The organism is Arthrobacter sp. JUb115, from assembly GCF_004365035.1.
Lineage (GTDB): Bacteria > Actinomycetota > Actinomycetes > Actinomycetales > Micrococcaceae > Glutamicibacter.
In genome coordinates, this window is sequence record NZ_SOBS01000008.1 from 113,977 (window position 1) to 171,647 (window position 57,671).

52 protein-coding genes and 1 tRNA gene (2 of these 53 only partly in view) are annotated in these 57,671 nt (G+C 61.3%); 20 read left to right on the plus strand and 33 right to left on the minus strand.

The window, feature by feature from the left end; genetic code table 11:
- The 3 genes in view from EDF61_RS14140 to EDF61_RS14150 are tightly spaced (at most 2 nt apart) and all read right to left on the minus strand, a layout consistent with a single transcriptional unit that may run on beyond the window.
- Positions 1-535 carry the 5' portion of a type II secretion system F family protein gene (locus tag EDF61_RS14140; RefSeq protein WP_105662566.1) on the minus strand. 407 nt of this gene lie to the left of the window's left edge, so only the first 535 of its 942 coding nucleotides appear in the window; its start codon is at positions 533-535; its stop codon lies beyond the left edge, outside the window.
- Entirely contained in the window at positions 532-1,383 is an 852-nt protein-coding gene (locus EDF61_RS14145) for a type II secretion system F family protein (RefSeq protein WP_105662565.1), read from the minus strand. The genes EDF61_RS14140 and EDF61_RS14145 overlap by 4 nt, the downstream gene beginning before the upstream one ends.
- Positions 1,384-1,385: 2 nt before the next feature.
- On the minus strand, positions 1,386-2,606 hold the full coding sequence (locus EDF61_RS14150) for a TadA family conjugal transfer-associated ATPase (protein ID WP_105662564.1): 1,221 nt from the start codon (positions 2,604-2,606) through the stop codon (positions 1,386-1,388).
- A gap of 249 nt (positions 2,607-2,855) precedes the next feature.
- Here EDF61_RS14150 and EDF61_RS14155 point away from each other — a divergent pair, with 249 nt between their 5' ends.
- The 3 genes from EDF61_RS14155 (at position 2,856) to EDF61_RS14165 (ending at position 9,971) form a co-directional block, all read left to right on the plus strand.
- Positions 2,856-6,665 carry an FHA domain-containing protein gene (locus EDF61_RS14155; RefSeq protein ID WP_166650817.1) on the plus strand — a complete coding sequence of 1,270 codons (3,810 nt, stop codon included), beginning with the start codon at positions 2,856-2,858 and terminating at the stop codon, positions 6,663-6,665.
- 638 nt (positions 6,666-7,303) lie between these two features.
- Entirely contained in the window at positions 7,304-7,552 is a 249-nt protein-coding gene (locus EDF61_RS14160; protein ID WP_013348560.1) for a WhiB family transcriptional regulator, read from the plus strand.
- Between the two features lie 202 nt (positions 7,553-7,754).
- Complete coding sequence (locus EDF61_RS14165; RefSeq protein ID WP_133834486.1) at positions 7,755-9,971, plus strand: Stk1 family PASTA domain-containing Ser/Thr kinase; 2,217 nt, start codon at positions 7,755-7,757, stop codon at positions 9,969-9,971.
- 72 nt (positions 9,972-10,043) lie between these two features.
- Here EDF61_RS14165 and EDF61_RS14170 read toward each other — a convergent pair whose 3' ends face one another.
- Together EDF61_RS14170 and EDF61_RS14175 are read right to left on the minus strand one after the other, a co-directional pair.
- The gene (locus tag EDF61_RS14170; protein ID WP_133834505.1) at positions 10,044-11,447 is read right to left on the minus strand and encodes a class II 3-deoxy-7-phosphoheptulonate synthase; all 1,404 of its coding nucleotides are present in this window, start codon (positions 11,445-11,447) and stop codon (positions 10,044-10,046) included.
- A gap of 71 nt (positions 11,448-11,518) precedes the next feature.
- Positions 11,519-12,190 (minus strand): lysophospholipid acyltransferase family protein, encoded by a 672-nt coding sequence (locus tag EDF61_RS14175; RefSeq protein WP_105659066.1) that lies wholly within the window; start codon positions 12,188-12,190, stop codon positions 11,519-11,521.
- A 135-nt stretch (positions 12,191-12,325) separates the two neighbouring features.
- Between EDF61_RS14175 and EDF61_RS14180 the strand changes: the two genes are divergently transcribed.
- The 3 genes from EDF61_RS14180 (at position 12,326) to EDF61_RS14190 (ending at position 15,455) form a co-directional block, all read left to right on the plus strand.
- Entirely contained in the window at positions 12,326-13,099 is a 774-nt protein-coding gene (locus EDF61_RS14180; protein WP_133834487.1) for an alpha/beta hydrolase, read from the plus strand.
- Entirely contained in the window at positions 13,096-13,530 is a 435-nt protein-coding gene (locus EDF61_RS14185) for a hypothetical protein (protein WP_133834488.1), read from the plus strand. Before EDF61_RS14180 ends, EDF61_RS14185 begins: the two co-directional genes overlap by 4 nt.
- Positions 13,531-13,643: 113 nt before the next feature.
- Positions 13,644-15,455 carry an AMP-dependent synthetase/ligase gene (locus tag EDF61_RS14190; RefSeq protein WP_133834489.1) on the plus strand — a complete coding sequence of 604 codons (1,812 nt, stop codon included), beginning with the start codon at positions 13,644-13,646 and terminating at the stop codon, positions 15,453-15,455.
- Here EDF61_RS14190 and EDF61_RS14195 read toward each other — a convergent pair.
- On the minus strand, positions 15,428-15,970 hold the full coding sequence (locus tag EDF61_RS14195; protein ID WP_105662560.1) for a hypothetical protein: 543 nt from the start codon (positions 15,968-15,970) through the stop codon (positions 15,428-15,430). The two genes, EDF61_RS14190 and EDF61_RS14195, sit on opposite strands and share 28 nt — an antisense overlap.
- A 98-nt stretch (positions 15,971-16,068) precedes the next feature.
- Entirely contained in the window at positions 16,069-19,521 is a 3,453-nt protein-coding gene (locus EDF61_RS14200) for a pyruvate carboxylase (RefSeq protein ID WP_133834490.1), read from the minus strand.
- A 351-nt stretch (positions 19,522-19,872) separates the two neighbouring features.
- Here EDF61_RS14200 and EDF61_RS14205 point away from each other — a divergent pair, with 351 nt between their 5' ends.
- The gene (locus EDF61_RS14205) at positions 19,873-20,688 is read left to right on the plus strand and encodes a ParA family protein (RefSeq protein ID WP_105659072.1); all 816 of its coding nucleotides are present in this window, start codon (positions 19,873-19,875) and stop codon (positions 20,686-20,688) included.
- Between the two features lie 93 nt (positions 20,689-20,781).
- Here EDF61_RS14205 and EDF61_RS14210 read toward each other — a convergent pair whose 3' ends face one another.
- The 4 genes from EDF61_RS14210 to EDF61_RS14225 form a co-directional block, all read right to left on the minus strand.
- The gene (locus EDF61_RS14210; RefSeq protein ID WP_105659060.1) at positions 20,782-21,375 is read right to left on the minus strand and encodes a MerR family transcriptional regulator; all 594 of its coding nucleotides are present in this window, start codon (positions 21,373-21,375) and stop codon (positions 20,782-20,784) included.
- A 242-nt stretch (positions 21,376-21,617) separates the two neighbouring features.
- Positions 21,618-22,100 carry a bifunctional nuclease family protein gene (locus EDF61_RS14215; protein WP_105662558.1) on the minus strand — a complete coding sequence of 161 codons (483 nt, stop codon included), beginning with the start codon at positions 22,098-22,100 and terminating at the stop codon, positions 21,618-21,620.
- 40 nt (positions 22,101-22,140) lie between these two features.
- Positions 22,141-22,896, minus strand: a complete 756-nt coding sequence (gene ftsR / locus EDF61_RS14220; RefSeq protein WP_286172266.1) for a transcriptional regulator FtsR — start codon at positions 22,894-22,896, stop codon at positions 22,141-22,143.
- 74 nt (positions 22,897-22,970) lie between these two features.
- A complete protein-coding gene (locus EDF61_RS14225; RefSeq protein WP_105659058.1) occupies positions 22,971-23,423 on the minus strand; it encodes an FHA domain-containing protein in 453 nt (150 codons plus the stop codon).
- A gap of 267 nt (positions 23,424-23,690) precedes the next feature.
- On the opposite strand from EDF61_RS14225, the gene EDF61_RS14230 reads away from it, so the two are divergent.
- The gene (locus EDF61_RS14230) at positions 23,691-24,053 is read left to right on the plus strand and encodes a DUF488 domain-containing protein (RefSeq protein ID WP_133834491.1); all 363 of its coding nucleotides are present in this window, start codon (positions 23,691-23,693) and stop codon (positions 24,051-24,053) included.
- Between the two features lie 236 nt (positions 24,054-24,289).
- Here the strand turns inward: EDF61_RS14230 and EDF61_RS14235 are convergent, their stop codons facing one another.
- Positions 24,290-26,179 carry an FAD-binding monooxygenase gene (locus tag EDF61_RS14235; protein WP_133834492.1) on the minus strand — a complete coding sequence of 630 codons (1,890 nt, stop codon included), beginning with the start codon at positions 26,177-26,179 and terminating at the stop codon, positions 24,290-24,292.
- A gap of 211 nt (positions 26,180-26,390) precedes the next feature.
- Positions 26,391-26,702: a hypothetical protein gene (locus EDF61_RS14240; RefSeq protein ID WP_133834493.1), complete on the minus strand. Its 312-nt coding sequence runs from the start codon at positions 26,700-26,702 to the stop codon at positions 26,391-26,393.
- Between the two features lie 36 nt (positions 26,703-26,738).
- Here EDF61_RS14240 and EDF61_RS14245 point away from each other — a divergent pair, with 36 nt between their 5' ends.
- On the plus strand, positions 26,739-27,191 hold the full coding sequence (locus EDF61_RS14245) for a hypothetical protein (RefSeq protein ID WP_133834494.1): 453 nt from the start codon (positions 26,739-26,741) through the stop codon (positions 27,189-27,191).
- On the opposite strand, the gene abc-f is transcribed toward EDF61_RS14245, so the two are convergent.
- The 10 genes from abc-f to EDF61_RS14295 all read right to left on the minus strand — a co-directional run bounded on the left by abc-f (position 27,184) and on the right by EDF61_RS14295 (position 37,189).
- Positions 27,184-28,890, minus strand: coding sequence for a ribosomal protection-like ABC-F family protein (gene abc-f / locus EDF61_RS14250; RefSeq protein ID WP_133834495.1), 1,707 nt, complete (start codon positions 28,888-28,890; stop codon positions 27,184-27,186). The genes EDF61_RS14245 and abc-f overlap by 8 nt on opposite strands.
- A gap of 209 nt (positions 28,891-29,099) precedes the next feature.
- Complete coding sequence (locus EDF61_RS14255; RefSeq protein ID WP_133834496.1) at positions 29,100-29,942, minus strand: PhzF family phenazine biosynthesis protein; 843 nt, start codon at positions 29,940-29,942, stop codon at positions 29,100-29,102.
- A gap of 100 nt (positions 29,943-30,042) precedes the next feature.
- Positions 30,043-30,116 (minus strand) — tRNA-Pro (locus EDF61_RS14260).
- 101 nt (positions 30,117-30,217) lie between these two features.
- Positions 30,218-31,750: a ribosome biogenesis GTPase Der gene (der, locus tag EDF61_RS14265; protein WP_105659051.1), complete on the minus strand. Its 1,533-nt coding sequence runs from the start codon at positions 31,748-31,750 to the stop codon at positions 30,218-30,220.
- 65 nt (positions 31,751-31,815) lie between these two features.
- A complete protein-coding gene (cmk, locus tag EDF61_RS14270) occupies positions 31,816-32,511 on the minus strand; it encodes a (d)CMP kinase (protein WP_105659050.1) in 696 nt (231 codons plus the stop codon).
- Positions 32,493-33,593: a prephenate dehydrogenase gene (locus tag EDF61_RS14275; protein WP_133834497.1), complete on the minus strand. Its 1,101-nt coding sequence runs from the start codon at positions 33,591-33,593 to the stop codon at positions 32,493-32,495. Before EDF61_RS14275 ends, cmk begins: the two co-directional genes overlap by 19 nt.
- Positions 33,594-33,596: 3 nt before the next feature.
- On the minus strand, positions 33,597-34,706 hold the full coding sequence (locus tag EDF61_RS14280) for a pseudouridine synthase (protein ID WP_105659048.1): 1,110 nt from the start codon (positions 34,704-34,706) through the stop codon (positions 33,597-33,599).
- A gap of 101 nt (positions 34,707-34,807) precedes the next feature.
- Positions 34,808-35,398: an SMC-Scp complex subunit ScpB gene (gene scpB, locus EDF61_RS14285; protein ID WP_105659047.1), complete on the minus strand. Its 591-nt coding sequence runs from the start codon at positions 35,396-35,398 to the stop codon at positions 34,808-34,810.
- Positions 35,391-36,293: a segregation and condensation protein A gene (locus EDF61_RS14290; RefSeq protein ID WP_105659046.1), complete on the minus strand. Its 903-nt coding sequence runs from the start codon at positions 36,291-36,293 to the stop codon at positions 35,391-35,393. Before EDF61_RS14290 ends, scpB begins: the two co-directional genes overlap by 8 nt.
- A complete protein-coding gene (locus EDF61_RS14295) occupies positions 36,293-37,189 on the minus strand; it encodes a ParA family protein (RefSeq protein ID WP_013348536.1) in 897 nt (298 codons plus the stop codon). Before EDF61_RS14295 ends, EDF61_RS14290 begins: the two co-directional genes overlap by 1 nt.
- A 186-nt stretch (positions 37,190-37,375) precedes the next feature.
- Between EDF61_RS14295 and EDF61_RS14300 the strand changes: the two genes are divergently transcribed.
- From EDF61_RS14300 to EDF61_RS14310, 3 genes are all read left to right on the plus strand, one after another.
- Positions 37,376-37,756, plus strand: coding sequence for a hypothetical protein (locus EDF61_RS14300; protein ID WP_105659045.1), 381 nt, complete (start codon positions 37,376-37,378; stop codon positions 37,754-37,756).
- Between the two features lie 44 nt (positions 37,757-37,800).
- Positions 37,801-37,971: a maleylpyruvate isomerase N-terminal domain-containing protein gene (locus EDF61_RS19200; protein WP_133834507.1), complete on the plus strand. Its 171-nt coding sequence runs from the start codon at positions 37,801-37,803 to the stop codon at positions 37,969-37,971.
- A 69-nt stretch (positions 37,972-38,040) separates the two neighbouring features.
- Entirely contained in the window at positions 38,041-38,391 is a 351-nt protein-coding gene (locus EDF61_RS14310) for a VOC family protein (protein WP_133834498.1), read from the plus strand.
- Between the two features lie 16 nt (positions 38,392-38,407).
- Here EDF61_RS14310 and EDF61_RS14315 read toward each other — a convergent pair whose 3' ends face one another.
- From EDF61_RS14315 to EDF61_RS14325, 3 genes are all read right to left on the minus strand, one after another.
- Positions 38,408-38,851 carry a cytidine deaminase family protein gene (locus EDF61_RS14315; protein ID WP_105662547.1) on the minus strand — a complete coding sequence of 148 codons (444 nt, stop codon included), beginning with the start codon at positions 38,849-38,851 and terminating at the stop codon, positions 38,408-38,410.
- A 9-nt stretch (positions 38,852-38,860) separates the two neighbouring features.
- Positions 38,861-39,472 (minus strand): DUF459 domain-containing protein, encoded by a 612-nt coding sequence (locus EDF61_RS14320; RefSeq protein WP_133834499.1) that lies wholly within the window; start codon positions 39,470-39,472, stop codon positions 38,861-38,863.
- 115 nt (positions 39,473-39,587) lie between these two features.
- Positions 39,588-40,886, minus strand: a complete 1,299-nt coding sequence (locus EDF61_RS14325; protein WP_105659041.1) for a cation:dicarboxylate symporter family transporter — start codon at positions 40,884-40,886, stop codon at positions 39,588-39,590.
- 167 nt (positions 40,887-41,053) lie between these two features.
- On the opposite strand from EDF61_RS14325, the gene EDF61_RS14330 reads away from it, so the two are divergent.
- Both EDF61_RS14330 and EDF61_RS14335 read left to right on the plus strand, forming a co-directional pair.
- Positions 41,054-42,760 (plus strand): sensor histidine kinase, encoded by a 1,707-nt coding sequence (locus tag EDF61_RS14330; RefSeq protein WP_166650818.1) that lies wholly within the window; start codon positions 41,054-41,056, stop codon positions 42,758-42,760.
- Between the two features lie 14 nt (positions 42,761-42,774).
- On the plus strand, positions 42,775-43,524 hold the full coding sequence (locus tag EDF61_RS14335) for a response regulator (protein WP_133834500.1): 750 nt from the start codon (positions 42,775-42,777) through the stop codon (positions 43,522-43,524).
- Between the two features lie 13 nt (positions 43,525-43,537).
- Here the strand turns inward: EDF61_RS14335 and EDF61_RS14340 are convergent, their stop codons facing one another.
- Positions 43,538-45,454, minus strand: coding sequence for an AMP-binding protein (locus tag EDF61_RS14340; RefSeq protein WP_133834501.1), 1,917 nt, complete (start codon positions 45,452-45,454; stop codon positions 43,538-43,540).
- A gap of 188 nt (positions 45,455-45,642) precedes the next feature.
- Between EDF61_RS14340 and EDF61_RS14345 the strand changes: the two genes are divergently transcribed.
- The 6 genes from EDF61_RS14345 (at position 45,643) to EDF61_RS14370 (ending at position 50,866) form a co-directional block, all read left to right on the plus strand.
- Positions 45,643-46,296 (plus strand): GntR family transcriptional regulator, encoded by a 654-nt coding sequence (locus EDF61_RS14345; protein WP_105659037.1) that lies wholly within the window; start codon positions 45,643-45,645, stop codon positions 46,294-46,296.
- A complete protein-coding gene (locus EDF61_RS14350) occupies positions 46,293-47,810 on the plus strand; it encodes an MmgE/PrpD family protein (RefSeq protein ID WP_105659036.1) in 1,518 nt (505 codons plus the stop codon). Before EDF61_RS14345 ends, EDF61_RS14350 begins: the two co-directional genes overlap by 4 nt.
- A gap of 1 nt (position 47,811) precedes the next feature.
- A complete protein-coding gene (prpB, locus tag EDF61_RS14355; protein WP_105659035.1) occupies positions 47,812-48,741 on the plus strand; it encodes a methylisocitrate lyase in 930 nt (309 codons plus the stop codon).
- A 95-nt stretch (positions 48,742-48,836) separates the two neighbouring features.
- Positions 48,837-49,976 (plus strand): bifunctional 2-methylcitrate synthase/citrate synthase, encoded by a 1,140-nt coding sequence (locus EDF61_RS14360; RefSeq protein ID WP_105659034.1) that lies wholly within the window; start codon positions 48,837-48,839, stop codon positions 49,974-49,976.
- 180 nt (positions 49,977-50,156) lie between these two features.
- The gene (locus tag EDF61_RS14365) at positions 50,157-50,654 is read left to right on the plus strand and encodes a DUF2975 domain-containing protein (protein ID WP_105662543.1); all 498 of its coding nucleotides are present in this window, start codon (positions 50,157-50,159) and stop codon (positions 50,652-50,654) included.
- Positions 50,654-50,866 carry a helix-turn-helix domain-containing protein gene (locus EDF61_RS14370; RefSeq protein WP_105659032.1) on the plus strand — a complete coding sequence of 71 codons (213 nt, stop codon included), beginning with the start codon at positions 50,654-50,656 and terminating at the stop codon, positions 50,864-50,866. Before EDF61_RS14365 ends, EDF61_RS14370 begins: the two co-directional genes overlap by 1 nt.
- Before the next feature lie 14 nt (positions 50,867-50,880).
- Here EDF61_RS14370 and EDF61_RS14375 read toward each other — a convergent pair whose 3' ends face one another.
- The 6 genes from EDF61_RS14375 to EDF61_RS14400 all read right to left on the minus strand — a co-directional run.
- Positions 50,881-51,387 (minus strand): 8-oxo-dGTP diphosphatase, encoded by a 507-nt coding sequence (locus tag EDF61_RS14375; protein WP_105659031.1) that lies wholly within the window; start codon positions 51,385-51,387, stop codon positions 50,881-50,883.
- Complete coding sequence (gene xerD / locus EDF61_RS14380) at positions 51,387-52,310, minus strand: site-specific tyrosine recombinase XerD (RefSeq protein WP_105659030.1); 924 nt, start codon at positions 52,308-52,310, stop codon at positions 51,387-51,389. Before xerD ends, EDF61_RS14375 begins: the two co-directional genes overlap by 1 nt.
- Positions 52,307-52,951, minus strand: a complete 645-nt coding sequence (locus tag EDF61_RS14385; protein WP_105659029.1) for an NUDIX domain-containing protein — start codon at positions 52,949-52,951, stop codon at positions 52,307-52,309. Before EDF61_RS14385 ends, xerD begins: the two co-directional genes overlap by 4 nt.
- A gap of 124 nt (positions 52,952-53,075) precedes the next feature.
- Positions 53,076-54,755: a CTP synthase gene (gene pyrG, locus EDF61_RS14390; RefSeq protein ID WP_105659028.1), complete on the minus strand. Its 1,680-nt coding sequence runs from the start codon at positions 54,753-54,755 to the stop codon at positions 53,076-53,078.
- Positions 54,756-54,862: 107 nt separating this feature from the next.
- A complete protein-coding gene (gene recN, locus EDF61_RS14395) occupies positions 54,863-56,617 on the minus strand; it encodes a DNA repair protein RecN (RefSeq protein WP_105659027.1) in 1,755 nt (584 codons plus the stop codon).
- 117 nt (positions 56,618-56,734) lie between these two features.
- Positions 56,735-57,671: the 3' portion of an NAD kinase gene (locus tag EDF61_RS14400; RefSeq protein ID WP_133834502.1), read on the minus strand. It continues 83 nt past the right edge of the window; the window shows 937 of its 1,020 coding nt (coding positions 84-1,020); its start codon lies off the right edge, out of view; the stop codon is at positions 56,735-56,737.

A 57,671-nucleotide genomic window follows, 5' to 3' on the forward strand; every position in this document is an offset into this window, starting at 1 on the left:
CTTCGGCCACGGTTGGAAACTGAGTCAATATTTTCCTGGCCCGCCGATGGATCTGTTCGCCAAGCCACCAACCACGCAATGCATAGCCAACAATCCCGAAACCAATAACGACTAGCACCGATAGGATCAAAGAGACATGATACTGAACGGCGGCAAAGGCCATGAGCGCAGATCCTGCTACTAGGCCTGCCAGAGCATAAACAATTTCTTGAGACCGGTAGTCAATTACGCTCATGTCCAATCCGGCAGCGTTCAGACGCTTCCGAAGAGTACTTGCCGAAGGACTGTGTAGGCTAGCCAGCTTCTTGATTTGCAGCAACATGGGGGCAGCGAGTTGGCCTAAAGCCGAGTGCCCGGAGTCAGAGTGCCATGAGTCTTCCAGCATGCGTGAGCTTCGAACGCCAACGCGAACATGGGGCGCAATACGATCAGCGAAGGCCATTCTTCGCCAGCCCGGCAGGTTCACAAAGACCAGCCAAAGGCCTATGCCAAGTCCCAAACCGCAAAGCGCCGCCCACGGTGTATAGCTGTTCATGCCAGGACTCGTTCTTCTACTGGCAAGGTGCCCAGCCGGAGCATGATTCGATAGCAAACGAGGGAAACCAGCATGCCCAGGCATAGCACTATCACTCCCCCGAACGTCATATATGCATCCTTCGCAGCTTCCTGGGTGCCCAAGACCAACAGCAAGATCCATGGCGCGGCGACTGCCAAACGCGCTGCCGAGACAATCCATGATTGGCGGGCAGCGAGTTCCCCTCGTGTTCTCACGTCATCGCGCAAGAATGCCGACAAAGTTGTGAGCGTATGCCCCAAGTCGGTGCCCCCGACTTCACGCGTAATCCGCAATGTCGTGAGAATCTTGTCGGCTACCGGGTCTGCCAAGCGTTCGCCCAGCTGGTCCAGCGCCACGGAGAAGTTCGCTGTGGCTCGATAGTCCAATGCGAAATCCCGAAATAGCGGACGCAATACCTGCGGGCCGACGACAGCCAATTGGCTCAATGCTTCGGGAAGAGATAGGCCCGCCCGGATGGCACTTCGCAAGTGATCAACCACCTCTGGCCATTGTTCTTGCAATGCTGTGCGGCGCTTGGTGGCTTGATGGCGCAGGTAGACCCATGGTGCGAATGAACCGAAGATGCTAAACACCAAGGCGAAGAGCCACGAAGCGGTGAGTCCCAACGTCACCAACGCGGAAGTCAGCCCGCAGACCAGGCAAATCACGATGAATTTTGCCGGAGCCAGATTGCTCATTCCTGCATGCAAAAGAGCATTCTTGATGGCCGAGCTACGTTTGGGCGATTTTGCCCACGGGGCGAAGAGCAACCAGTCAACCATGAGGGCAATGCCTAGCCCGCCAAGGAGAGCAAAGAAAGCAACCACCGCTACACCGCCATCAATTCGGCAATATTGATTCCAGCGACATCAAACTTTTCATGGGACCAATCGGCTCCCCGAGCCGGCAGCAGGCGATCGGCTTGCCGCTCGAATAGCGTCGAGGACTCAATTTGCCCTTCCTCCACGCGGTTGCGCACGCTGAGAATCTCGTTGACATAGCGATGGCCCTGTGGACTCCGCACGCAATGAACCACAAGGTCAATGCATGCAGCCACGGTCTTGATGGTGAAGTCGCTGGTGATATTTGGTCCTGCAAGCAACGGCAAAGTGCAAATTTTTGTGATAGCGTCGCGGGCAGAATTCGCATGCAAGGTACATAGCCCCGCGATTCCCGAGTTCAGGGCAATGAGCATATCCAAGGACTCTGCTTCGCGGACCTCGCCGATAATGATCCGTTCCGGGCGCATGCGCAAGGCCTCCTTGACCAGCCGGCGCATCGTGATTTCACCGGTGCCTTCAAGATTGGCGAGGCGAGTTTGCATGGCAACGACATCTCTTAGTGAAAGATTCAGCTCAAAGATTTCCTCGATGGTGATAATGCGTTCCCTGGGGCCGATCGCTGATGCCAGACAGTTGAGCATTGTCGTTTTGCCGGCTTGTGTAGGGCCAGTAACGATGACATTCAGACCGGCACTGATCGCCGTAGAAAGGAACCTCGCTGCTTGTTCGCTCAAGGCTCCCAGCTCAACTAGATCTTCAAGTTTTCCCGCGCGAGCAATGAACTTACGAATGTTGATGGCCCAATGCTCATGGGTGATGTCTGGAATCACGACGTGAAGACGAGACCCATCAGGCAATTGGCAGTCGACGAATGGCTGGGAAAGGTCCAGACGCCTGCCCGACGTTTTGAGCATGCGTTCTACTAGAGCCGCGATTTCTGCCGATTCCATGCGTATGTGGGTCAGTTCGCTTTGGCCACCTCTGGCGCAAAATACTTGATGTGGAGAATTTACCCAGATCTCTTCAACAGAAGGATCATCCAATAAGGGTTGCAGCGCTCCGAACCCGGCCACATTATCGAATACTGAACGTTGGGCGGCCTCTAGCGATCCAAGTGAAGGCACGGCGCCAAGCAATGCGCGTTCGTCGTAGTCGCGAATGACCTCTTCAATAAGTGATCGGATCATCGCTGGCTGCTTTGCCGGGTCCAATCCACGCCGGCGAACCAGCTCGCGTACTTCGTCTTCGACAATGGACAGCGCATCCACGACTGACTCCTTTGGCTTCCCTACTGGAGGATCCCGATCTCGGGGACTATCGGCGAGCGCGTCGTCGGTGCAGCATACCTATTCGTATGACAAGGGATGCTATCTGCAGCAGAGACCGCTTTCAAGAGGTTCCCGAAGTTGTGGATAGTTCTTGGTACTTTCTCCACACCAAGATTCTTATCTTCCAGCGCCGCCCTCAATGCTGGTTTAGATGGGAACGACAACATTCCATTACATTCAGGAGACCTCATGGTCCGCTATGAATTACTTCTGATTTCCCGAAAATTCCAGCATCCGCGGCAATTCGAACTTGTCATGTCCGGACGAATATCGGGCGAGCAGCTCGCCGCACTGCTGCAGCAGCATTTCCCGGGACAACGATGGTATTCGGGAATAACGCGGATAGAAGAGTTGGGGATCCTGCATGCGTCTGAACGTCTTCTGCTCAATGAATTGCCCCAACCTGTTCGCGCCACAAGCACCACAGCTTCGTGCCTCAAGTTATATGTAGTTCGCGGCCCCGACGCTGGTGCCTGGATTCCGCTCACAAAGGGAGAACATGTCATCGGCAGAACCGCCCCATTATGGTTAGAAGATCCGCTGGTGTCCCGGGTTCACGCGAAGTTATTCGTGACAACCCGGAGCTTGCGCCTGGTAGCCTGCTCTGAGCAGCAACTTGCCATGCCAGATGGCAGCCGCTGCGAGTCCGTGGAATTGGAACACGGATCGCGCTTCTTTCTGGGCAACACTGAATTCGCTGTCGGCGATCCATTAACCGCCCAATCCGGTCAATTGGTAACCCCCGAACAATTGGAAATCCAAGTACCTTCCAAGCCCGAGCTGTCCCGCTTAATTGCTCTGGTCCTCGCAGCATTCGTTCCGATCATCTCCGGCGTCTTGCTTGCCTTGGTTACCGGTTCGATGCTCTTTCTGATCTTGAGTGGCGTTTCGGCCCTTATGGGTATGGTGCCTGCCGGTCAACTGTTCGTGGAGCGTCGCGAATGGAAAAGGGAAATGGAAGTGCAACGAGCTTCCGCCATTATCGCGAGAAGTAAATATTCTCCGGCTCTCGGAGAATCGTTCGTAGCCGGACTGGATTCCGCTTCTTTGGGACTGTCGCATGCCCGGATACCACCACTGGTTTGGGGCGAGGGACTGTGGTCTCCGCAGGACACCTCTCGTTCTGATCCCACGGGGATCCGCAAAGTATTTCGTAGCCTCAGGAAGACGAAGTCGGACGCGCCCTGGTTCGGTCCAGTATTTTTCCCGAGTACCCCGAGCGTCTGGCAGCTGAATTCTGCACAAGGGCAAAGCGCTGGGGCTATTCTGGCCGCAGTACTTGCACGCTATCTCCCGGCCATACATTCCGGCCAGATACGGCTCGTGCTCGATCCCAGTGTCAGGTGTCTTCCGGCGTCGCTGCTTTTGGTGAGCAACGTTTCCGTGGCCCACCTGTCGATTCCCGAAGAATCGAGCTTCACCAGGAAAGAGGAAACCAACCTGGCGACGTTGTACGTCACTGCCCAGGAACCTCAACCTATTTCCGGCGCCCTGGTGCTGGGCGTTTCACCGGTGCTGGCCGAATCCGTGGAGAATTGGATTGTTCCAAGCCCCGTGTCCTCACGTTTGCCCGACGAACGCTTAGTGCTGCAGAACCTAAGCACGCTGAGCCTTTCGCGGTTCGACAGGATGGTGCAGCAGTATGTGCAGCTGCAAAAGCAGGCAATAACCAAGAACGCAGAATCCATTGCATCCCCGTCACTAGCCGTACGGGCACATCTGGGCCTCGATGAACAGCAAGAGGACGTGTTCCTTGATCTTCATGAGGATGGTCCGCATGTACTGATTTGCGGCACTACAGGGTCAGGCAAGTCAGAAGCGCTCAGGCGCCTGATTGCTGATTTTGCCCGGAACCACCCGCCGACTCAGCTTGCCTTCGCACTTATTGATTTCAAGGGTGGAGCTGGACTAGGCGTCTATGCAGGTTTGCCCCATGTCCAGCTCTTCGCAAGCGACCTCGATGAGGCAGCGGCTCAGCGCACGTTGGAACAACTAGAACATGAGGTGCGGCGGCGCGAGGAGCTTCTGGCAGCACAAGGCTGCAGCGACATTGCGGAATATCAAGATCTCGACGAATCAGGCCCGATTCTGCCTCGCTTGCTGGTAGTCATTGACGAATTCCGTGTTTTCGTCGAAACGCTTCCTCAAGCCAGCGCCAGAATTGATCGTTTAGCTGCGGTGGGTCGAGCTCTAGGAATCCATCTGATTCTCAGCACGCAGCGTCCGGCTGGCGCTTTGACGGGACAAACCAAGGCGAACTTAAACACGACAATCGCATTGAGGGTAAACGACCCGGGTGAGTCCGTGGAACTGGTGGGCTCCACCGAGGCGTCCAAACTCCTCCACCCCGGACAGGCGATCATCAAGGGCGCTTCCAAGCCCACTAGGAACATGCAATTCCAGCTGGCCATCGAGCCGCCACTGCACGGCGAACTATTCGAGCGGAATCGTCAAGATCTCAGCCTTCGTCCGTTGTGCCGATTCGAAAAGAGCATCGCGTCAGTCGCTGGAGATCGCTTGCAAAACCATGCAGCAGAACTTTCCTCACAGTGGTCCACTTCGGAGCTCCCGGTATCTGGTTTTGCTCCAGCGTTGCCTCGGCCAGCAGAACCAACGCACTCGCCAGATACGTGGGATGGGAAGGAACGAGGAACGATTTACTGCGGCGTTGCAGATAATCTGCATTTGGCCCGGCTTGAACCTTTGATTCTTGACCCTGCCCGTTCACGATCAACATTGATCTGCGGCTTGCCAGAAGCCGGTGCCCGAACCCTGTTCGCTTCCCTCGCCCGTTCGCCCAGAAAAATACTTTGCTTCGGTCCGTCGCCGATCCCGGATGCCACTGAAAACGTCAAGGTTGTCACGGGTGAGGATCCCTATGGCTTTTTCGATGCTGTCGACTTCCTGGAATCCATGCCCAGTGATCCAGCATTGATCATTCTCGTTCATTCACTGGCCCAGTTGCAGTCCAATATCCACCCGCAACATTTCCAACGCCTGGACGAAGCACTCGGTACGCTATTGCGTTTCGGCGGCCCGCAATCGCCTATGGTGATTTGTTCAGTTGACCGCGACCAAAACGCGTTGAAGTCCACCGGTCTTTGTACAGAGCAATGGTTCTTCCCATTCAACGCTACCGAGTCATTAAAGATGATGTGGCCCAAGATCCCGGCCTGTTCGCTTTTGCCGGGTCGAGGGGTCAAGCTGAGTTCGGGGCATCCTCCGCAGGTCTTCCAACTCACCGAAGTTCAATTAGCTGAAATCCCGGGAAGCACCTGGCCCGAAGTGCCTTCGGCTTGGCAGATGCCTTCAGGTTCTGCCCTTCAACCGGCAAACTTTCTGGGATACTCGCCCTTCGATGGTGAGGCGGTCCCTCGACCAGCAGGTCCGATGGTTGTTGTGCTGTGCCCCGATACGCAACAGCGCCGGCAGCTGACTGCCGTACTCGCTGTGCGTTGGAACTCCCCGCATATTTGCGGCCTACCGGACTTTGAACGGTTCGTACGTTCTCTCGAGGACGGCTCGTACCGTGTTCGGCAGGACTTGCTTTGCCTCTTCCTCGAAACCACCAATGACTCTCGGTTGCCACCGCTCTTGAACGCTCTGAATTCGAGGGGAATCGGTGTCGCGCTATTCGTTCCGCCGTCCAGCAGGATGGCCTTCGACCTGGGATTGAGCGCCAACGGGTTCGATGATCGCCAGGTAGTCGCTGTCGAAGCCCATCATCCGCAAGATCTTCAACCGATGAATTGGCAGCCAATCCATCAGGTGCCTCATCAAGGAGCCAAAGACTATTGGTGCGCGGTCATCTCCAAACGAGGCAAACCGCGGATGATTCATATTCCGTACGAATTATCTGCTGGCAATTCAGCGGTTTGGCCGGTCTCCGAGGAATGCGGTGGTCTTCGGCGCGAAGAGCATCACCACAGTGGTTCCGGCGACCACGATGGAAAGTACCGCCGCGGCCGTCACCATCGGGATATTGGAGCTCAGGAATGAAACAGAGAGGATGAGCTGGAATAGTTGCCAAACGACAATCGGAGCACGAGTGAACGCTTTTCCCTTGAAGAAGTTGACAGCTACCGAGCCTTGCCAAACGGCAAGAAGCAAGCACAGGGCCAGCATGAATAACTGCCCGCCCATATTGACTGTTCCGTTGGTGTCGAGGTTCAACATGTAGCTGATGGCGTACGCCAGAACAGCCAGGGCCTCAATTAGGACAAGCGCGGCAACCACGAAAACACTGGTTGGGCGGGACGAGATTGCATTTTCGTTGCTCACATCAACAATTTTCGTTGACCTTCTGCAGGAACTCAAACCGCAACAATTGACTTTTGCTGTTGCTCGCGCCACACCTCTGATAACTAGCGGATCCTAGTGCCAAATGCCATGTGAGAAAGCACTCAGGCATTCAGCAACATTTCGCTACCGTGACTCTTGTTTACTTCCGCGTTACATGAAAACCTTATGTGGTCGGTTAAACGAAGTGCCCGAATGGACTTCTCCGACCTTTCGAGACGCCAGATGTTAACCGCTAGGCAACCAGGATTTCATTTCACTCCTAGTTATTTTTTGCCTGTGTGTTGATTGTCGTTGGTGTTTCACACCCTCTCAGATTTCAAGGAGCATCAATAAGCATGGATTGGCGTAGCCGCGCGGCGTGTCTGGAAAAGGACCCGGAACTGTTTTTCCCAGTGGGAAACACCGGTCCGGCCCTGTTGCAGATCGAAGAGGCCAAGAGCGTCTGCCGTCGATGTGAAGTAACCGAAACCTGCCTGCAGTGGGCTATTGAGTCCGGCCAGGATGCAGGCGTCTGGGGTGGCATGAGCGAAGATGAGCGTCGTGCCTTGAAGCGTCGTGCAGCACGAGCTCGCCGCGCTTCCTAATTAAGCTGCGCTCGAGGTAATTCTCGCAACCCGAGACGCTATACGAAATCCGCCAGAGGTAAACACCACTGGCGGATTTCGAGTTTAAGCGACAAATTGTCAGCTCAGCTAGGTACATTAAAAGTAGTATTCATGTTCGAAAGGATCCGTTAGTGACTCTGGCCCGCTTCGCGTGCACCGTTCAGGCAGGTGCGACCGCAAAATGAGCCCGGCCCTGACCGACCCCAACCTGGGCAAGACGCTGGATGGTCGATACCGACTGGACCATCTGCTTGCCCTGGGTGGCATGTCACGCATCTACCGCAGCATGGACAAGCGCCTGCATCGAGCGGTTGTCGTGAAGATCCTGAACGACAACTTCTCCAGCGAGCATACAGTGCGTGAGCGATTCGAATCCGAAGCTGTCATCGCTGCGAATATCACTCATCCGAATGTGGTCTCCATCCGCGATCACAACGTGAGCGATAATCTGGTGTACCTCGTGATGGAGTATGTTCGAGGACGGAACCTCGAACAGGTCATTGAAGAACGCGGCCGCTTTACTCCGCGTCAGGCGCTAAGCGTCCTTGAACAAATTTGCCACGGTCTCAGCGCCGCGCACAGCGAGGGAATCATCCACCGGGATATGAAACCGGCAAATGTGCTGCTCTCCGATACCGGCGAAGTGAAAGTTACCGACTTCGGCTTGGCCCGTGCTGCCAGCGCCCATACCCAGTCAGCCACGCTCGTCGCCACGCTGTCCCATGTCTCCCCCGAACTAGTTTCAGGGGCACCAGCCGATTCGCGCAGCGACATCTACGCACTGGGCATCATGATCTACCAGATGCTGACTGGACAAGCACCGTATACCGAGACCAATGCCGCTGCATTAATGAAGCATCATCTGGACTCCCCCATGCCCATGCCCTCGGACTTGGTTCCGGGATTGGCCGAAGATCTCGATGAGTTGGTTCGATGGTGCACCGAGAAGGATCCAGAGAAGCGCCCGCAAGATGCTTCGCTGCTGCTGGAGGAGATCATCCAGATCCGCTCAACGCTCAACGATGCGCAACTGGACCTGGGCGCCGAGGACCTCGGCGGGATTGAAGATCTCACCCCGCAAACTATGGCGCAGATGCCCACTACGCTGCAGCAGCGTCTTGATGCGATGCAACGCGAGCGCGAAGATGAGCGTGAACAGCTATGGCTGAAGCGGAATACTGCTCAGCACGAGGACAGCTACGTTATCGATGATGCCCCCGCCGATCCTGACCAGACAACCGTCATTGCCGCGGTTGACGCCACCGAAGTCTTGGATCTTCGCGATGCGCAAGCCACACTGACCCAGCCTCGTCCCACTGATCTTGCCGCTGATTCTGGCATAGCCGCAACGTCGGTGTACACCCGCGGCCGCGATCTGGAACCGGCCCAAGAGAATGACGCCGATTCCGAAGCACCGCTGTCGGTACGTGGCCAAAAGCGTGCGCAGAAGCAGGCTGCAAGAAAGTGGCGCAAGGAAGCACAGGTACCCACCCACCGGTTGCGTCAGCCTCGCTCGGGTACGCAGAAGTTCGTCATCACCGTGATGTGGATCCTCATCGTGGCTCTGGTCGCAGGTGCCGGATGGTTCTTCGGCCGCGGCCCCGGAACCGTCATCCGCATCCCGTCATTGACCGGCATGCTTCAATCGCAGGCAGTCGCGCAAATGGATGGCCAAGGTGTTCCAGTTCGGGTAGGCACGACCTACAACGATGAGATTGCCATCGGCAGGGTGGTCGACTCGCAGCCGGGGACCGGCGAGAACATCATGAAGTTCCAGGGAATCGATCTGATCGTTTCGCAAGGCCCTCAGCTTTTTGCAGTTCCGGATTTCACCGGGAAAACCCTGGATCAGGCCACCAAGTTGCTCGATGAAATCGGTTTCGAAGATGTCCAGGAAGCCGAGGCCTACTCGGAATCGGTGACGAAGGGCGAGATTATCAGTTCCTCCCCTGCCGCCGGCAAGAAATTGCCGCGGAAGAACATCATCACCCTCACTGTTTCCAAGGGACATGCTCCGGTTCCTGTTCCTGCGGTCATTGGTCTTGGCAAGGATGCGGCCAAGGAAAAGCTTGAGTCCATGGGCTTGAAGCTGGAAACCGGTGAATCCGTCCATTCCACGACGACCGAAAAAGGCCTAGTCGCCGTCCAGGACCCGGCCCAGGGCACCGTTGCGTACGGCAGCACCGTGACAGTGAATCTCTCGGAAGGACCAGAATACGTCCAGATCCCATCCGTGCTCGGCATGGGCGTCGAGGAAGCACTCTCTGCACTGGAAGCCGCCGGCTTTTCCGTGAAGACGCACAATGTCTTTGGCGGTTTCAGCCAGACCGTTCGCATGCAGTCTCCATTGCACCAGCAAGCCGTGCGCGGCAGCGAGATCAGCATCTACGCCTTCTGAGGCCTGCGCCGTTCCCCCAGGCATAAAAATAATCCGGTTCCCGCTGTCGGGAACCGGATTATTCTCTAGCTGCTAGCGGTTTCGGCTGCGGCTCTGCAGTGCCGAGGAGACCAGGAAGGCCATCTCCAGGGACTGGCGGTGGTTCAGGCGCGGGTCGCACAGCGACTCGTACAGCGAGTCGAAGTCTTCCTCGCGGATCGGATCCGCTCCGCCGAGGCACTCAGCCACATCGTCGCCGGTCATCTCCACATGCAGGCCGCCTGGGAAGGTGCCCAGCGCGTCGTGCACTTCGAAGAAGCCGCGGACTTCGTCCATGACATCTTCGAAGTTGCGGGTCTTGTAGCCGTTCTGGCTGGTGACCGTGTTGCCGTGCATTGGGTCCGTAACCCACAGCACCTGGGCGCCGGAGGCCGTGACCTTTTCGATCAGGTTTGGCAGCTTCTCGCGGATGTTCTTCGCACCCATGCGGGTGATGAAGGTCAGGCGTCCTGGTTCGCGGTTCGGATCGAGCTTTTCGATCAGCGCGAGGACATCTTCCGGATCCGAGTTCGGGCCCAGCTTCACGCCGATTGGGTTGCGCACGTGCGAGAGGAAGTCCACATGTGCGTGGTCCAGCTGACGGGTTCGTTCACCGATCCACAGGAAGTGGCCGGAGGTGTCGTACGGCAGGCCGGTCCGCGAATCGGTACGCGTCAACGCACGCTCGTAGTCCAGCAGCAGTGCTTCATGGGAGGCGAAGAACTCGGTGCGCTTGAGCGCCTCGAAGTCTGCACCGCAGGCATCCATGAAGCGGATGGCCGAGTCGATCTCGCCGGCCAGCTGCTCGTAGGCGGAGTGCGCCGGGTTGGCCATGAATCCGCTGTTCCACGAGTGCACGCTGCGCAGGTCTGCGAAGCCGCCCTGGGTGAACGCGCGGATCAGGTTCAGCGTGGCCGATGAGGTGTTGTAGGCCTGCACCATGCGCTTCGGATCGTGGGCACGGGAATCGGGTGTGAAGTCGAAGCCGTTGACGATGTCGCCGCGGAATGCCGGCAAAGTAACACCATCTCGGGTTTCGTCATTCGAGGAGCGCGGCTTGGCGAACTGGCCAGCCATGCGTCCCATCTTGATTACCGGCATCGATGCGCCATAGGTCAGCACCACAGCCATCTGCAAGATGGTGCGAACTCGCGAGGAGATCTTGTCGGCGGTTGCATCGGCAAAGGTTTCGGCGCAGTCGCCGCCCTGCAGCAAGAAGGCCTTGCCCTGGGCTGCTGCGGCCAAGCGTTCGCGCAGTACGTCGACTTCGCCGGCAAATACCAGTGGCGGACGCGAACCCAATTCGTTGATGGAGGACTGATAGTCCTTGTGCTCACGCCAAGTCGGCTGCTGGGCAATTGGCAATTCACGCCACAAATCTAGTTGCGGATCGGTGGCGGGGCCGGCTACGGAGGAGCCTGGCAATGGGGTTCGGTTTTCTTCGCTCACCTTGCCCATTCTACGTGGCATCAGCTCAAAGGACCGCGATGAATGTAACAAGTCGCCGTAACACTGCGCATAGCGGCCTGCTACTTCTTTGGTTTGCGTGGAGCATAGATGTCGACGTAGCTCTGACCTGACAGGACATTGATTGCCTTGCGGATCTCGTCGGCGCAAGCGCGAAGCGTTTCAGGATTCGCGGACCTGCCGTTCAGGTGCTCGAAGGTCAGCGGCTTGCCGATCTTGATCCCGATCCGGCCCGGATGCGGCAGGCTTTGGCCGATGGGCTGGACCTTGTCGGTGCCAATCATTGCAATTGGTATCACCGGTGCACCTGTTTCCAGGGCGAGTTTGGCGACGCCGAGCTTGGCCCGGTACAACCGTCCATCCGGTGAACGGGTGCCTTCCGGATAGATGCCCAGCACCTGGCCCTGCGCCAGTGCGTTCTTGGCACTGGCCAGCGAAGCAGCCGATTTCTGCCCGCCTGAACGGTCCATGGGCAGCTGGTTGATATTGCGGAAGAACCACGCGGTGATCCGGCCCTTGATGCCCTTGCCGTTGAAGTACTCGTCCTTGGCCAGGAAAATCACGGTACGATCCAGCGCCGCTGGGAGGAACACCGAGTCGCTCACCGACAGGTGGTTGGAAGCCAAGATCGCCGCACCGGTTTCAGGCACATTGCCGATGCCCTGGATCTTGACGCGGAAGAAAATTCGTATTAGCGGCCGGACAGCGAAACGCTTGAGGAAGTCGTACAGCACAGCGGGAAAATTCCTTCTTCTAGTTGACCAGCTACGCGGGAAGAGAAACCGCGACCTTACTGGTCGAAGCGCACTCCGCACCCTTCAATTGTGCACTACGCTCGAAGGTGAAGGCAGAAATCCGGAGGGTTCACGATGAAACTTGATGCAGGCAATACTCCGCTGGACGAGCGCAAACGTCCATGTGCAGTACTTTTGATCCACGGTTTTACCGGCTCCGCTGTTTCCATGCAGCCATGGGCGGATTCCTTGGAGCAGGCCGGATTCGACACGGACATTCCCCTTTTGCCCGGGCACGGAACGCAATGGCAGGACATGGTCGGTCGAGGTTATGGCCAGTGGATCCACGCTACCGAAGCGGCTTTTGACAGGCTCGCGCGCACGCACGAGCAGGTATTCGCCGCTGGCCTTTCCATGGGCGGCGCCCTGGCCCTGCATCTGGCGACCCGCCGCAATGTAGCCGGTGTTTCGCTGGTCAATCCGGGCCTGGTCGTGGACTCCCCCTTGTCCTCCTATACTCCTTGGCTCAAGCATGTAGTGCGCAGCGTTGCCCCTATCAGCAATGACATCGCCAAGCGCGGTGTCGATGAAGGGGCCTACCCGCGCACCCCGGTAGCAGCCGTAGCCGAACTCCGTTCGCTCTTTGCCCAGACCCGCCGGCGCTTGGAGCTGGTGAACGCCCCGGTGCAGCTCTTCCGTTCCACCGTCGACAACGTAGTCTCAGAGCAGTCGGTGCGCGAGCTGGTCGAGGGCCTGAACTCAGGCACCCTGGCCGAGCACCACATGCTCTTGCACTCCAAGCACGTAGCCACCCTGGACTACGATGCGGAGCAGATTTTCCACGAATCCGCTCGCTTCTTCGCGCAGCTGGCCGCCACGGAACAGAAGCGCAAGGAGGAGCGCGCATGAATCCGGAAGATGCCCATCCTTCAAACCAGAATGATCCGCAGTGGGATGAGCTAGTCGAGAATTTCCGTCAGCTTGATGCCTCGGTACCCCGCGAACCCAGCGCCGACGAGCGCGCGGCGAGACTGGAGAAGCTCTTCAACACCGGGCCTGCCGCGGTTCGCGGACCGCGCGACTATGTTGCTGAGCAGACCCCGGAAGAGTTCGTTCCAGAAGAACCCGCCGCGCTGGGTTCAGGTGATCCGATGCTGAACCTCGCCTGGGTTGGCGCCGCTGGCGGTCCGCTTGGGTTGCTGCTGTGCGTGGTGTTTTTCCGCGCAGCTCCGGTGTTCATCTATTTCGGACTGGCACTCGCCGCCCTGCTCGGAATCGCCTACTTGCTCAAACGTCTTCCCACTGAACGCGATCCGGGAGATGATGGGGCTCAAGTATAGAAAACGGCTTTGAGTACACCACACGGTAGGTTACTCTATAGTAATAAATATGTGATGCGGGTTACCCGCTATTGCTAATGGGGTCACACAGAGTTTCAGGAGTTGAAGACCAGATGCGCGAATACAGCTCGCCAATTCGCATTCATTCGCCACAGCAGTCGAATATTACAGATCTGCTATTACGCCACGCGAATTCAGCGGCCAACCCGGCATTGTTCTCAAAGCCGGGAACCGACGGAACGTGGAATGATGTCACGGCATCGCAGTTCGCTGCCGACGCCCGGGCTATTGCGAAGGGGTTCATCGCCAATGGCATCGAAGCTGGCGACCGCATCGCGCTGATGGCCAAGACCCGCTACGAGTGGACGCTGGTTGACTTCGCCATCTGGTTCGCCGGCTGCGTCACCGTCCCCGTCTATGAAACTTCCTCCCCTAGCCAGGTTGCCTGGATCGTTTCCGATTCCGGTGCCAAGGCCGTCGTCGTTGAGGCCGCCGCCCAGGAAGCCGTGGTCCGCCGCGCCGCCCATCAGGAACAGCTCGACGGACTGGATCACGTCTGGCAGTTCGATGGCGGGCTGGAACAGCTCTCCGAAGATGGCCGGAACGTCGATGACCAGTTGCTCGAAGCCCGCCGTTCGGGCACAGCATTGGATGACATCGCCACGATCATCTACACCTCGGGCACCACCGGCCGCCCCAAGGGCTGCGAGCTGACCCACGGCAACTTCGTGGAGCTGGCGGAGAACGCTGTGGCTACCTTGCCCGGCGCCGTTTACCCGGGCGCATCGACCATCATGTTCCTCCCGCTGGCTCACGTTTTCGCCCGCTTCATCTCGGTAGTCAACATTGCCGCTGGTTGCCGCACCGGACACACCCCCGATGTCAAGCACCTGCTCGAGGACCTCCAGTCCTTCAAGCCGAACTTCATCCTCGCTGTGCCACGCGTCTTCGAGAAGGTCTACAACTCGGCCATGCTCAAGGCTGAAGATAGCGGCAAGGGCAAGATCTTCCACGCCGGCGTTGACGTTGCAGTGGCATACTCCCGCGCCAAGCAGGAGGGCAAGGTACCGCTCGTGCTGAACCTGAAGCACAAGCTCTTCGACGCCCTGCTCTACCAGAAACTGCGCACCGCGATGGGTGGCAACATCCGCCATGCGGTCTCCGGCGGAGGTCCGCTGGGCGAGCGCCTCGGCCACTTCTTCAACGGCATCGGGGTCACCATTCTGGAAGGCTACGGCCTGACTGAAACCACCGCACCGATCACGGTGAACACCCTGGACCGGATCAAGATCGGCACCGTAGGCAAGCCGCTGCCGGGCAACGCCGTGCGCATCGCCGCGGACGGAGAGATCCTCACCAAGGGCATTTGCGTGATGCGCGGCTACCGCAACCGTCCAGAGCTGCAGGATGAGACCTTCACCGATGGCTGGTTCCGCACCGGGGATATCGGCGAACTCGACGCCGACGGATTCCTGAGAATCACCGGGCGCAAGAAGGAAATCATCGTCACCGCCAGCGGCAAGAACGTGGTTCCTGCGCTGCTTGAGGACCAGATCCGCGCCGACGCGCTGGTTTCCCAGTGCGTGGTCATCGGCGAGGGCCGCTCGTTCATTGCGGCCCTGGTGACCTTGGATCCAGAAGCCCTGCCAGGTTGGCTGGCCCGTCACCAGATGGACCAGAACCTGTCGCTGGACGAGCTATCGACCCATCCAAAGGTGCTCGAAACCGTGCAGGCGGTCATCGACAAGGCCAACACCTCGGTATCCAAGGCCGAGGCGATCAAGTCCTTCCGCGTTGTGCCTGCTGACTTCACCGAGGAAACCGGTCATTTGACTCCCTCGATGAAGATCAAGCGTGCAGTAGTGCTCAAGGACTACGAAGCCGTGATCGAAGGCATCTACTCGGCGCCCAAGCCGACAGCATAGTCCAGCACTGCATTAGCCAGCTCCCACGATTCGCGAGCTGAGGCGGCCCAAGGCAACTTGAGGCCGCTTTGCTGTGTTCGGGCATAGTAGCTGCGCGGCAATACCACGCGGCTGAATGCCTGGGTGGCGTGATTCTGGTGCTCGTGGCCAAGCACCGCGTAGATCAGGTTCCCAGCCAGGTCCTTGCGGCCATTGGCCAGCAGCCATTCGACCAATTCCATGAGCCGGTCTTCCGAGTCGGCACTGGTATCGCCCACAACCACCAACACGTTGGTGCCGGTGAATTTCCCGTCCATCACCGATTGCACGCGCTGCGGTCCGGCCGTGGCCACCTGGGCCTTGCAATCCAATTCGCCGAATTGTTCGGCCAGGTGCTCTGCGATTTCGCAGAACGGAAGATGCGTGTCGAGGGTGAAGACCAGTACCGTGATCGGCTGGCCCTTGGATCCCAGCTCGGCAACCTGCTGCCTCAGCCGGGCGGGCACAGCCCCGGGCGTCATCTTGCTTGGGCGCATCACAGCTCCTTCTGCTTTGTGGTTCGCACGATTAGTTGGCAGAGCGCAGGGGCCCGCAACTTTGGTCACGAGCCCCCGTGCTCTGGGTACTGCGGATGCTACTTGGGTTCGATCACCAGCAGCAGATCGCCACCCTGTACCTGGCTGGTGCCATTCAGGGTTACCTGGCTGACCACGCCGCCCGCGTTGGCGGTGATGCCAGCTTCCATCTTCATTGCTTCGATGGTGGCCACGGACTGGCCGGCCTCGATCAGGTCGCCGACCTTGACGTTCACAGTCACCGCTCCCGCGAAGGGTGCAGCGACGTGGCCGTTGTTGTTCGGATCGGCCTTCGGCGCGGACTTCACGGTGGATTCTACCGATTCGTCGCGGACCTTGAGCTGGCGGGACTGGCCGTTGAGGTTGACCACGACGGTGCGCAGGCCCTTCTCATCGGCTTCCGATACCGATACCAGCCTGACCAGCAATCGAACACCGGTACCCAGCGAAATGACATGCTCAAAGCCGGGAACCAGGCCGTAGAGGTAGTCGCGGGTGTGCAGGACGGACAAATCGCCGTAGTTCTCCACCGACTTCTCGAAGTCACGGGTTGGGCCAGCGAAGAGCAACCGGTTCAGGGTACCGCGAATCGTGTCCGAATCCGCCTGCAGCGCTGCCAGGTCCTCTGCCGAGAGGTCCTCGACATGGGCCTTGACATTGCGTCCCTGCAACGCCTTGGTGCGGAACGGTTCCGGCCAGCCGCCTGGAGGGTTGCCCAGCTCTCCCGAGAGGAACTGGATGACCGAATCCGGGATGTCGTAGTTCTGCGGGTTCGCTTCGAAGTCCGCGGCTGGGACTCCGGAACCCACCAGCTGCAAGGCCAGGTCGCCGACGACCTTGGACGATGGAGTCACCTTGACCACATTGCCGAGCATGTCATTGACCGAGGCGTACATCGACTCGATGGCTTCGAAACGCTCGCCCAGGCCCAATGCAATGGCCTGCTGGCGCAGGTTCGAAAGCTGGCCGCCCGGAATCTCGTGCTGGTAGACACGGCCGGTTGGCGCTGGCAGTCCGGATTCGAATGGCTTGTACATGGCGCGCACTGCTTCCCAGTACGGTTCCAGCGACGCCACGGCATCCAGTGACAGGCCGGGATCACGCTCGGTGAACTCCAGCGCTGCGACCAGTGCAGAGGCCGATGGCTGCGAGGTGGTGCCCGCCATGGCCGCGCTGGCCACGTCGACGGCGTCCACACCGGCGTCGATGGCAGCCATCAACGTCGCCAGCTGCCCGCCGGAGGTGTCGTGGGTGTGCAGGTGCACCGGAAGATCGAAGCGTTCGCGCAGGGCCGTGACCAGCTTGGTTGCTGCCGCTGGGCGCAGCAGGCCGGCCATGTCCTTGATTGCGAGGATATGCGCGCCAGCGTCGACGATCTGCTGTGCCAGCTCCAGGTAGTAGTCCAGGGTGTACAGCTTCTCGTTGGCATCCAGCAGGTTGCCGGTGTAGCACAGGGCCACTTCGGCGACTGCGGTGCCGGTGTCGCGTACCGCCTTGATGGCCGGAGCCATCTGCGAAACATCGTTCAGCGCATCGAAGATGCGGAAGATGTCGATGCCTGCGGACGCGGCTTCCTTCACGAAAGCGTCGGTGACCTCGGTTGGGTATGGAGTGTAGCCCACGGTATTGCGGCCGCGCAGCAGCATCTGCAACGGGATGTTCGGCAGCTCCGCACGCAGCAGCTCCAGGCGCTTCCAGGGATCTTCGCCCAGGAATCGCAGGGACACATCGTAGGTGGCACCGCCCCAGACTTCCATGGAGAACAGCTGCGGGACGTTGTGCGCGTAGGCCGGTGCTGCCGCGAGCAGGTCGCGGGTGCGGACGCGGGTGGCCAGCAGCGACTGGTGCGCATCGCGGAAGGTGGTATCGGTGATGCCCACCGCTTTCGACTCGCGCAGGGCCTTGGCGAATCCTTCCGGACCGAGATCCAGCAGCTTCTGGCGCCAGCCATCGGCCGGCACGGCGGACTTGGAGGGGCCATCGAATGGCGAACGCTCTGGCTCGTCGGTCTTGTCACCCGGGAAAGCAGGAAGCTTCTTGCGCGGGTCGATTCCCTCGACACGGCTGCCATTTGGCTGGTTCACCGTGACATGGGCCAGGAAGTTCAGCGCCTTGGTACCGCGGTCCTGGGATTCATTGCCGGTGAGCAGATCCGGGCGGGAGTCGATGAAGTCGGTAGCGACATCACCGGCCAGGAACTGCGGATCACTGAGCACATTCTGGATGAACGGGATGTTGGTGGCCACACCGCGCACGCGGAACTCGGCCAGCGCACGGCGGGCGCGAGCCACAGCCGTCTGGTAGTCACGGCCACGGCAAGTGAGCTTGACCAGCATCGAGTCGAAGTGCGGGGACACCTCGGCGCCGGTGTAGATCGTGCCGCCATCCAGACGGACACCCGAGCCGCCGGCGGAGCGGTAGACGGTAATGGTTCCAACATCCGGACGGAAGCCATTGGCTGGATCTTCGGTGGTGATGCGGGACTGCAAGGCCCAGCCACGCACCTGGATGGTGTCCTGGCTGATCTCCAGATCCTTCAGCGACTCGCCAGCAGCGATGCGCATCTGCGCCTGCACCAGGTCGATGTCGGTAACCTCTTCGGTCACCGTGTGCTCAACCTGGATGCGCGGGTTCATTTCAATGAATACGTGCTGCCCGGCGCGGTCGCCCACGGTATCAACGAGGAATTCGACGGTGCCTGCGTTCTGGTAGCCCAGAGTCTGCGCGAACTTCACGGCGTCCCGGAACAGCGCCTGGCGAATCGATTCATCCAGATTCGGTGCTGGAGCGATTTCGACAACCTTCTGGTGGCGGCGCTGCAGCGAGCAGTCGCGCTCATGCAGGTGGACAATGTTGCCCTGCTCGTCGGCGAGGATCTGCACCTCGATGTGGCGCGGACGCAGCACTGCTTGTTCCAGGAAAACGGTGGGGTCCCCGAAGGCGGTGCCGGCTTCGCGCATTGCCGCGCCCATCAGCTCCGGCAGGTCTTCGCGCTTGTCGACACGGCGCATGCCGCGACCGCCGCCGCCGGCTACAGCCTTGACGAAGATCGGGAAGCCGATGCGATCGGCCTCGGCAATCAGGTAATCAACATCATCGCTTGGCTCGGAGGATTCCAGTACCGGAATGCCTGCCTCGCGAGCAGCCTTCAGCGCCGCTACCTTATTGCCGGCCAGTTCAAGCACGTCCGCCTTTGGACCGATGAACTTGATGCCTGCTGCTTCGGCAGCTCGTGCGAGGTCAGGATTTTCCGAGAGGAAGCCGTAGCCCGGGTAGATTGCATCCGCGCCGGCTTCTTTGGCAACGCGGATAATCTCGTCGATATCCAGGTAGGCGCGGACCGGATGGCCCTCTTCGCCGATCTGGTAGGCCTCTGCGGCCTTCTGGCGGTGGATCGAATTGCGATCCTCATGTGGGTAGACAGCAACGGTCTTTGCGCCCAGCTCGTAGCCGGCGCGGAAAGCGCGAATCGCAATCTCACCGCGGTTGGCGACCAAGATCTTTTCAAACATAGTGTCCCTACATCGAATCTGTACACGCTGGTTCAACGGCACAATCAGGACTGTTCCCCTCAGGTGCAGGCCCGCCATCCCAGCGTGTCGGGTCTCGAAAAGCAGCTAGCATTTGCCACTTCTGTGAAACACACTACACGGGGATTCTCCAGAACGTCCAAACATTTCGCCTTGTGGTCAGACCACATGAAATAATTGGATCTTTGAAGTTTTAATCACTAACTGGTGCCTAATGGCAAAAACTGACGTTGCAAAGTCGGAGAAACACGGCTCGGCACACTATGATGATGAGAGACTAAAAATTCGGTGGGACGTTTAAACTAACGAACAGTGAAAGGCGTGGTCTGGTCCGTGCACGTAGTGAGCATCAGCAGCCTCAAGGGTGGCGTAGGAAAAACCTCCGTGACACTCGGATTGGCTTCAGCAGCACTTGCCGCCGGCATTCCGACTCTCGTCATTGACCTGGATCCCCATGCGGATGCCAGCACTGGCCTTGGAGTCCGGGCTAATGGGAAGCAGCCAATTGGGCAAATGCTCAAGAACGCTCGTCGCGCCCGTCTGCAAGATCAGGTTGTCGCCAGCGCTTGGCAGTCCAAGGCAGCAGAGAAGAAATCCCGTACCCGCATTCCAGTGCTCGATGTTGCCGTTGGCGACGCATTCACCGGCATCTACGATCGACCAGATCTGCGGACCCGCGACCTGCGCCGCCTCTCCCAGCTTCTGAGCCGCACCAGCGGTTACCAGTTGGTTCTCATCGACTGCCCGCCATCGCTGAACGGCTTGACCCGCATGGCATGGAGCGCGTCGGATCAGCTCGTGCTAGTGGCAGAACCCAGCTTGTTCTCCGTGGCCGGCACCGAGCGCACCCAGCGCGCATTGGAACTCTTCCGCCGTGAATTCGCTCCTTCCCTGGGACCGGTACGTGTTGTCGCCAACCGCGTCCGCAAGGACTCCGCGGAGCATACCTTCCGTTTGGGCGAAATGCGCCAGATGTTCGGCGACTCCATGGTCAAGCCCGAGATTCCCGAACACCCGGAATGGCAGCAGATCCAAGGTGCCGCGTACTCGGTGCACCAGTGGCCTTCCAAGGCTACTGCTCCGATGCTGGCGCAGTTCGACGCGTTGCTCAAGGAAGTCATGTCCGCAGCAGGCCCGAACAACACCTAGGCCCGGATACGGATAGCAGCTTAAGCAATTGACCGGATCTTCCTTCAAGGAAGATCCGGTCAATTGCTTAAGCTCTTGAATTATCTGCCGGCCCTAGCCGACGTTGCGCGCCGCCTTGGCAGCCCGACGGGCAGCCAATTCATCTTCTGGCAGGGTCTGCTGCACAGAGCTCTCTGAAGGCAGCTGGGCAAGGGAACCTTCCACCTCGCGCCAAACACGGCCTACGGCGATGCCGAATACGCCCTGGCCCTTCTGGACAAGGTCAATGACCTCGTCGGCGCTGGTGCATTCGTAGACCGAAGCTCCATCGCTCATCAACGTGATCTGGGCAAGGTCCTCAACGCCGCGTTCACGCAGGTGCAAAACGGCCGAACGGATCTGCTGCAGGGATACTCCGGTGTCCAGCAGCCGCTTGACAACCTTGAGCACGAGGATATCCCGGAATGAATAAAGGCGGTGGCTGCCGGATCCCTTGGCTCCGCGCACTGCCGGCTCTACCAGGCCAGTACGTGCCCAGTAGTCGAGTTGGCGGTAGGTAATGCCGGCTGCCTTGCACACAATTGGACCGCGGTAGCCGGCATGTTCATCCAGCTCAGGCAGGTCATCGGTGAAGAGCAGTCCCTGGGTGCTGGATTGCTTGTTGCCACCGTCGACCCCATAGTGAGGCCCAGTCTGGCGAGACTCCATCCAATTGCTCCTTGCGTGTCAGCACGTTCCTAAACGAGTATCCAGGGACCGAATGAGAACCGCGCAGATGCGAGTGATGACCATCAAAAAACAGCTCTTTTTAAATGTCCCTATGCAAAGACGGTACGGCGATAACGACTAATGGTCAAAGACCTTCAAGCTTAACTTTAAGGCGTGTCGCGCAGGCTTGGGGAATTACCCAATTCAAGGCCAATATTCCACTGAAACCAAACGCGCGATATCTACGAAGAAAAATCTTCTGGATCAATATTGTCCAAGAATTCACGGAATTCGCGCAACTGCTCTTCGGGTGCCTCTTCGCCGCCAGTTTCATTCTCGATGGCCACGCCAGCTTCTTCCAGGACGTGCTCGGCGCACATGATCGGGCACTGGGCGCGCACGGCAAGGGCGACGGCATCCGAGGAACGGGAATCTACGCGTTTGCCGTTGGAAAGGACAAGCTCCGCGACGAACACGGCATTGTTTACCGAGACTATTTCGATCCGCTCAAGCTTCACGTCCATGCTTTCAATGACGCTGAGCAGCAGATCATGGGTCATCGGCCGAGGCGGAGTGAGCCCTTGTTCAGACATTGCGATGGCCGAGGCTTCGGGCGCACCTATCCACAGCGGAAGGTAGAGATTACGCTCAGGGTATTTGAGCAGCAACAGCGGCTGATTCGCCGGCAATTGAATACGGATTCCGGCAAACTCCAGTTCCAGCATGCTAGCCCCTTAGAGTTGTTGTTGCCTGTTCGAATTCAGCCTAGCGATCCAGTTGGGAAATAGCACGTTGCACCAGGGCCTCGTGAATTTCCAGGCACTGGCGCGAGATTTCCTGGGCCTCTTCCGCAGCGCGGGCACGAGCGGAGACTTCAGGCTTCTTCAGTTCGTTGCCGACAATCGATTCAATCAGCGAGAACTCGCGATCAGCTGCGGTACGGAACTGCCGCAGGTGGCGAGGTTCAACGCCATGGCCCGCCAGCTGAACGGCCGATTTGGTGACCTTGATGCTGTTGGCGTCGAACAGGCCAGCAACCGGTTCGATCAAGCCGAACTTTATCAATTCGCCAACGAGCTCCTCGCTGGCACCGGTCAGCCCCTGCAGTTCAGCCATGGACACCGAACGGGTTTTGCGCTCCACGGCCTCAGCCATGTCATCGTTGACCGCCTGTGGCGCCACCGGGGCTCCCCCAGGCAATGCTGCTGGCGCTTCACCGCGATCCACCGAGTCGAGATGGTCCTTGATGACCTTCAACGGCAGGTACTGGTCGCGCTGAACCGAAAGGATGAAACGCAAGCGGCTCACATCCGACGCGGAGTACTTTCGATATCCAGCGGAGGTACGTTGCGGGATGATCAGTCCCTTGTCTTCCAGGAAGCGGATCTTGGACGCAGTGACACGTGGGAACTCATCCTTGAGTTCCGAGAGCACCTCGCCGATATTCAGCGCGGCCTGCCGGAAGGTCTCGTGGCGTTGAGCCTCGAGACGTGGGCTGCGGGCTGCGTCAAAGATCGGCAAAGGGTCTACACCTCGGATGTATGGATATGTCGGCGTGCCAGACGCCGGCGGACAAAACCTCGAACTCTACTAGTTTAAAGGTTCGGAACGCTTTGGTAGAAATTCAGGCGGAATTTGCCGATCTGAACCTGAACACCAGTGCTCAACGGGATCTCGTCGATACGGTCGCCGTTGATGTAGGTACCATTCAGCGATCCGATGTCGCTGAGCGTGAACCTCGCGTCCGTTCGGGAGAACTTGGCATGCCGACGCGAAACGGTCACATCGTCCAGGAAGATATCCGCGTTTGGATGGCGGCCTGCGATGCTCTCGTCGGTGTCCAGCAAGAAGCGTGCGCCCTTGTTTGGTCCGGAATGGGCAATCAGCAGCGCAGAACCAGCTGGCAGGGCGTTAACTGCGTTTTTCTCATCCTCACTCAGGGTGTAGATGACCGAAGGTTCAGCACCCTTGTGCACCGCAGGAAGAGCGATATTGGTCGTCTCAGAGGCAGACTCGTTGTGCGGGTCAACCGGCCGATGTTCCGACATTATGGGGTCCTCCAGAAAATTCTGTTAACAGTTCGTGCGTGACGACCTTGAGTTCTGTGTTGGCACAGTCAGTAATACCAAACTATTTACAGATTAGCCTACTCACTGCCCAACTGATAACAGAAAAGTACATATTTTCCGCTGCAAGTGATTGCCAGTGTGGCAAGATGCCAAGAGAGACGATGATGCCTTGGCAGCCCCTGCACTTCGATCCTTTCCCACAGATGGAGGCGATGCAATGAGAATTCAGGAACTTTCAGGTGAATCATGACGAAGATACTTCTCAAACGCGCGTATACCGCGCCCAGCGTCGAGGACGGCTACAGGATCCTGGTTGACAGGCTCTGGCCGCGCGGGAAGAGCAAGGCTGCCCTTCAGCTGGATCACTGGGCCAAGGCCTTGGCACCGAGCACCGGGCTTCGCAAAGGCTGGGATCACGATGCCGACCGCTTTGGCGAATTTGCGCAGCACTATCGCGCCGAGCTAGATCAGAACCCCGCTGTCGATGGCTTTCTGGAAGTACTGGACCAGCATCCCGTGGTCACTTTGGTCTACGGAGCAAAAAATGAGCAGGCTAATCATGCTGTGGTGTTGCGTGACTATCTGCTCGATCAGCTCTCTGGTCCGTAGGCGGCACGAAGCACACGCCGTCGGCACACACCATATCCGAATCGACCACCTGCTGAAGGTCAAAGCTGAATTCCTGGCTCACCGTGGCACCTTTCATCGAAGTCCTGTCCCTTGGTGGTTCAACCACGTTGCGCCGAAAAATATTCCGCACTTCCACGCGACGCCCTGCGCAGGGAAACCGATGGCACCGCGAGATACTCGCGGTGCCATCGGTGATATGTGGAGCGAGGGCGCTACTAGTTCTGCTCCAGCAGGATCGGCTCGAAGAAACGGGCCAGCTCGTTGGCCGCATCCAATGGCAGGATGCTGGCAACATACATATCCGGACGGACGATCACGATCGCGCCATCGCGGGAGATCTGGCGCTCCTCGAAGATGTCCGAGCCGTCCAATGCGGTGTAGACCTTCTCGTAATCCATCAGGCCGAACACGCCGGTGTCCGGACGGAACACCTTCGGCGCGTCATTCACGTTCATCGTGGTGTAGTCCTGCTGGTAGACCACCTTGACATCGAACAGCGCGTCGGCGTCGGCACCCTTCGGCGTGAAGCGAACCAGTGGCGAGCGCTCATTCTCCAGCAGCCAACTCGACAAGGCGGCAATTTTCTGGGACTCTCCCACCGGCTGCTGATCAGCAAAGACGTAGATGCGGTAGCGGCCGTCGGCACGATGGTGGTGGCCCAGGTGCGTTGGGTTGGCATCGGCCAAGCGCATGACTTCCGAAGAGCGGAAGCGCTTGCCCACGGGGAATCCGGCGGCCAGCTCCTGGTGCTCCTTGCCGGCGACCAGCGCAGATGCCGCGTACTCGGTCATGAAGCCGGCAGGGAATTCGGCCGTGCGTACATAGAACTCGGCAACGCCTTCTTGGCCTTCAAGCTCCTTCGCAGTAGCAGCCATGATGGAGGACCACTTCTTGTCGAAGTCGATCAGGTCCTTGGCGATCACCTTGCGCTCGTCCGAGTAGGTGCGCAGCAGGCTTTCCGGAGCTTGGCCCGAGAGCACATAGCCGATCTTCCAGGCCAGGTTGAACCCGTCCTGCATGGAGACGTTCATGCCTTGGCCGGCCTTGGCCGAGTGGGTGTGGCAGGCGTCGCCGGTAATGAACACGCGCGGCTCACGGGTACCGATCTCTTCAACCGGCACATCATCGAAGCGGTCAGCAAGCCGGTGGCCTACTCCGTAGACGCTGTGCCACGCGACGTCCTTGACCTCGAGGGTATAGGGATTCAAAATCGCCTTGGCGCGCTCGATGATTTCTTCCAGCGGAGTCTCGCGGACCTTGCCGTTATCCCCTTCCGGAACTTCACCCAGGTCGACGTAGAGGCGGAAGAGCTGCCCGCCTTCGCGCGGAATCAGCAGGATCGAACCAGCCTTGGAATGGATGGCGCACTTGGTGCGCACATCCGGGAAGTTGGTCAGGCCCAGGGTGTCCATGACGCCCCAAGCGTGATTGGCCTTGTCACCGGAGAGCTTCGCGCCGATCGAGCGGCGGACATTGCTTCTGGCCCCATCGGAACCGACCACGTACTTGGCACGCACTACACGCTCAATGCCGTCATTGCTCTCGCCGCAGCCGATCAGGGTGACCTTCACCGGGTACTCTTCACCGTCTTCAACGACCAGTTCCTTGAAGTCCCACCCGTAGTCCGGGACGGTGCGAGCTGGGGAGTTCGCCGCGAAATCAGCGAAATAGTCGATAACGCGCGCCTGGTTGACCACGAGGTGCGGGAATTCGCTGACGCCGGTTGGATCATCGGCGGTGCGGTCGGTGCGGATGATCTGATCCGGGTTCTGCGGATCAGGGTTCCAGAAGGTGGTTTCCTTGATGATGTAGGCCTCGGCGGTGATGCGCTCGGCAAAACCGAAAGCCTGGAACGTCTCCACCGTGCGTGACTGGATCCCGTCGGCCTGGCCGATTTCCAGGCGGCCGGGCCGTCGGTCGATGATGCGGGTGTGCACATCAGGGAACTGGGAAAGCTGGGCGGCGGTGATGATGCCTGCGGGACCGGCACCGACGATCAGCACATCCATGACATCGGGCATCTCCATGGGACGGTTTATGCCCACGCCAGCCGCTGGCTGCACCCGTGGATCGGCTGAAATGTATCCGTTGTGGTGAAACTGCACCGTTTCATCCCCCAATTCCCTGTGATGACCTCAGTCAATAAATATGATGTTCGATATTAGAACTGCATGATCTTTTATCGCACACTAATCATATACAATCTGTGAGCTCAGGCACAAGTTCACGCACGCTGCGCCGGCCACCCTAAGCCGCAGATGGGCAGAAGCCCCGGCGCAATAACCTCGCGCCGGGGCCCATCACTGATGCCAGCTGCTACCGATGCTCCCACTCGGGTCCGGCATACTCCAGCATCTGCTCTTCATTAAGTTGCGAACGCCCATAGGCTCCGTGCACCGCGTTGAACTTCCCGCCAATCTCCAAGTCGCGCGAGGACGAGATATCTCCGACCAGCCACGGCTTCCATTTGGTGGCCGACAGATAGGGGCGGATGATGCTGGCCGTGGCAGCGCAATCCGCGGCAAATCGCAGGATCGCCGATAGTTCCCGATCCGCTCCCTCGCGAATGATGGCCAGGACCAGGCAGCACCGGTCTTGCGCGAGGCCCTGGACCTGGCCCAACTTCACGATTCGCGCACCGAGCTAGTGCCTTATCCACTGATCGTGCCAGCCCCGAATTCGCCGCATGCCGGTCAGCAGCGCATCAAAATGCGTGATGTCCTGGTCGATCATGCGGATGAGCAGTTGGGCGATGCCATGGCGCAGTCATTGGCCCATCGGGCCAGCCTGGTCGGCGAATTGCGGGCCTTGGGCGGTGCCGTATCCCGGGTTCCGGCCCACGCCACCGCCTGGGGGGCGCGGCATCAAGAAGTGCTGGCAGCTACCTGGATCCACCCGTTGGGCATCGCCGAGCAGGACCAGTCGTTCGCTGCCCTGCAGGTTCTGGGCACCGGCGCGTACGGCGCCTACTCTTCGGACGTTCGCCGTTCGGCTGCCGAACTCGCCTGGCCTGGGCAGACCGGAACCCGGCTGCGTGCCCTGTCCGAGAGGACTGACCCGCAGCACCTCTTTGATGGCGGACTGAACCTGAGAAGCCAGAACTCCAGCGCTACCTGATCAGCTCGACGCGTCCTGCTTCGACCCCGAGCCGATGCATCACCGAATGCTCGCGCATTTTCTGCTGCCAGCGCCGGTCGTGGCTGACCGTGACCACGGTGCCCGGATATTCCGCCAGCGCTGACTCCAGCTGCTCCACCAAGGCCGGTGAGAGATGGTTCGTCGGCTCGTCCAGGAACAGCATCTGCGCTTTGGTGCTGACCGCAATAGCCAGTTCCAGGCGGCGGCGCTGGCCTACCGAAAGCGCCATGGGGTGCCGCAGGAAATCCTGCGGCGCAAACAGGCCCAGCTGGGCCAGGGACGCACCGGCGTCCTGGACATACTGGCCGGTGGCCGCGGCGAAGGCTTCAACCAGGGTGCTGCCAGGAAAAATGCCGACTTCCTGGCGGAGCCAACCGCAGTGCAAGTTGGCAGCGCGCTCGATCTTCCCCTCGGTGCATTCCAGTTCTCCGGCGAGCATTTTGAGCAATGTGGATTTGCCAGCACCATTGGGGCCGGTGACCAGCCAGCGCTCGCCGAGCTTGATGTCGAAGCGTGGCGTGGACAGTTTCGGATCCGAGCCGCGCCGAGCGTTCATCACCTGCAGCAGGGTTTCGCCACCAGCGTGGTCCTGGGTGCTGCCGGGCATCAAGAAGGACAGCTCAGCAGCCGGCTCGGGTGCCCGGTGGGTTTCGAGGTCTTCGATTCGGGATTTTGCCTGGCGGATCTTGGAGGTCGACCCATGGCTGGAATCGCGGGCCCGGAAATTTCCATGCCCGAAACTGGATTTCTCCTGCTTGCGCGGAATGGCACTGACGCGTGAAGCATACTTATCAACCAAGTTCTGTGAACGCTCAAGCTCCTGCACCCAATTTTCGTAGGCGACGCGGATCACGATGCGCTCCTGCTCCTTGGCATGCAGATAACCGTCATAGCCATTGCCGTAATGCGCGATCGACCCGTCGGCGACCTCCACGATGGATCGGGCAAAACGCTTGAGGAACATCCGGTCATGGCTGATCAGCACCAGCGCACCGCGATGCTTGTCCAGGGTGCGCTCCAGCCAGTTCATGGCCGCCTCGTCCAGGTCATTCGTTGGTTCATCGAGCAGGAGCAATTGCGCACCCGAACACAGGACACAGGCCAGCGACAGCCGGGATCGCTGCCCACCGGATAATTGGAACACAAGGCGCTGGCGATCCAGATCTCCTAGGCCCAGCTGCTCCAAGGCGCTATCCAGGCGCGGAGCCAGCGAATAGCCGTCGGCCGCCTCGTACAGATCGGTAACCTGCTGCAGCTGCTTCATCAAACGTTCGGCGACAGGTTCTGGAGCATCTTCGAGCTTGGCCGAAATGACGCGCATCAAGCCTTCCAGTTCACGGAAGCGCCGATGATAGGAATCGATCACCTGTTGCACGCTCATGTTCGCAGCGAAGCTCGGGTTCTGCGCAGCGTAGGCAACGGCACCGGGCGCGTTCATCTTCCGCTGCCCGTGGTCGGGTTCGAGATTCCCTGCAATCACGCGCATCAGCGTGGATTTTCCCGAACCGTTATCGCCAAGCACTGCGATGCGGTCGGTACCGGAAATTGCAAGGTCGATGCCGGTCAGCACATCCCGTTCGCCGAAACTGACGGCGATATTTTGCAGGGAGCATACGTAGTCCGGTTCGGTTTCGGGCTCATGCTGGGAAGACGGGTGGATATTTTGGGACTGGGTCACGGGAGTTTCCTGCCTAGCACCGGTTCGCCGAGTAATCAGGGCCGGTGCGGTGCTGGTGGTTGGCGGGCACCACAAAGGTGCAATGAAGATGGCGTCAGCGGAGCGAAGCTCGACACTGGTTACCGCCTAGAGGAAATGGACTCCATGAATTAACGTTCCCACCATTCAAGGCTAAGCCCAAGCCATCACAACAGGCAAGGTTTTGTGCACTACAGCTCGATGATGCCCTCAATCAGGACGTTCGCGGCCCCGCCAACCCAAAGCTGGCCGTCGGCCAAGCCCAGATGCACATGCCCATCGCGTCCGACTTTCGCACCCTGCCGGTTGACCAGTGGCGCGGTGGCGTGCCCGGCGGCCATCAGCCATTGCGTGGCCGCTCCATTCAGGCTTCCGGTGACCGGGTCCTCACGCAGCGAGCCGTTTTCGATGGCCAGAGCTCGGACTTCGAATTTTTCCGGTGCCGACGACTGCGGCAGTGCGCCGAAGACCCCGATTTTCCAGCGTCCTGGCCTATTGGGGATCCGCGGTGAGACATCCAAAACCTGCTGCGAGTTTTCCAGCAGCACTGCGGCCCACCCCGGCCCGTTGTCCGTCCACTGCGAATCCACAATCTGCTCGGGCTCAATGCCCAGGATCTGGATCATTTCCGTCAGTTCGTGCGGCGCAATTGCACCGGTTCGAACAGCCGGCGGCGAAGCAAAGGAAAGCGTTTCACCTTCGATCCTGATCGGTACCAAACCAGCTTCGCACTCGACGACCAGCTGCTTCGGATCCTGCGGCACTCCCCCGGCATGCAGCCAGGCACGCGCTGTGCCCAAGGCAGGGTGGCCGGCAAATGGGAATTCGCGTTCGCGCGCAAAGATGCGGAAACGGTAGTCGGCCCGCTCATCGCTGGCCGGCAGTACGTAGGTGACCTCGGAGAGATTGGACCAGAGCGAGTAGTCCTGCATCGACTCGGTATCCAGGCCCTGCCCGTCGAGCACCACGCCTAGCGGGTTGCCCTTGTACGGGGTGGCGCCGAAGACATCGACCTGCTGGAATCTGCGTTGCATTGGACCATCTTCCGGATCTTCGCCGTGGGTGTGGAATTCTGGGGAGGCACGGCAAAACCCCGCCGAGAGAAACTCTCGACGGGGTTTTCCGATTGGATCGTCGGGCTAACAAGATTTGAACTTGCGACCTCCTCACCCCCAGTGAGGCGCGCTACCAAGCTGCGCCATAGCCCGATGCCCTCGCAGCCGTTATCCCCAAGTCGTGAGAACCAAGGGTGCCGTCTGCGAAAAGCTCCTTTATTAGCCTACACCAAGTGAAGGGCTAAATTCGAAATTTAGCGATTGCGTCCGCGGCGCTCGCGGATTCGCATCGAAACCTCGATGGGGCTTCCTTCGAAACCGAAGGTTTCGCGCAGCCGCCGGGTGATGAAGCGGCGGTAGCCTGGATCCAGGAAGCCGGTGGTGAACAGCACGAAGCGCGGCGGACGGGCCGAAGCCTGGGTGCCGAACAGGATGCGTGGCTGCTTGCCGCCGCGCACCGGGTGCGGGTGGGCTGCGACAAGTTCGCCCAGGAAGGCGTTCAGCTTGCCCGTTGGAATGCGCTTGTCCCAGGATTCCAGCGCGGTATTCAGTGCGGGAACGAGCTTGTCCTTGTGCCAGCCGGTCTTCGCCGAGATGTTCACGCGCGGTGCCCACTCGATATGGGCAAGGTCGCGCTCGATCTCCTGGTCCAGGTAGTAGCGGCGATCCTCATCCACCTCATCCCACTTGTTGTAGACGATGACCATCGCGCGGCCGGCTTCGATGGCCAGCTGGATGATGCGCACGTCCTGCTCGGAGATGGTTTCATTGGCAGCCAGCAGGATGACGGCGACTTCGGCCTTCTCCAGCGCCGTCTGGGTACGCAACGACGCGTAGTAGTCCGAGCCGACGGCCATGTGCTGGCGGCGGCGGATACCGGCGGTATCCACGAAGCGCCAGACTTCGCCGCCCAGCTCGACAAGTTCGTCCACGGGATCGCGGGTGGTGCCGGCCAGATCGTCGACAACTACGCGCTCGGAGCCGGCCACCTTGTTCAGCAGCGAGGACTTGCCCACATTCGGACGGCCGATCAGCGCAATGCGGCGCGGACCGCCCGATGGGATCATGCCGCCGAAAGCCGAATGGGCCGGCATTTTCTCCATGACAGCGTCCAGCAGGTCGGCGGTGCCGCGGCCGTGCAGGGCCGAGACTGGCCATGGCTGGCCGAATCCCAGTCCCCACAGCGCGGCGGCTTCGGCTTCCTGGTTGAAGTCGTCGACCTTGTTGGCCACTAGGAAGACCGGCTTGCCCTTCTTGCGCAGCATCTTCACCACAGCCTCGTCGGTTGCGGTCGCGCCCACGTGGGAGTCGACCACGAAGAGGATGGCGTCAGCGACGTCGGCGGCAATTTCGGCCTGGTCGGCAACCGAGGCGTGGATGCCCTTGGCATCGTGCTCCCAGCCACCGGTATCGACGATAGTGAATGGGCGTCCCACCCACTCGGCGGAATAGGACACGCGGTCGCGGGTGACGCCCGGGGTATCCTCGACTACCGCTTCGCGGCGGCCCAGGATGCGGTTGACCAAGGTGGACTTGCCGACGTTAGGTCGTCCGATAACAGCCAGGACCGGCGGAATGACAACGTCTTCATCGTCGTCATCGAAGCTATCCAGGCCTGCAAGCAGGGCGGAGTCCTCTTCGTCCAGTTCGTAGTCTTCCAGTCCGCTGAGCAGGGCCTGGGCGCGAACCGCGGCCTCTTCCTCGCTCAGTTCGGCCAGGCGCTCGGCGATATCGTCGTCTCCAACGGGGATGTATTCCTCGTCGTGGGTGGAGTTGTTCTCGCTCATGATTTTCCCTTCACAGCGATCGTAATCTTCATCGGCTCTCGCCGAGGATGGGCACCAGCTTTAGGCTAGTTTTTCGTTGCAGTGCCGACTGCGTCAAGCACTGCGTCGATGGTCTGCTCGAAATCCAGGTCCGAGGAGTCTACGGTCATGACTCCGTCGGCAGCCTGGGTGAAGTTCACCACGGTGGAGTCCTTCGCATCGCGCGCCAGCACCTGGGTAGCCAGCTGCGACTCGTTCTGCGATCCGCCCAGCTGCAGGCCGCGGCGGCGCAGGCGGGCTTCTTCCGATGCGGTCAGCAGGATGCGCGCATCGGCATCCGGGGCGACCACGGTGGTGATGTCGCGGCCTTCGGCCACGATGCGGGTGTTGGCCGCAATGATTTCCTGCTGGCGGCGGACCAGTTCGGCACGCGCGTCCAGGTTGGTGGCAACGGTGGAAACCTGCTCGGAGATGCGTGGTTCGCGGATTGCCGCGGTCACGTCTACACCGCCGATTTCAACCAGTTCAGCATCAGGATCGACCGAGATGGACAGCTTGGCATCGCGCACGGCCTGGGCAATGGCCTCGGCGTTGGACAGATCGGTGCCATCGGCGAGCACCGAGTAGGTGATCGCACGGTACATGGCGCCGGTGTCCAGGTAGGCTGCGCCCAGCTTGCGGGCGACGGCCTTGGAGACCGAGGACTTGCCGGAGCCGCTAGGGCCGTCGATGGCAATAACCAGCTTGTCGTTGTTCAAGGTGCTCACTGGGCTACCTTCCATCCGTTCTTGGTCAATACATCTATCAATTCATCGCGCCGGCCGGGCACGACCGAAACATCCACCATGCCGACCTGATGGCCCGCGGAGTGCTCCATGCGCAAATCCTCGATGTTGATCTGCGCGTCGCCGATTTCGGTCAGCAACTGGGCGATCTGCCCCGGCCGGTCATCGATCACGACGGTGACCAACGCGAACGCCTGCGGCGGTGCGCCGTGCTTGCCCGGAATCCGGGCCTTGCCGGCGTTGCCTTCGGTCATCAGCTGCGAGAGGTCCAGCAGCGCGCCGGGGCCCTGCGGGTTCTGCAGCGTGCTGATCAGCCGGTCAAGATCTTCCTTCATCCCGGTCAGGATCGGCACCAGTGCGGCGGCATTGTGCGAGAAGATCTGGATCCAGAGCTTCTCGTCGCTGGCCGCGATGCGCGTGGTGTCGCGCAGCCCGTTGCCCGCCAAGGCCAGCTGGTGGCTTTCGGCGTTCAGCAGGCGCGAGGCGATCATCGAGCTGGCCGCTTGCGGGAAGTGGCTGATCAGCGCGACGGACTCATCGTGCTCGGCCACGCTCATCCGGTACATGGTCGCACCCAGGTCGATGGCCAGGGATTCGGCGGCTTTAACCCGCGAAGCCTGCGCGCCTTCATGGGCGCAGATGACCCACGGCATGGAGGTGAACAATTCGCCACGGGCCGCGGCCGGTCCGGACTTCTCCCGGCCCGCCATCGGGTGCGTCCCCACATAGCGGGAAGTCTCAGCCTCGCCCAGCCGCTCGTCCGCCAGCACGCCGGCCAGGATCGAGCCCTTGACACTGGCGATGTCCACCACGGCCGCGTTCGGATAGGCCAGCAGCGCGTCGCCCACCAGGGCGGAGGTGACATCCGGTGGAGCACCGATCACGACCAGTTCCGGGGCGATCTGCTGGTGCTCCAGCAGCACCCCGGCGCCAATGTCCTGGGCTACTCCGGCAGCGGTCGGCGAAATATCCGACAGGTAGACGTGCACGCCCTTGGCGCGCAGGCCCAATCCCACCGAGGTGCCCAGCAAGCCGGTGCCGATGACCAGCACCGGGCCTGCAAGGTGAGAAGACGCCATGGGCTACATCCCCACCATGGCCATGAGGTGCCCGACTTCCTGGTTGCCCAGGGAGCGGATGGTGCCCTGCTTCTGGTCGCCCAGCAGCACCGGACCCACGGCAACGCGCACCAGGCGCTGGACCGGGTGGCCTACGGCGTCGAACATGCGGCGCACGATGCGGTTGCGGCCCGAGTGCAGGGTCACCTCGACCATCACGTGCTTCGGTGTGGTGGCGATGATCTTCAGGTCATCGACCTTGATCCAGCCATCTTCGAGCTTGATTCCCTCGCGCAGCTGGTTGCTTACCGCACGCGGCAGCGGGCCGGGGATCTGCACCAGGTAGGTCTTGGGGACTTCGTACTTCGGGTGCTGCAGGCGGTTGGCCAGCTCGCCGTCGTTGGTCAGGATCAAGACGCCTTCGGTCTTGTAGTCCAGTCGGCCAACGTGGAACAAGCGCAGCGAGTGGTGCTCGTTCTTGAAGTAGTCGGCGATGGTGCGGCGGCCCTCCGGGTCATCCATGGTGCACATCACGTGCTTCGGCTTGTTGAAGACGAAGTAGCGGTTTGCCTGGTTCATCTGGATGCGCATGCCATCGACGTGGATGCGGTCCTTGGCTGGATCCACGCGCGAACCCAGCTCGACGACCAGGTTGCCGTTGACCTCGACGCGGCCTTCGAGGATCATCTCCTCGCAGACGCGGCGCGAGGCCACCCCGGCGTTGGCCATGGCCTTCTGCAGGCGGATGCCGTCCTGCTGCTCGCCGTTGATCTCGCGAGCTGCCTGGCTTTCGGCACGAGCCTGGGCGCGGGCGCGCTGGGTCGGGCGCGCATAGTTGGTCGGCACGGAGTTGCCGAAGCGTTCCTTGCCGAAAGCACGCTCGGAGTTCTTGCGCGGTGCTGCGGTGTTGCGCTTGGCCGAATTCGACTTTTCCCCTGGCTTGCCCGAGGCGGACTTGCCATACGGCTTCTCGCCGAATGGCTTCTCGCCGAAGGACTTGCCACCGGTGCGGCCTGCACCGCCTGGCTTGCCGTAGGCCTTGCCGCCGGTAGTGCCGCGGCCGCCTGCTGGCTTGCCGCCGAAGTTTGAATTGTTGCCGCGATCGTTGCGGCCTGAGGATGGTCCCCTGCTCATGCTTGCCTGTGTCCCTTGCTGTTACGTGTTCGCTGCGCGAGCCCGCCAGTCTTGGGGCTTCACGCGTGGTTGGTCCGTTGTAGCTGCCGGCTGGCAGCTACCTAGTCGTCGTAGGTTGCCGAATCGAGCGATTCGAGGTCGGCCACCCCGGGAAGATACGGGGACAGCGCAGGCAACTCATCAAGCGAGCCCAGTCCCAGTCGTTCCAGGAAGTATTCGGTGGTTTGGTACAGCGTCGCTCCGCCATCCCCAACTTCCGGATACTCCGTGATCAATCCGCGGGTGAGCAGCGTGCGCACCACTGAATCGACGTTGACGCCTCGAATCGCCGAAATACGTCCACGCGAGACCGGCTGTCGGTAAGCGATGACAGCCAGGGTTTCTAGGGCGGCCTGTGACAGGCGTGCTGTCTGCCCGTCGAGCACATAACTGGAGACGAAATCGGCGTAATCGGCCCGCGAATAGAAGCGCCACCCGGAGGCGACGCGACGCAGTTCAAATCCGCGCGGGCGATCCTTACTATCATACTCGGTAGCAAGGGTCTCCAAAGCGGCGGCAACCCTGGCGGTGGGGACTTCGAAGATTTCGGCCAAACGCGCCGAAGATACGGGGATATCGGCGACCATCAGCACCGCTTCAAGGCCCGATTCCAGGCCTCCTGGCAGCTGGTCAATGGGTGCAATCTCACTCATGATCCACCTCACCACCACTCCCCTCGTAGTCGTCTTGCACGGCCTGCGCATCGAAACTGGACTCCTGGACCAGCGAGATCAGCAGCGGGCCGAGCGGATCTTCCTGCGCAAAGCTAATGGCTCTCTGCCTGAACATCTCCAACAATGCCAGAAAACGCACGACCACCACCAGCTGCGCATCCGCGTCTGCCACCAGTTCGGTGAATGCCAGCGTGCCGCGGGCTTCGAGCAGGGCGGTGATCGCATCGGCTTCCTCGGCAATGGTGACGTTCGCCCCGTGCAGGTGCCCGATGCCGACCTCTGTTTCCGGTTCCGGCTTCGGCGCCAGCGCCTTGGCCGCCATCGCGGCCAAGGCGTCGGGCCCGATGCTGAACACCAGTTCCGGCAGCAGGGCAGCGAACTGCGGTTCCAGCGAGACTTCGCGGGGATGGCGCGCTCCCTCGATTCCGTAGCGTTCGCCCAAGAACTCGGCGGCCTGCTTGAAGGCCTTGTACTGCAGCAGCCGCGCGAAAAGCAGGTCGCGGGCTTCGAGCAGCTCGAAGTCCTCCTCATCGGCCATTTCGCCGCGCGGCAGCAAGCGGGCCGCCTTCAAATCCAGCAGCGTGGAGGCGACCACGAGGAATTCGGTGGTTTCATCGAGCACCTTCATCCCGTCGCTCCCCTCGGCGGCACTGGTGGCTTGCAGCTCGCGCAGGTAGGCGATGAATTCGTCGGTGACCTCTGCCAACGCGACCTCGGTAATATCCAGCTCGCGTTTGGTAATCAGGTGCAGCAGCACATCGAAGGGCCCGTTGAAATTCTGCAGGGCAAGGCGAAAACCGCCAGCCGATTCCTGCTCAGCTCCTGCTGGCGTGGTGGAATCGGTGGCGGCTTCTTCGCTGAGCGTGGCGCTCATTACGGGGCACCACCACGCCAAATCAGTTCGCGGGCGAGGTTGCGGTAGGCCTCAGCGCCCGGGTGGTTGGCGGCGTAGGAAGTAATCGGTTCGGCGGCCACGTTCGCGTCGGCGAACTTGATGGTGCGCTTGATGACGGTCTCGAAGAGCTTGTCGCCGAAGGCCTCATCCAGCCGGGTGATGACCTCGCGGCTGTGCAGGGTGCGGGCGTCGTACATGGTGGCCACCACGCCGTCCAACTCCAGCACCTGGTTCAGCCGGTCCTTGACCTTGTCGATGGTTTCCATCAGCAATGCCACCGCACGCAGCGCAAAGAACTCTGCGGTCAGCGGGATGATCACGCCATGGGCGGCGGTGAGCGCGTTGATGGTCAGCAGGCCCAGCGATGGCTGGCAGTCGATGAGCACCACATCGTAGTCGTCGATGACATTGCGCAGCGCACGTTCCAGCACCTGCTCGCGGGCGACCTCGTTGACCAGCTGCACCTCGGCTGCGGACAAATCGATGTTGGCTGGCAGCAGATCGATGTTCTCGACGTCGGTCTTCACGATGGCGTCGGTGATCTTCACCTTGCGGTCCATCAGCACGTTGTAGACGGTGATGTCCATTTCATGCGGGTTGGTTCCGAAGCCGGCAGACAGCGCGCCCTGCGGGTCGAAGTCCACCAGCAGCACCTTGCGGCCGTACTCGGCGAGCGCGGCGGCGAGATTGATGGTGGAGGTGGTCTTGCCAACGCCGCCCTTCTGGTTCACCATGGCGATCACGCGTGCCGGGCCGTGCGATGGCAACGGTGCTGGCACGGGGAAATCTGTCAATGGCTTGCCAGTAGGACCCACTGGGCGAGGCTCCTTGAGCATCCCCGCTCCGCGGTGCTTGTTTCCCTGTTCCTCGCTCACGATGGGTAAACCACACTTCCCGTTCGATAAACCTGATTCTTCGAGCTGTAAGCTCTTTTCAAGGTTATCGGTCGAAGCAAAAGATCTTGGTTTTTTGGGTTCTTCCACGGCGAGCCTTTACCTTGAACCTTAGCTCTAATGTTGTATGCGAGCTGAACGCAATCTGGCATTTACGGGAAGGGCGCGATGCGCACCATTGAAAAGCTCGCCAGCTGGGCGGAAGCCGAGCCAGGCAGCAAGCAGGCAAGGGTCCGTGTGCTCCTCCAGGCCCAACTGGACGACGGGCTATTCATCGTGGTGCTCGACGACCGCGGATGGTCCAGCAGCGAAGAATGGGCGCAGGTGACGCCGGCCGGAATCCGCGAAACCGCGTTGGTTGTGGTGGGCCCGGATGAACCGGCACCGGGGTGGACACGGGCCGAGGAGCTGCATGCTTATTGGGAGTACATCCAGTCGATTCTCGCTGCGCAACAGCTGCACGCGTCGATCGACGAGCTGATGGCTCTGGATCATGAGGTCCAGTTCGGCCCGCGCCTGCAGCGCCTGCTCACCGCGGCCGGCCACTGACCTGTGTGCTTCTGGGCCGAAAACCGGAATCATCATGAGCCAGGATTCCCGCGCCATGCACCGCTTGGACGGTACGCGACCTGCTCGACCACCCCTGCGATCTGGCCCAAGCCACCGGCCAGGCACTGGAGGGTGATCCTGCCGTGGAGTCCCCGGCTGGGCAGCGCCCTGGTGCCCAGCCCGATCATCCGCTGGCTATTCGGATAAGTTCTTGATCCTGGCGCATTCCGGTGGTCGAATGGTTCCACACGCGCCGGCATCCGGCGGCATAAGGGGCGAGGCAGATGTTCACGGGAATGCTCAGCAATTGCACGGTATCGAATTTGGCCCGAGCCGAGCACTGGTACGCGCGGCTCTTCAACCGGGCGCCGGACCAGCGGCCCATGGACGGGCTGCTCGAATGGCATCTGGCCCCGGGATTCGGAGTCCAGGTCTTCGCGGAGCCCGACCGTGCCGGATACAGCACGCTGGTCCTGGAAGTGGCCGACCTCGACGCGCAGGCCGCGCGCCTGCTGGATGCGGGCATCGGGCATCACGGCCCGCAGCCCGGCGGCGGAGCACGGATCGTGCAGCTGCAGGATCCCGACGGCAACCGGGTGATGCTCGCTTCGCCCTTGCCCGGCCTCTCGCGCTGAGCCGGGCATCAGGCTCTCAGGCTTGCTCGGCCAACCAGTCGAAAGACAACGGCAGCAGCTCGCGAATGCCGATGCTGCGCGCCCCGTGCGGGGTATCGACGATGACCCGCAGCCACGGATAGCTATCAGCCATCACCTGGCGGCAGCGCCCGCACGGGTTTTTGATGCCGCGCCCCTGGTTGCCCACTGCCACCACCACCTGCGGATCCCTTGCCCCGGCCGCACGGGCCGCACCGAAGGCCACCAGCTCTGCACACGGGCCTCCGGTGAAGTGGTAGAAATTCACGCCCGCGTGCATGGCGCCGTCGGCAGCCAGCACCGCGGCACCCATGGTGTGCACTCCGTCGCCGCCATCGGGCGCGTCGGTTGCTGCCTCAATGGTCCGCCGGGCGAGTTCGACCAGTTCTTCTTCGGCGTCTGCCAGTGCACGATACTGCTGCCGGTGCGGTGTCCCGTTCATTGCTCCAGCCTAGCTGCCCAGTTCCGCAAGCCACGGGTCCCAAGCCTGGCTGGCCATCCCCGCCAGCAGGTCGTAGCCTGCTGCGCGCGGGTGCGCTCCATCATCGGCGGCCACTTGGCGGCGCCACAGCTCATGTTCCGCGAGATCCCCGAACACGCTTAGATAAGGCACATTCCTCGATGCGCACCGTGCCCGCATTTGCGCATCCAGCTCGCGCAGTTCCGCGTTCAATGCATCATCGGCGATCGGCGGCGGACCGATCATGAGAACCGGCCAATTGCGTTCCTTTGCCGCATCCAGGATGGCCTCGAGGTTCTGGATCCGTTCTCCGGCGGCCACCCGCGACTTCGCGTCCCAGCGGATCACGTCGTTGACTCCGAAGCAGAGCACCACGCCTGGCGCGTAATCCCCTGGCGGAAAGCGTGCGGCGCATTCAGCTTCGAATCGCTGCCGGATCATGGCGCTGGTATCGCCGCGAACACCGAGGTTGTAGCCGGTGAGCCCATGGCCCCGTTCGATTCCCCGGGCGACCAGCCGCCCTGCCCATCCGCGATGGGTTTCATCGCCGACTCCTGCGACGAAGGAATCGCCGACAAAGCACACTCGTACCGCTGAACCCATGATGCCTTTCCGCCTGCTGGCTGCTGCGCCCGGCTGGGCCCTATCTTGCCAAAGGCGCCCAGACGCAGAAAATCCGTTACCCGAACGTGTCGGATAACGGATTTCCAGCAAGGTCCTAGTGGCCTTCGACGCTGCTCTCGTCGAATGGAAGGCTGCCCGCTAGTACGGCCTTGGCCTGGTCCATGTCGATCTCCCTGGTCCACTTGCCGATCAGCAAGGTTGCCACGGCGTTGCCGGTGAAGTTGGTCAGCGCGCGGGCCTCGGACATGAACTTGTCGATGCCCACGATCACGCCCATGCCGTCCAGCAGTTCCGGGCGGTGCGACTGCAGGCCGGCTGCCAGGGTGGCCAGGCCGGCGCCGGTCACGCCGGCTGCGCCCTTGGAAGCGATGATCATGAAGACCAGCAGGCCGATCTGCTCGCTCAGGCTCATGGGCATGCCCATGGCCGTTGAGACGAAGAGTGCCGCCATGGTCAGGTAGATGGCGGTGCCATCGAGGTTGAAGGAGTAGCCGGTAGGCACGGTGATGCCCACGACGGGCTTGGACACCCCTGCGTGCTCCATCTTGGCGATCAGGCGCGGCAGTGCCGACTCGGAGGATGAGGTGGAGAAGATCAGCAGGTATTCGCGAGCCAGGTACTTCAGCAGCAGGAAGATGTTCAGGCCGGTGACCAGGCGCAACAGGGAACCGAGGACGACGACGATGAAGAGCGCGCAGGTGACGTAGAAGGCACCCATGAGGATCGCCATCGAGCCGATGGCGGCCCAGCCGGTAGCGCCGACCACTGCGGCAATGGCACCGAAGGCACCGATCGGGGCAGCCCACATGATCATCATCATCAGGCGGAAGACCACCGCCTGGATGTGCTTGACTGCGTTGAGCACAGGCTCGCCGGACTTGCCCATGGACTGCAGCGCGAAGCCGACCAGCAGGGCCAGCACCAGGGTCGGCAGCACGGGGATGTCGCCCGGAATCATTTCCAGCAGGAAGGCCACGGTGGAGTTCTCCCCGCCGCCGGATCCCGACTCGTACGGCTCGAGCTTCAGCCCCGAACCCGGGTGGATGATGTTGCCGACGACCAGGCCGATGGCCAGCGCAAAGGTGGACATGGTGATGAAGTACAGCAGCGCCAGGCCGCCGACCTTGCCGACGGTTGCCGCCTTGGCAATGGAACCAACGCCCAGGACGATGGTGCAGAAGATGACTGGACCGATCAGCATCTTGATCAGTGCGACGAATCCGGTGCCCAGGGGCTTGAGGGCCTTGCCCACCTCCGGGGCCAGCAGGCCGACCGCTGCGCCGAGCACCACGGCGGCAATCACCATGATGTACAGCCAGTGGGTCTTGTCTTTCTTCTTCGTTCCGGCCTGCGGCGAATTGCCTGCCGGCGGCATCTGGTCTGTGACAGCCATGGTAGTCCTACCCTTGTGAGCGCATGGAACCGAACCGTGCACCCTTGCACAGCCGGCATTACGTAGAATCGTTCTGTATCCATGGTGCGGTTCGAAGTGATCCGCATCTCCATTGCGTTCATATTGGTCACGCGGTGAACAGTACAAGGACCAGGCAGCACAAGGAGATGAGCGCAGTGACCGATCATTTCACCGACCTGTCGCTGGCCCGCCCCACCCGCGAGGCCGCCTCCCCCGCACCGCTCAGCCGCGACGGCTGGTCCCTGGCGGTAGTCATCTTCGCCGCCCAGATGCTGGTGGTCATCTTCGTCGTCGTGGGCCTGGCGGTCGCCACCTACCAGCACCAGGCGCAGGTGATCCAGGATGACAAGCAGGCCACGGTGGCCACGATTTCCATCACCCTGGCCAACGATCCTTTCGTGTCCCAGGCCCTGGCCGGCGATCACCCCACCGAGCAGCTGCAGCCCTACACCGACAAGATCCTGGACCGCGGGCAAGGCGTGGATTTCATTACGATCATGACCCCCGATGCCCTGCGCGTCACCCACCCCGACCCCGAGCAGCTGGGCAAGGGATATTCGGGCAGCATCAACCAGGCGCTGGCCGGCCAGACCCACAACGAGGTGGCCGCGGGCACCTTGGGCCTTTCGGTGCGCACCATCGCCCCGGTCTACCACGACGGCGAGCTGGTGGGGATGGTCTCTTCGGGCATCACGCTGGAGAGCCTGGAGTCGATCTACCGCAGCGAACTTCCGCAGATCATGACCGTTTCGGCGCTGGCCCTGCTGCTGGCGGGTTTCAGCTCATGGTCCTTCTCCCGCTACGTCAACCAGGCCACGCTCGGCTTCGGCCCGCACGGGCTGCGCCGGCTCTACGCCTTCTACTTCTCGGCCCTGCACTCGGTTCGCGAGGGCCTGGTCCTGCTGGACCGGCGGCACCGCATCGTGCTCTACAACCAGGAAGCTTCCAGATTGCTCGGCTTCCCCGAGGAAGTGCCTTCCGGCGGATTGGACCTCGACCAGGTGCAGATCCCCGAAACCCTGCGCACCCTGATGGCGACCGGACGCAGCTGCAAGGACGAAATCCATTTGGGCACCCACACCGTGCTGTCCATTTCCCAGGGCCCGGCCCGCCTGACCAACGCGCGATTGCCTCGCCGCGGCGGGCTGCCGGCCCGCTGGTTCGGTTCCCAGCCGGTGACCGGCCAGGTCATGACGCTGCGCGATTTGACCGAAGTGCAGGAACTGGCCGGCGAAGTGCAATCGCTGAAGACCTTCTCCACCGCCCTGCGAGCGCAAACCCATGAGCATGCCAACCGCCTGCACACCATTGCCACGCTGATCGAAAATGGCCAGAGCGACAAGGCGCTGGCCTTCGCGGTCGATGACCGCCAGCATTCGCAGAAGCTCACCGATGCGATCGTGCATTCCATCGACGACGTCTACCTTTCCAGCCTGCTGGTGGCCAAGGCCGCCCAAGCCCATGAGCGCGGCGTGAAGCTCGATATCAACGCGCAGGGCATGATTCCGGGCAATGCCTTTGCCGCCACCGACATCGTCACCATCGTCGGCAACCTGCTGGATAACGCGCTGGATGCTTCGGCGGGCACCCAGGACGCGACGGTGTGGGTGGAAGTGGCCGCGGCCGATGACGAGCTGATCATCGCGGTAGCCGATTCCGGCCCGGGCATCGAACCCGAGTTCCTCGATCAGCTGCTGCGCTTCGGGGCCAGCACCAAGGCCGGCGGCCAGCCGCGCGGCCTGGGGCTGGCGCTGGTGCAGCAGGCGGTGCTCCGGCTAGGTGGCACAATGGGTGTTGATAACGATGCCGGCGCAATCTTCACCGTCACCTTGCCCTTGAGAATCAGCGATTAGCCCAGGAGGGTACCGTGCACGAATCCCCTGCAGCCACGCCCCCGCCGGGCACCGCCTCGCACAGCTTCAAGGTGCTCGTGGTCGACGACGAGCCGCAAACCGCCGCCTCCCACGCCAAGTACGTCAACCGCGTTCCGGGATTCGCCACCGGCGCCATTGCCGCCAACGGCCAGCAGGCGCTCGGGCTCTTGGCCGCGGCCCGCGATGCCCACGACCCCTTTGACCTGGTCCTGCTGGATATGACCCTGCCCGACCTGCACGGCATCGACGTCGCCAAGCGCATGCGCGGCCGCGGGCTGACCACCGACATCATCGCCATTACCGCGGTGCGGGACCTGGCTGTGGTGCGTTCGGCGGTAGCCACCGGAATCACCCAGTACCTGATCAAGCCCTTCACCTTCGCGGCGTTCACCGAGAAATTGGAGAACCACCGGCGGTTCATTTCCGAGATCAGCTCCACCGGCCCGGATACCAGCCAGGCCGCGCTGGATAATGCGTTCTCGGCCCTGCGCACCACCAGCGCTTCCGCGTCCCTGCCCAAGGGGCTGATTCCGGAAACGCTGGCGCAGATCACCGACCATCTGCGCAGCAAGCCCGATACCTGCCTGTCAGCGACCGAGCTCGGAGAAGAGCTGGGTATCTCCCGGGTCACCGCCCGGCGCTATCTGGAGCATCTTGCCGAGGTCAAGGCCGTGGTCAAGCAGCCCCGGCATGGCACGCGAGGCCGCCCGGAATACGAATACCGGGCAGCCTCGCGCAGCTAGGCTCTGGTTTCCCCTAGGCTTCGGGACGCAGTAGCGGCACCAGCTCGTCGAGCACCGCGGTGTCCTCGATGGTCGACGGGACCGAGTAGTCCTTGCCATCGGCAATCTGCCGCATGGTCTTGCGCAGGATCTTGCCCGAACGGGTTTTGGGCAGCGCCGCCACGACGGTGACTTCGCGGAAGTCGGCCACCGCGCCGATATGCTGGCGCACCAGCGCGACGATTTCCTTCTTCAGCGTTTCCTCCTGAATCTGCACACCGGACTTGAGCACCACATAGCCGCTGGCCCGCTGGCCCTTGAGCGCGTCGGCCAGGCCGATCACCGCGCATTCGGCCACGGCGGGATGGCTCGCCAGCACCTGCTCCATGGCACCGGTGGACAGGCGGTGCCCGGACACGTTGATCACGTCATCGGTTCGCCCCATGACGAACAGGTAGCCGTCGTCGTCCAGGAAGCCGGAATCGCCGGTGAGGTAGCACCCCTGGATCTGCGAGAGGTAGGTGTCGATGAAGCGCTGGTCGTTGCCCCACAGGGTGGTCAAGGCGCCGGGCGGCAAGGGCAGCCGGACAACGATGTTGCCTTCCTGGTTCGCGCCGAGCTGCTCGCCCAGCGCATCGCGGATCTGCACGTCGAACCCCGGTACCGGGGTGGTCGGCGAACCGGCCTTGGCAGGCAGCTCTTCCAGGCCCAGCGGGTTGGACGCGATCGGCCAGCCGGTTTCGGTCTGCCACCAGTTATCCACCACGGGGATGCCCAGCAGCTTCGAGGCGAAGTGGTAGGTATCCGGATCCAGCCGCTCGCCGGCGACGAACAGCGCACGCAGCGATGACAGATCGTGGCTGGCGATCATCGCGCCTTCCGGGTCGGCCTTGCGCACCGCGCGCAGCGCAGTCGGCGCGGTGAACATCGTGGTGACCTTGTGGTCCTCGATGATCCGGCCGAACGCGCCGGCATCCGGAGTGCCGATGGGCTTGCCCTCGTAGAGCACCGTGGTGGCCCCGGCGATCAGCGGCGCATAGACGATGTAGGAGTGTCCGACCACCCAGCCCACGTCGGAGGCGGTGAACATGGTGTCTCCCGGATGCACGTCGTAGACCGCGTTCATGGAGTACTGCAGGGCCGTGGCGTAGCCGCCGGTGTCGCGCACCACGCCCTTGGGGGCACCGGTGGTTCCCGAGGTGTAGAGCACGTAGAGCGGGTGGGTGGATGGCACGGAGACCGGCCCGGCCGGCGAGGCGGTCTTCGCCTGCTCTTCCCAGTCCAGCCAATTGATCTGCTGGCCGTTGACCGGCTTTGCCTGGTATTCGTCCAGGCCGTGCTCGAAGCCATCGCGGTGGGCAACGATCACGTCCCTGACCGCAGGCTCGGCCAGGCCCAGCGCTTCGGCCACTGCCGGCAGGTATTCGATGCGGCGGCTTGGCTCGATGCCGCCGGAGGCGGTAATGATCGCGACCGGGGCGCAGTCGGTGATGCGGGCCGCCAGTTCCTTGGGCGCGAAGCCGCCGAAGACCACCGAGTGGATTGCACCCAGGCGTGCGCAAGCAAGCATCGCGATGGCCGCCTGCGGGATCATCGGCAGGTAGACCAGCACGCGGTCACCGGCCTTCACGCCGCGTCCGGCCAGCACGCCGGCGAAGATTTCCACTTCGCGCAGCAGTTCGGAGTAGGAGTATGTGGTGGCGGTGCCCAGCATTGCCGAATCGTAGACCAAGGCGGCGCTCTCTCCGCGTCCGGCTTCGACGTGGCGGTCCAGCGCATTGGCCGAAAGGTTCAGCATGCCATCCGGGAACCAGCCATACAGCGGCTTGCGCGAATCATCCAGCGCAATCCGCGGCGCCTTGTCCCAATGGATATCCCGGGCAGCTTGCAGCCAGAATGCGGCGGGGTCATTGGTGGCTTGGTCATAGGCCTGGCGGTATTCCTGCACCATGGTTCTCTCCTCCTGGCACCGGGGCATCATCATCCGGCACCTGTGTGGTGGTTGAGGTCGTCCTCTTGGCGTTAACTGTATGAGTACGATCACATCACCGCAACCACTTTGTATACAGATTTCGAAAAAATACCGAAAGAATTTGGCGCAACTCACACATTTTCGGGTTTCATGTATACACTGGAGCCATGAGAGCAAGCGACAAGGTTTACGAGAGCCTCCGCGCCGACATTGTCGAATGGCGGCTGGCTCCAGGGACCGTCCTGGCCGAAGTGGAACAGTCAGAACGCCTGGGCGTTTCCCGCACTCCGGTGCGCGAGGCCTTGGGCCGGCTGGTCGCCGACGGCTTGGCGGTTCAGCATCGCGGACGCGGCGCTGTCGTCTCCGAGGTCAGCGAGGACCACGTGGAAGACCTGTTCGTATTGCGCGTGGCATTGGAATGCGCCAGCGCACGCGAAGCTGCCAAGTCCGCGCAGCGATCGGCCTTCACGCAGCTGGCCAGCCGCTTCGAAGCAGCTCTCACGGAGGTGGAGCTTCCCGGATCCCGGGAGTCCTACTACCAGCTGGTGCAGCTGCTGGACGAGTCCATCGACGAAGCAGCTGGCAATAATTACCTGTCCAACGCCCTGCGCACCTTGCGGGTGAACCTGCAACGGGTGCGGCGCATGGCCAAGGACAATCCCGAAAGGCTCAAGGCTTCCGCTTCCGAGCACGCGGCCATCGCCAGGGCAATCGCCAGCGGAAACCCAGAGGTCGCGGCCGCGGCCACCACAGTTCACCTGCACGAATCCTTCACCCACATCATGGCCCATGCGGCCGGATCAGAAAGGCAGTTACCATGATCAACCACCCCGTACGCGTATACCGCTCAGAGGAAAACCTGGCTCGCGAAGACCAGCTGGCACATAAGATCGCCACGGTTGCTGCCGATCCGGTAGAGGTCACCGCAGAAGTGGCCGGCATGATCATTAACCGCATCATCGACAATGCTTCGGTCGCGATCGCTTCGCTGAACCGCGGCCCGATCGTTGCCGCCCGCGCCCAGGCACTGTCGCACGCGCCATCCACCGGCGGTGCGGGCGCCAGCGTCTTCGGCATTTCCGAGAAGGTTTCCCCGGAATGGGCCGCGTGGGCCAACGGGGTGGCCGTGCGCGAATTGGATTACCACGACACCTTCCTGGCTGCCGAGTACTCCCACCCGGGCGATAACATCCCGCCGATCCTGGCGGTTGCCCAGCACACCGGAGCTTCGGGCAAGGACCTGATCCGCGGCATCGCCACGGGCTACGAGATCCAGGTGGACTTGGTCAAGGCCATCTGCCTGCACAAGCACAAGATCGACCACGTAGCGCACCTGGGCCCATCGGCCGCTGCCGGCATCGGCACCCTGCTGGGGCTGGATGTCGAGACCATCTTCCAGGCCGTTGGCCAGGGCCTGCACACCACCACCGCCACCCGCCAGTCGCGCAAGGGCGAAATCTCCACCTGGAAGGCCCATGCCCCGGCCTTCGCCGGCAAGATGGCCGTCGAGGCTGCCGACCGCGCGATGCGCGGCCAGACTTCCCCCGTGCCAATCTACGAAGGCGAAGACGGCGTGATCGCCTGGATGCTCGACGGCAAGGATGCCGCCTACGAGGTGCCGCTGCCAGAGGCCGGCGAAGCCAAGCGCGCCATCCTGGACACCTACACCAAGGAGCATTCGGCCGAGTACCAGGCGCAGGCCTGGATCGACCTGGCCCGCAAGCTGCATGGCGAGCACCCGGAGGCCACCGACCCGCAGAACGTCAAGTCGGTGCTGATCAAGACCAGCCACCACACGCACTACGTCATCGGTTCCGGAGCCAACGACCCGCAGAAGTACGATCCAACCGCATCGCGCGAGACCCTGGATCACTCGATCCCGTACATCTTCACCGTCGCCCTGCAGGATGGCGCATGGCACCACGTGGATTCCTACTCGCCAGAGCGTGCCGGCCGCGCCGACACCGTGGAGCTGTGGAACAAGGTGGCCACCGAAGAAGATGCCGAATGGACCCGCCGCTACCACTCGCTGGATATTGCCGAGAAGGCTTTCGGCGGCTCGGTGGAAATCACCTTGAACGATGGCACCGTGATCACCGACGAAATCGCCGTTGCGGACGCGCACCCGCTGGGCGCCCGTCCCTTCGCCCGCGAGCAGTACATCAACAAGTTCCGCACCCTGGCCGCCGGCCTGGTGGACGACGCCGAGATCGACCGCTTCATCGCGGCCGCGGAAAACCTGGAAAACCTGGCCGCCGGCGAATTGGACCAGCTGAACATCGCCGCCGCAGCGGGCGTCATCGACGCCGCGGCCGCACCGAAGGGCCTGTTCTAGCATGCTGTACTCGACCAGGACCCCCGCAGAAAAGCGCCTTGCGCTGCGCGAGATGCTCACCCCGGGCGCTGCCCGCCAGTTCCCCGGAGCCTTCAACCCGCTCTCGGCCAAGCTGATCAGCGAGAAGCAGTTCGACGGAATCTACATCTCCGGTGCCGTGCTGGCCAACGACCTGGGCCTGCCGGATATCGGCCTGACTTCGCTGACCGAGGTAGCAACCCGCGCCGGGCAGATCGCGCGCATGTCTGACCTGCCGGCGATCGTGGATGCCGACACCGGATTCGGCGAGCCGATGAACGTGGCCCGCACCATCCAGGAACTCGAATACGCCGGCCTGGCCGGCTGCCACATCGAGGACCAGTTCAACCCGAAGCGCTGCGGGCACCTGGATGGCAAGAATGTGGTGGATACCGACACCATGCTCAAGCGCATCGCCGCTGCCGCTGATGCACGCATCGATGAGAACTTCCTGATCATGGCCCGCACCGATATCCGTGCGGTCGATGGCCTGGATGCGGCGATCGACCGCGCCAAGGCGATGGTCGATGCTGGTGCCGACGCGATCTTCCCGGAGGCGATGAAGAACGTCGCCGAATTCGAGGCAGTATGCAATGCGGTCGACGTGCCGGTACTGGCGAACATGACCGAGTTCGGCAAGTCCGAGCTGTTCAACCGCCAGGAACTGGCCGATGCAGGCGTCGCGCTGATCATCTATCCGGTCACCTTGCTGCGTAGCGCCATGGGCGCGGCTGAACGCGTACTGGATGCCATCAGCGAGGATGGCACCCAGGCCCGTGAAGTGGATAGCATGTTGACCAGGTCACGTTTGTACGAGCTCGTGGACTACGAGGCCTACAACCGCTTCGACACCGGAATCTTCAACTTCCAGATCCCAACCCTGGACATTGATTCCAACAGCGCGAACCTCTAGGCTCGCAAGCACCTACTACCCCCTGCGCCGGCCGGCACCCGCCGGCCGGCGCGACCCAAAGCATTATTATTCTCCGGCAATGAAGAGGAGCAAGAATGACTGCCACCGAGGAAATCAAGAAGGGCCTAGCAGGCGTCGTCGTTGACTACACCGCCGTCTCCAAGGTCAATCCAGACACCAACTCGCTGCTCTACCGCGGCTACCCGGTCCAGGACCTGGCCGCGAACAAGTCCTTCGAAGAGGTCGCCTTGCTGCTCTGGACCGGCGAGCTGCCAACGCAAAGCGAACTGACCGAGTTCAGTGCTTTCGAGCGGGCCAACCGCGCGCTGGACCCGCGGGTGAAGGCCGCTATCGACCTGCTTCCAGCTGACTGCCATCCCATGGATGTGGGCCGTACCGCCGTCTCGGTAATCGGCGCCAACCACCCCGAGGCCGAGAACTCCTCCCCCGAGGCAGAGCTGCTCAAGGCCAAAGAGCTGTTCGCGGCCTTCCCCGCAGTGGTTGCCTACGACCAGCGCCGCCGCCGCGGCCAGGACGCGGTAGCTCCGCGCGGAGATCTGGATTACTCCTCGAACTTCCTGTGGATGGCCTTCGGCGAAGAAGCAGCCCCCGAGGTTGTCGACGCGTTCCGCGTATCGATGGTGCTCTATGCCGAGCACTCCTTCAACGCTTCGACCTTCACCGCCCGCGTGATCACCTCGACCCTCTCCGACCTGCACTCGGCCGTCACCGGGGCGATCGGCGCACTGAAGGGCCCCCTGCACGGCGGCGCCAACGAAGCTGTCATGCATACCTTCAACGAGATCGGCATCGACAAGGAAGAATCCCGCGAGGATGCAGCCAAGCGCGCCAAGTCGTGGATGGAAGAGGCACTGGCCGCCAAGAAGAAGGTCATGGGCTTCGGCCACCGCGTCTACAAGCACGGCGACTCCCGCGTGCCAACCATGAAGGCCGCGCTGGATCGCATGATCGAGCACTACGGCCGCCATGAGATGCTGGGCTTGTACGACGGCCTGGAGGCAGCCATGGACGAGGCCAAGTCCATCAAGCCGAACCTCGACTACCCGGCCGGCCCTACCTATCATCTGATGGGCTTCGACACCGAGATGTTCACCCCGATCTTCATCGCGGCACGCATCACCGGCTGGACCAGCCACATCTTCGAGCAGCGCGCAGCCAATGCGTTGATCCGCCCGCTTTCGGCTTATAACGGCGTGGAGCAGCGCTCGCTGTAGACACACTTCGACTCCCGGTATTGGCCGCGGGTATGGCACAGCCGTGCCAGCCCGTGGCCATTGCCGTGCCAGCTGCGGAACGGCATCGGCTTGCCGTCGTTGCCCGAAGTTGCAGTCCCAGGCCAATGGGCCTATCGTTTAACGATAGATACATTCCGAAGAACGATAAGGTCTATTGCCATGGGAAAATTCAGCATTATCGGTTTGAAGGTAGTTCTGGCCGTGATCCTGGCCGGCACTCTTTTTGTGCAGCTGTTCATGATCCCGATGATCTTGATCCACGAGTCGCCGAGCAACGGCACCGACAAGTTCTTTCAAGCCTCCTTCCTCGGCTACTTGCTTCTCGCCGGGCTCATCATTGAAACCTGCGTCTACAGCGTGTGGAAACTAGCCACGAGAGTTAAACGCGGCACCGTTTTCGATCCCGCTTCCCTGGGCTATGTAACGCCGATCATCATTGCCTTCACGATCGGCGCCCTATCCACTTTTGCCCTCGGAGCGATCTTCGCCGCCAGCACGGAAATTGCACCCGGAGTCGTGCTTCTTGTTGGTGGAGCCGGAGTGCTGATGATCGGCATCAGCATCATCGTGCTCGTACTGCGGCAGTTGCTCGCACAAGCGGCGATGACCGAAGCCCAAGCCGATGCGCTCCGTACCGAACTGGGCGGCGTGATCTAATGGGAATCCGCGTAGATATAGACGTGATGCTGGCCCGCCGCAAAATGGCCGTCGGCGAGTTGGCCGAACGCATCGGCATTACCCCGGCCAACCTCGCGGTGCTCAAGAACGGGCGCGCCAAGGCCGTACGTTTCAGCACCCTTGAAGCCCTCTGCCGGGAATTGGAATGCCAGCCCGGCGACCTCTTGATCTTCGAAACCGAACAGGACTAGATGCAGCTCGCTGGCTAGTCCCAGTTCTCGAAGCTGATGCTCTGCACCGAGATGTTGTCCTGCGCCAGCACGATCTCGACGGTAAATTTCCCGCCGGCTACGAGTTGCGGCAGCCACAACGGGGAATCCTGCCACATCTGCCCCAAGGGCAAGGCCGCCGGATCGGCCCACAGCGGCTCGAGCTCCTCGGTGATGTGCAGCTGGCCCGATGCCTTCCAGGCAATGAAGGTGGCGCATTCCATGTCGGCTGCCGGCTGGGCGGGGAACCGGAAAATGACCTGCGCCGCAGGCTCCAGATCCTCCGGAGCGAGAAGCAGTCCGGTTTCCTCGGAGAATTCCCGGACGGCCGCTTGCCGCGCGCTCTCTCCCTGCTCGATCTTGCCGCCGGGCAACACGATATTGCCCTTGCCGAATCCGCGACGCTTGCGTCCGAGCAACACGTGCAGCCGTCCTTCGCGCTCCTGCAGCAGCGCCACGAGGGCTACCTGCTTGGCAGAACGCACCTGGTGGCCGGCGACCACTAGTTCACCCTCGGGTGGGCCAACTGGTAGGCCTCACGCAGCGAATCCACGGTGACCTTGGTGTAGATCTGCGTGGTGGTGACCGATGCATGTCCCAGCAGCTCCTGGACCACCCGCACATCCGCGCCGCCCTCCAGCAAATGAGTGGCGAAGGAATGGCGCAGCGTATGCGGAGAAACCTCGGTGGAAACCCCGGCGCGCTCAGCGGCCTTCGAAAGCAACAGCCACACCGATTGGCGGGAAAGCCGTCCCCCGCGCTGGTTCAGGAACAACGCTGGAGTTCCCTTGCCCTTGGCGGCTAGCCCGGGACGGGAACGCACCAGATAATCGCTCACCGCACGCTGGGCATAACCGCCCACCGGAACGACCCGCTCCTTGGATCCCTTGCCGAACAAGCGCACCACCGCATCGTCGGCAAAGTGCAGGTCATCGACGTCCAGGTCAACGACTTCGGAAATGCGCGCACCGGTGGAGTACAAGAATTCCAGAATCGCGCGATCCCTCAGCCCGGCAGGTGTTTCGATGCTCACCGATTCGAGGATCCTGGTAACAAGGTCGATGGAGATCGCTTTGGGCAGGGATTGCCCGATAGCCGGAGGCTGGATCTCGCGGGCTGGGTTAGGCGCGCAAATCCCTTCGAGCTCCCAGTACTTGTGCAGTTGGCGGATGGCTACCGAATGGCGAGCGACGGAGCGGGCGCTCAACGGCTTATGCTCTTGGTCCCCGCGGGATAGATCCTGAAGGTAGCCGCTGATGGCCAGCTCGGTAATCTGCTGCGGTTGTGCTACGCCGGCTGCCTGCAGCGCTTCAACGTAGCGAAGCAGATCCCTCCGGTAGGAAGCCAGTGTATTCTCGGCCAGCCCGCGCTCGATCGCCAGATGCTGCAGGTAGCGCTTGAGCGGGGTCTCGAAGTGGCCGCTCATCCTTCGCGCAGGTATGGGTGCACATCGAATGGCTCGTTCGCATCGCGCAGGTCCAAGTACTTGCTGGTACGGGCTGCATGAGCGGCAAGGATCGCGATTGTCGCGGTGGGATTATGGATCTTGCCTGCCAGCACGGCTGCGACGGCTTCCTCCAGCGGCACCCAGGTGCTGATCATTTCAGCTTCCTCCTCGGTACGCTCATGGCGCTGATCGGCGGCAACCAGTTTCGCATCGCGCGCGAGGTAGACTCGCACTGCCTCGGCCGAGGAGCCCGGGCTCAAGAAAACATCGGTGAGGATCGACCAGTGCTCGGCGGTACGATCCGCTTCTTCCCATAATTCGCGCTTGGCAGCTTCCAAAGGTGGTTCTCCAGCCACATCGAGCAGCCCGGCAGGGATTTCCCACAGCCGCATGCCTACCGGGTGGCGGTACTGGTTGACCATCAAGATGCGTTCTTCAGCATCCATGACCAGAACGCATACAGCACCGGGGTGGTTGATGTAATCGCGTTCAATGGTCGCCCCGGATTCGGAGAGCTTCACCGTGTCATGGATGACGTCCCAGATCCGTCCCTCGTACACGGTTTCACGGTTCAGCAATTCACGTGGTGAGAATTCATCGGCTATCGGATGCAGCGGCACGAGGATCGTCCTTCGGTGGAAAAAGCTGGTCGGTATTCTCCAGCTTAAACAGCTACGCGCCGGTCAGTAACGACCGGCGCGCAGTGCCTTCAGAGTTTTACCTCCGGCAAGCTGTATTACTTACTTACTTGCGCAGCCCCAGAGCTGCCTCGACCAGACCTGCAAACAGCGGGTGCGGGCGAGTCGGGCGGCTGGAGAGCTCAGGGTGAGCCTGCGTTGAAACGTAGTACGGGTGTACTTCCCTTGGCAGTTCAACGAACTCGACCAGGTTTCCATCTGGCGAGGTGCCAGCGAAGACCAGGCCAGCCTCTTCGAGCTGCGCGCGGTACGAGTTGTTGACCTCGTAGCGGTGGCGATGGCGCTCCGCAACCTCGGTCTTGCCGTAGGTCTCAGCCAGAACCGATCCCTCAAGCAGCTTTGCGTCGTACAGGCCCAAACGCATGGTGCCGCCCAGGTCGCCCTTGCCTTCAACGATGTCCAGCTGCTCTTCCATGGTCGCGATGACCGGGGTCGAGGTTTCAGGATCGAATTCGGTGGACGATGCATCGGTGAGGCCAGCCATGTTGCGGGCGTATTCGATGACCATCGACTGCAGTCCCAGGCACAGGCCCAGGGTTGGCAGCTTGTTTTCGCGAGCGAAGCGCAGCGCGCCCAGCTTGCCTTCCAGACCGCGGATGCCGAAGCCACCGGGGACGCAGATTGCCTCTGCACCCTCAAGCGCCTTGGCGGCCCCTGCTTCGGTAGCGCAGTCATCTGCTGGTACCCAGCGGATGTTGACCTTGGCGTTGTTTGCGAACCCGCCGGCACGCAGAGCTTCGGTGACCGACAGGTAGGCGTCGGGCAGATCGATGTACTTGCCCACCAAAGCTACGGTCAACTCGGTTGCGGGGTTGTGCACGACTTCGAGCAAGCGATCCCACGAAGCCCAGTCGACGTCGCGGAACTTCATCTCCAAGGTCTGGACGATGTAAGCGTCCAGGCCCTGGGAGTGGATGACCTTTGGGATGTCGTAGATGCTTGGAGCATCGGCGCAGTTGATCACTGCTTCGGTGTCCACATCGCAGGTACGGCCGAGCTTGGCGCGCATTTCTGCCGGGATTGGACGGTCCGAGCGGATTACCAGCGAATCTGGCTGGATACCGATCGAACGCAAAGCGGCAACGGAGTGCTGGGTAGGCTTGGTCTTCAGTTCATGGCTTGGGCCGATGAATGGAACCAGGGAAACGTGTACGAAGAATGCGTTCTTGCGGCCGATGTCCTGGCGGACCTGGCGTGCTGCTTCGAGGAATGGCTGGGATTCGATATCGCCGACGGTGCCACCGATTTCCGTGATGATCACGTCAGGTGCCGACTTGCCGGCCCCTGGTTCGGTTGCTGCCAAGCGCATACGACGCTTGATCTCATCGGTGATGTGAGGGATGACCTGAACGGTATCGCCGAGGTATTCACCGCGACGTTCGCGTTCCAGAACGGTCGAGTAGACCTGTCCGGTGGTCACGTTGGCGGTACCCGGAAGGTTCTCATCCAGGAAACGCTCATAGTGTCCGATATCCAGATCGGTTTCTGCGCCATCGTCAGTAACGAAGACTTCACCGTGCTGGAAGGGGTTCATAGTACCTGGATCGACGTTCAGGTACGGGTCGAGCTTCTGCATGGTCACTGAGAGACCACGAGCTCGAAGTAGATGTCCAAGGCTGGATGCCGTCAATCCCTTACCCAGGGAAGAGGCCACACCGCCGGTGACGAAGATATGCTTTGTCGTTTCAGACGACCGGGAATCACGAGTTGAATTACGCTGCACCACGGGATTTCATCCTATCACCATTCCAATATTTCGCATCCTCATAAGACTCTAGTGCACCTCCGGCCAATGCCCTAGCATTGCCGTAATTCAGGGGCTCACCAAGACTTTTAGGCTTTCGCCATTCTCTTGGAAGTGAGCGATGACACTAGGTTCTGCGCTTCTTCAAGCAACTCCTCAGCATGCGCCTGCGCCGTGCCGGATTCCTCTTGGCCGGCGAGCATGCGCGCAAGTTCCTTGACGCGGGCTTCCTGATCCAGGCTGATGACATCGCTGGCAGTGTAGCCAGCTCCCGCCTTCGACTTGGCATCTGAATTCTTGATCACACGAATGTGCCGATCCGCATAGGCGGCCACCTGGGGCAGGTGGGTCACGACGATGACCTGCACATGCTTTGCCAGCATCGCCAGGCGCTCTCCAATGGCCACCGCCGCTTTGCCACCCACGCCCTGGTCCACCTCGTCAAAGACGAAGGTCGGCACCGGGTCGACCGCCGCTAGGACGACTTCAATGGCCAGCATGACGCGGGAGAGCTCGCCGCCGCTGGCACCCTTGCCCAGCGGTCGCGGCGAGGCTCCGGCATGCGGGGCCAGCAGCATGGAAATCGCGTCCTGGCCGAAGGCACCTGGTTCTTCCAGTTCCTTCACCTCGATGACGAGCTTGGCATCCGGCATCGCCAGGGCCTTGAGCTCGGCTGAAACCTGCGCGGAGAGTTTCTTGGCAGCCTTGCGGCGCGCGTCGGAGAGGTCCGAGGCCAGCGAGGCCACCTTGTGCTCCAATTCAACGACTTCTGTTTCCAGCTCCTCGATGCGCGAGTCATCCCCACCGAGTTCTTCCAGACGGGTACGGGATTCGGCAGCCCAGGCGAGCACCTGATCAATGCTCGGTGCGTACTTGCGCATGAGCTTGCTCAAATCGGCACGGCGGGCTTCAATCTGCGCCAAGCGCTCCGGACCTTCCTCATCGAGGTCGGCAACGTAGGCGGCAAGATCACTGGAGAGTTCCGAGGCGAGAATGCCCAGTTCCGCTGCCCGCTCCGCGAAGGCGGCCAGCGCAGTATCATCGTCACTGGCCTGGGCCAGCACGCCGCGGGCGGTCTCCGCCAAGGTGGTAACGCCCGGGTTCTCGAAATCCTCGGAGTCGATGACGGCTTGCGCCTGCCGCCCGGCGGTGCGCAGGGACTCGACATTGCCCAGCTTCATGGATTGCTCGCGCAAGGCTTCGTCCTCGCCCGGCTGCGGATCCAGGGAATCGATCTCGTCCAGCGCCAGGCGCAAGTTTTCTGCTTCGCGAACACGGTTGCGCGATTCGGTTTTGAGCCCCGCCAGCTCCTTGGAAGCCGATCGCCACTGGCGGTAGGCTCGCTGGTAGTTGCTTAGCGTGCGCGACAGCGAGCTACCTGCAAAGCGGTCCAGGGCATCGCGTTGCGCCACCGGCTCTTTCAGGCGAATCTGGTCCGATTGGCCATGGACGGCCACCAGATCGTGCCCCAGTTCGGCTAGCAGGCCGACAGGGGCGCTGCGTCCGCCGATGGTGGCGCGTGAACGGCCTTGGGCCGAGAGCGAGCGGGAAAGCAGCAGTTCACTGTTCTCCCCCGCTGGTTCGATGAATGCGCCTGCCTGGCCTGCGGCATCGAGCACGTGGTGATCTGGCGGCAAGTGCACCACGGCTTCAGCAAGGGCGTGCTTGGCGCCGTTGCGCACCGCACCGGCATCGGCCCGGCGCCCGAGCAGCAGGGACAAGGCGGTGATCACCATGGTCTTGCCAGCGCCGGTTTCACCGGTGACTACCGTGAGTCCCGGACCAAGCGGAAGCGTGGCCTCGGTGATCACCCCAAGGTTGGATATCTGGATTTCCTGAATCAATGCCTGCTCCCGAATGTCGAGTTCAAGTCGTACCGTGCGCTTTTAGTATATGTGTTCTAACCCTATTTTTCGTAACTATGTTCGAGCGTGTGGAAAGTTTTTCTTCGAGGCCGCTATTCAGTCCTCGGGGCGTCCCACCATGGGAATGCCCGGTTCATCGCGGTAATGCGGATCGACGCTTTGCAGGCCTGGTCCGATCACCGGCAGTGCCGTAGTGGCCGGACGGCGCGCCTCTTCCTTCGCTGGTCCGCGCCAACCGGTAATGGGCAGCTCGAACTTGTTGACCAGGCGCTCGGAAAACGGCGTCGTGTTCAATCGCGCCATGTACACCGGGCGGTCGCTGCGCGTTACTTCCACACGGGCTCCCGGCGGCAGCTCGATGGTGCGCCGTCCATCGCACCAGAGCACGGCCCCGGCATCGGTGCGGGTCAGCATTTCGACGGCCATGATCGAATCCGGGGAAATGACCAGGGGCTTGGCGAACAGTGCGTGAGCGGAGATCGGCACCATGATCAGCGCCGCCACGTCCGGCCAGACCACCGGGCCGCCGGCGGAGAAGGAGTACGCGGTGGAACCGGTAGGCGTGGCCATCACGACACCATCGCAACCGAAGGTGGAGATCGGCCGGCCGTCGACCTCGATCACGACCTCGACCATGCGTTCGCGGTTGGCCTTTTCCACCGCGGCCTCGTTCAAGGCCCAGGTCTCGGCGAGGCAGACGTTGTCCAGCCACACCTTGACCTCCATGGTCATGCGTTCTTCCACGGTGTAGGTCTCATTGACCAGTGCTTCCACGGTGGAGGCCAGTTCGCTGCGTTCAGCTTCGGCGAGGAAACCCACATGCCCGAGGTTTACCCCCACCAGCGGCATCGGGGATTCCCGCACCAATTCCGCGGCACGCAACACGGAGCCATCGCCACCGAGCACCACGCCCATGTCGACGTCCTCGATCTGGCAATCCTCGCCGAGCACCTGCACCGAAGGCACAGCCGCGCCGATCGCTTCGGTCATCGCCAGCTGGTCCTTGCCGCGCATCACCGGGATAGCTCCGGCG

Coding starts and splice junctions, on each gene's coding strand:
- EDF61_RS14155 (WP_166650817.1), top strand. CDS start 2,856: ATGGTCCGCTATGAATTACTTCTGATTTCCCGAAAATTCCAGCATCCG.
- EDF61_RS14310 (WP_133834498.1), top strand. CDS start 38,041: ATGTTCACGGGAATGCTCAGCAATTGCACGGTATCGAATTTGGCCCGA.
- EDF61_RS14365 (WP_105662543.1), top strand. CDS start 50,157: ATGGGAAAATTCAGCATTATCGGTTTGAAGGTAGTTCTGGCCGTGATC.
- EDF61_RS14160 (WP_013348560.1), top strand. CDS start 7,304: ATGGATTGGCGTAGCCGCGCGGCGTGTCTGGAAAAGGACCCGGAACTG.
- EDF61_RS14325 (WP_105659041.1), bottom strand. CDS start 40,886: ATGGCTGTCACAGACCAGATGCCGCCGGCAGGCAATTCGCCGCAGGCC.
- EDF61_RS14345 (WP_105659037.1), top strand. CDS start 45,643: ATGAGAGCAAGCGACAAGGTTTACGAGAGCCTCCGCGCCGACATTGTC.
- EDF61_RS14180 (WP_133834487.1), top strand. CDS start 12,326: ATGAAACTTGATGCAGGCAATACTCCGCTGGACGAGCGCAAACGTCCA.
- EDF61_RS14330 (WP_166650818.1), top strand. CDS start 41,054: ATGAGCGCAGTGACCGATCATTTCACCGACCTGTCGCTGGCCCGCCCC.
- xerD (WP_105659030.1), bottom strand. CDS start 52,310: ATGAGCGGCCACTTCGAGACCCCGCTCAAGCGCTACCTGCAGCATCTG.
- EDF61_RS14165 (WP_133834486.1), top strand. CDS start 7,755: ATGAGCCCGGCCCTGACCGACCCCAACCTGGGCAAGACGCTGGATGGT.
- EDF61_RS14320 (WP_133834499.1), bottom strand. CDS start 39,472: ATGGGTTCAGCGGTACGAGTGTGCTTTGTCGGCGATTCCTTCGTCGCA.
- EDF61_RS14300 (WP_105659045.1), top strand. CDS start 37,376: ATGCGCACCATTGAAAAGCTCGCCAGCTGGGCGGAAGCCGAGCCAGGC.
- EDF61_RS14350 (WP_105659036.1), top strand. CDS start 46,293: ATGATCAACCACCCCGTACGCGTATACCGCTCAGAGGAAAACCTGGCT.
- EDF61_RS14290 (WP_105659046.1), bottom strand. CDS start 36,293: ATGAGCGCCACGCTCAGCGAAGAAGCCGCCACCGATTCCACCACGCCA.
- EDF61_RS14255 (WP_133834496.1), bottom strand. CDS start 29,942: ATGCAACGCAGATTCCAGCAGGTCGATGTCTTCGGCGCCACCCCGTAC.
- EDF61_RS14195 (WP_105662560.1), bottom strand. CDS start 15,970: ATGCGCCCAAGCAAGATGACGCCCGGGGCTGTGCCCGCCCGGCTGAGG.
- prpB (WP_105659035.1), top strand. CDS start 47,812: ATGCTGTACTCGACCAGGACCCCCGCAGAAAAGCGCCTTGCGCTGCGC.
- EDF61_RS14280 (WP_105659048.1), bottom strand. CDS start 34,706: ATGAGCAGGGGACCATCCTCAGGCCGCAACGATCGCGGCAACAATTCA.
- EDF61_RS14210 (WP_105659060.1), bottom strand. CDS start 21,375: ATGGAGTCTCGCCAGACTGGGCCTCACTATGGGGTCGACGGTGGCAAC.
- EDF61_RS14170 (WP_133834505.1), bottom strand. CDS start 11,447: ATGGGCAAGGTGAGCGAAGAAAACCGAACCCCATTGCCAGGCTCCTCC.
- EDF61_RS14370 (WP_105659032.1), top strand. CDS start 50,654: ATGGGAATCCGCGTAGATATAGACGTGATGCTGGCCCGCCGCAAAATG.
- EDF61_RS14185 (WP_133834488.1), top strand. CDS start 13,096: ATGAATCCGGAAGATGCCCATCCTTCAAACCAGAATGATCCGCAGTGG.
- EDF61_RS14315 (WP_105662547.1), bottom strand. CDS start 38,851: ATGAACGGGACACCGCACCGGCAGCAGTATCGTGCACTGGCAGACGCC.
- der (WP_105659051.1), bottom strand. CDS start 31,750: ATGAGCGAGAACAACTCCACCCACGACGAGGAATACATCCCCGTTGGA.
- EDF61_RS14200 (WP_133834490.1), bottom strand. CDS start 19,521: ATGTTTGAAAAGATCTTGGTCGCCAACCGCGGTGAGATTGCGATTCGC.
- EDF61_RS14360 (WP_105659034.1), top strand. CDS start 48,837: ATGACTGCCACCGAGGAAATCAAGAAGGGCCTAGCAGGCGTCGTCGTT.
- EDF61_RS14190 (WP_133834489.1), top strand. CDS start 13,644: ATGCGCGAATACAGCTCGCCAATTCGCATTCATTCGCCACAGCAGTCG.
- scpB (WP_105659047.1), bottom strand. CDS start 35,398: ATGAGTGAGATTGCACCCATTGACCAGCTGCCAGGAGGCCTGGAATCG.
- cmk (WP_105659050.1), bottom strand. CDS start 32,511: ATGGAAGGTAGCCCAGTGAGCACCTTGAACAACGACAAGCTGGTTATT.
- EDF61_RS14215 (WP_105662558.1), bottom strand. CDS start 22,100: ATGCTGGAACTGGAGTTTGCCGGAATCCGTATTCAATTGCCGGCGAAT.
- EDF61_RS14230 (WP_133834491.1), top strand. CDS start 23,691: ATGACGAAGATACTTCTCAAACGCGCGTATACCGCGCCCAGCGTCGAG.
- EDF61_RS14340 (WP_133834501.1), bottom strand. CDS start 45,454: ATGGTGCAGGAATACCGCCAGGCCTATGACCAAGCCACCAATGACCCC.
- EDF61_RS14275 (WP_133834497.1), bottom strand. CDS start 33,593: ATGGCGTCTTCTCACCTTGCAGGCCCGGTGCTGGTCATCGGCACCGGC.
- EDF61_RS14225 (WP_105659058.1), bottom strand. CDS start 23,423: ATGTCGGAACATCGGCCGGTTGACCCGCACAACGAGTCTGCCTCTGAG.